Origin of the sequence: Micromonospora sp. NPDC023814 (assembly GCF_040639595.1) — a bacterium.
Lineage (GTDB): Bacteria > Actinomycetota > Actinomycetes > Mycobacteriales > Micromonosporaceae > Micromonospora.
Window position 1 is genome coordinate 1 of the sequence record NZ_JBFAAF010000028.1, and the last position, 57494, is coordinate 57494.

The following is a 57494-nucleotide window of genomic DNA, read 5'->3' on the forward strand; positions in this document are numbered from 1 at the left end:
CGTTGGCGCGCGGGCTCTACTCGATTCCTTGGACATGGAGCGTCGCCGGGAGGGTACGCCTCCCGACGCTCATCCACAGGTTTCGAGCATTGCTCGTCGGGCTTGGTCTCATAGTCGCGTACGCAGCGGCGATGCTGCTGATCCAGGCGAACGTTCTCTCTACCACCCACCGGCGGGGCCGAACCGCACCGATCTCACTCAACGCCCTTCTGCTTCAAGTCAGGAGTACTCACCGTGACCAGCCACGACATCGATCCCACAGAAGCGCCCAGCACCCCCGCCAGCGGTGGCGGGGTGTGGAGCGAGGAGCGCATCCGCGCGCTCGGCGCGATCACCGACCTGCCCACCGCCGGCCGTGTCTTCGGCCTGGGACGCGCCCTGTCCTACGAACTCGCCCGCACCGGCGGCTTCCCCGTGCCGGTCATCCGCGTCGGCGCCCGCTACAAGGTGCCCGTCGCCGGCATCCTCACCGCCCTCGGCCTGCAGCGCCCGCCCGGCGACTTGACCCCGGGCGGCATGCGAAGCGTCGATCACCACCACGAAATCAGCAGCATCGACCCGCCGCACAGCGGCGGCGACAGAAAGAAGGAACCGTGACCCGCGCCCGCAACCCCGAAGGGGCCCTCACCAAACGCTGCACCTGCACCGACCCGGACACCGGCAAGCGGCTCGGCAGCCGGTGCCCGAAGCTACGCCGCCCCGGCGGCGGCTGGCACCCCACCCACGGCGTGTGGGGCTACCAGATCGAACTGCCCACCCGGCCCACGCAGCCGCGCCGGCAACTGCGCCGCTCCGGCTTCGACAGCCGCGACACCGCCACCGCCGAACTGCGCCACGCCCGCGCGCTACTCGACCTCGCCGACGGCGACCACGACCTCGCCATACAGGTCGCAGACCTGCTGCACGCCTGCCGGCCCGGCACTGCGCTCCCCGACCGCGACGCGGTGGCTGCCCGCATCCGCGCCGGCGTGCCCGCCTCCGTTCCCACCACCACCGGCGAATACCTCACCGCCTGGCTGGAAGGACGGCGCGGGCTGGCGGAAAAGACCGTTCGCGGCTACTCCGACCACATCCGCCTGTACTTGGCCCCTCACCTCGGAAAGATCCCCATCCAGAGCTTGCGCACCGCCCACATCGAGGCCATGTTCACCGCGATCGGCCACCAGCAGGACGCCATCCGCGCCGCCCGCGACAGCACCGACCCCGACGTGCGCGCGACGGTCAAAGGCATCCGGCCGATGGAAGCGTCCAGCACCCAACGGCTCTACGGCACCTTGCGCAAGGCCCTCAACGACGCCGTCGTCCGGGCCAAACTGATCCCCTCCAACCCCGCCCTCGGCGTCGAACTACCCAAAGCGAAACGACCCAAGGCACGGGTCTGGACCGCCAAGGCGGTCGAGCACTGGCAGGCCACCGGGAAACGTCCCAGCCCGGTCATGGTGTGGATGCCCGCACAGGCCGGGCGGTTCCTCGACCACGCCGAACGCCACGACATCGTCCTCTACGCGATGTTCCTGCTCATCCTGCACCGCGGCCTGCGCCGCGGGGAGGCGTGCGGGCTTCGCGACCACGACGTCGACCTCGGCGCCGGCTACCTCACCGTCGTCGAACAGATCACCACCGTCGGCTACACACCCATCACCCGCCCGGTCAAAAGCGACGCCGGTGACCGGATGGTCCCCCTCGGCCCGAAGACCATCGCCGTCCTGCACGCCTACCTCGACATGCGCCGCCGCTGGCAGACCGTCAACGGAACCGACTGGCCCGACACCGGCCTGTTCTTCGTCCGCCCCGACGGCAAGCCGTGGCACCCCCAAACCATCAGCGACCGCTTCGACCACCTGGTCGCCAAGGCCGGGCTGCCGCCCGTGCGGCTGCACGACCTGCGCCACTGCGCCGCCACCTACCTACGCCACGGCGGCGCCGACATGAAAGAAGTCCAAGAAACCCTCGGCCACTCCACCATCGGCCTGACCTCCGACACCTACACCAGCGTCATCCTCGAACTCGAACGCGGAAGCGCCGACGCCGCCGCCGACCTCATCCCCCGCAACGACACCGCCGCATAGCAGTGAAGGACGGCGCCCGGCACGTGGGCCGCACATCAGGCCCGCCCGTAGTTTCGGGCCAAACAACTGAGGATTGATCTTCATCCGGGCCGGCCATGGCGCCAGGGTCGAACGACATGCAACGTGTCGGCCTGGGGCCGAGGAAGTCCGTCATAGCCAAGGGTGAGTTCGACCTTCGGCGCGAGATCGTCGGTAGCACGCTCGCCCCTTGAGTACAGCTCGGTCAGGTACGGGTTGTCGGCGAACGGGTCGAGCATCCTGTGGCGTTGAGCCGGGTGGCCAATCGGCGGGCGAGCGTGGTCTTCGCGCCATCGCTGGGGCCGTTGATCGCGACAAATATGGGCATCGCGCTCGATAGTGCTGGCAGTTAGGCGGCGGGCGCGGCCGGCGGCGGGGAGTGGAGGAAGGGCCCGCCGCCGGCCGCTGGCCGGTGGTATCCCTGCTCGCGTGGGACTGCTGACAGGGCCGGCCCGGCAGTCACCGGGTTGGCTGCCGCCACCGCCCCGAACCTCGGCAGTTGGGTGCGAACTGCTGCCGGGTCTGGGGCTTTCGCCAGTGGGCGGAAGTTGATTGGTCCGCGCCCACTGGTGGGTCAGGTATCTGCTCTCCGGGCATGGACCGCCCCAAATTGGAGGGAGCGCAGAAGCAGGTTGGGGCTGGCCATGAGGTCGGCGAACTGTCCCAGCTGCGTGTCGGTGAACCCTTCCTTCAACAGGGAGTCGCGGAGGTCCCGGGCGGTGCCGGCGAGGAGTGCACACCCCGGTCCGCCGCCGGTCCACGTCTCGGTGTGCTGGACCGTGCAGACGTGGTCCATGCCGCCATCGAGCAACCAGGGAGCGGCGTCGTAGACCCAGTTGGGGTGCCCGTCGTGGCCGATGACGGTGGCGATCATGTCGTGGATGACGTTGCTGACCAACGCGGAGTCAGCTTCGTTGTTGGCCCGGTAGACCATCGGCGGCGTATAGGTGAGCTCGCCGACGACCAACCACCCGCCGGGCCGCAGCAGGCTGATCAACTGCTCCAGGACGTCCGCCGGGCTGGGCAGCTGCTGGAGGCAGCGAGCGGTGATGACGTCGAAGCTGCCAGGCTCACCCGGCAGTCTTTCCCCGGCCAGGTCTCGTTGGTAGACGTCAATGATGTGGGTGGGGTTGAGCAGGTTTGTATCCGTGTCCACCGCGGTGACCGAACCGGCCGGGCCGACCAGCTCGGCTAGGTGGGCCGTGATAGTGCCGTCGCCAGCGCCTACATCTAACACCCGCTGGCCGGGTTGGACCCCGACGGCGGCTAGCTCCCGGCGAATGATCGGGTCGAACGATGCGCGTAGCCGCGTCAGCCACGGCTGCTCAGCTCGGGCTTGTTCCAGATGAGCGGCGCCGGGCGGGGTGGTGGCGGGGTTAGTCATGGAGCATCTCCTGTCGAACAAAGGCGGCAGTCGAGGCCTGCTAACGGGGGCTTTTGCAGCAGAGGTTTGGGTGTTGGACGGGCTATCGGCTGGGATGCCGTTTGGCTACAGCGGTCTGCTGCTTCGTGCCTCTCCGTATTGGGCTGGCAGGTGGTGAGTGAGGACGTCGAGGGCGTCTCGCGCCGTTGGGCAGGGCGTCAGGGCGAACTGTCCGAGGTCTTCGCAGCCGCGGCATAAGCCGTCATCGCCGGGGTGGTGGGCTGTGAGCGTGGTTCGGGCCCGCTCGATGACGGTGTGGTCTACCGTCGGCGGCTGAGGGTTTGAGCCTGCGGTGAGGATGCGGGCGGCAGGCTGGCGCTGGTGTCGGTGTCGTGCCACAGGTACTCGGGGTGGAAGACGTAGCCGGCTCATGGTGATCGCCTCCGTGAATCGGTATACGGTGCGGGAGAAAGAACAGTTCAGTGCCCAGCGGTGCCGGTGCCCGATTCGGGCGAGAGCCGGGGCTGCGGGATCGACCTCAGTGGTGCGGCGGCGGCCACGTCGGCGACGAACGCGTCGATCTGACCGCGAGTGATGCCGGGCATGCAGATGATGTGGCTGGTGTCGCCGTCGGTGGCCAACAGCCACTTCTTCCGTACTGGTTCGGGTGGGGTGGGAATGACGACGGTGAACGCGTGGGGGTGCCGCCAGGCGGGCCATCCGGCGGCGGTGAGCTGGTAGACCGCGTAGGCAGCGAGGGTTCGTGCTTCGCTGGCACGCCACCGGTGTCCCTCGCGCCCGTGTAGGGCGATGGCGTGCCACAGCAGCGCGGCGGCCAGGCCGCAGCGGGAGCCGGTGATCGTGGTATCAAGGGTGTCGGTGTAGGCGACGTGGCTGCCGTGGCCGCGGACGCTGCCGCGGATGAGCACGACTCCGCACGGGGTCGGCGCGCCGAGGAACTTATGGCCGCTGATCGCGATGCTGGCGATGCCGCCGGCATCATCGAAGCGCAGCCGGCCGTCGAGGGCGAGCGGGATACCGGACAGGGCCGCGTCGATGTGCAGGTGCCCGGCAACGCCGTACTCGTCGAGGACGGCGCGGATGCGGGTGCTGTCGTCGACGGCCTCGGTGAGGGTGGTGCCGGCGGTGGCCACCACGATGGCGGGCCACCGTCGGCGCTTGCGCAGCTGCGCCGCCAGATGCGCGTAGTCCATCTCACCGTCCGGGCGGGCGGCGATGACCACACCGCGCGCCCCGAGCATCTCCACCGACTTGATGATCGAATAGTGCGCGGCGGCTGAGTAGTAGATTCGTGCGGTCGGGTAGCGGCGGTGGGCGGCGTGCAGGGCGGACAGGTTGCCTTCGGTGCCGCCTGTGGTGACGTAGCCCCATCGGTCGTCGGTTGGCATGGCCAGGATGTCGGCGACCCAGGCGATGACGGCCTGCTCCAGCGCTCGCGTATGAGCGACCCCGCCCGGGTCCGCCGGGTCGCCGATGTTGTTCCACAGCCGGCGGCCGAGGAGCGCCATGACCTCGGTTTGGTCAAGGTCCACGGCCCCGGGAAACCCGATGCTCGTCGCCGCGGCGGCGTCGGCCTCGCACACCAGGTGGTCGAGGACGGCCGTGACGTCGACCGGCGCGCGGCTGAGGTCGGCGGCCTCGGTGAGGCTGAGGGTCTGGGTCACGATGACCGCCTGGCGAGCAATTGAGTGGCGAGGGTGGTGTTCAGCGCTATGAGCTGCCGCCATATCAAGCGGGTCTCGTCGTCGCCCTGCTCGATGAGGTTCGCGTAGGGATTGTGGTAGGTGATTCGATCCGGGTCGAGGGTCTTGTTGCAGCGAATCCCGGTGTCACCCAGGCGGGCCTCGGGATCGCGGTCGATGTGCATGACGGTGCCGTCGACCATCGCCGCGTAGCACTGGCCCTTGAGGTTGAAAGCCGACAGGTAGCGGCCGGCGGCAGCCGCGTCGCGTAGCGTCGCGGCGACCTGGTACCAGCGGCCCCGGTCCGAGTCGAGGGTGCTGACACCAACGCCGACGTACGCGGCGCCTACGGGCAGGGTCATGTCCCCGCCATTGACCATGGAACCCTGGGGCCCGAGAGGACTCCAGGCACGCCCGAAGGCGGCGATGTTGTCCGCCGCCACCTCCCTCAGGTCGCCGTGCCCAACCCGTTGCCCTCGCTGCGCCGAGAAGAGAAACGCCGCAGCTGATTTTGGCGGTGCCGGTGGGCAAGCCGGCCATGGGTGAACAGCCGGGCGGCCAAGGTCGCGATGAGGCGCCGCCCGAGTGGCTGCGGCTCGCCTTGGAGGTGAGCAAGTCCGGGTCAGACCGCCGGCCCTTAGCTACGAACGCGCTTCCGGTAGCCGGTAACAATTGGGACGATCGTCCATGATGCGCCCGCCCGGTGATCCGTCTTGGCGCGGGCGCGTCATGAGCGGACCGCAATGGCGACGCGCGGCGCGTCGCTGTGGTCCTATCCGTCCACCGCGGGATGCTGGGACACGAGCGGCACGGCGGCTGCTGCGGGGAGGGACATGTCCGGTCTAGGTGGGGGCGCTGGAAACGAAGGCGGTGCGGTTCACCGCGCCGGTGTGGCGGCCTACCTAGCCTGTTGCGGACTGGTGGAACACTCACCGTTTCCTCTCGAGGAAGGCACGAGCGGCCCGTATCCGGTACGGGTGGAATTCGAGACCGACGCGCCGACCGACGACCTTGGTTGCGTGCTGAGCGACGGCACCCGCATAGACCTCTCCGCTAAGCGCCAGTGCAGCTTGGATGGCCAGTTCCGCAAGACCGTCAAGCAGTGGAAGGCCCAGGTCGATGACTTGGGCCCGGGTGATCGGCTGGGTTTGGTCGTCGCCGAACCGTCCTCGACCATCATGGATCTCGGCGAGGCGCTGCGGCGCCGCCGTGCGGGAACGTCGGTGTACTCCGCTGGCCAGCGAAGCGCCTTGCACACGTTCAAAGGCCTGCTCACCGACCTTTCCGAGGAACAGGTTTCGCGGATTCTCGACGCCGCCCACATCCTGAAGGTCCACGCCGGAGAGGTCGGCAACCCCGAATCGGAGCTCGCAGCGGCACGGCTGGCAAACGTTCTCGTCCCGGCCGATGCGGGGCAGAGGGCGTTCGATGCGCTCTACAAGTTGATGCAAGTGGACGCAGGCAAAGCCTACGCCAGCGACGTCGGGGTCTGGCTCAACACCCTTGACCGGGCCGGGTTGGAGCTGTTTCGCGATCTGCGCGGGCCGATCGGCGTCGCCGTACGCGCGCAGCAGGTCGCGGTGGCAGCGCACAGGCAACGGTTGCGTGACGCGGACGGCCTCGTCGAGCTCTCGCTGCTCGCCGAGGATCTTCCACCGCTGCGGGTCGCCGGGCTCGCGGACGGCCTGCGTGGTGAGGTCGTCGACCCCGACGGGCGCCGTGAGAAGGTCAAGCTGCTGCACCTAGCCCGGCGGTGGCGTTGCCTGCTGCTGGTGGGCCTGCCGGGCATGGGCAAGACCACGGCGGTGCGGCAGATCGCTGCGCGCTGGGCGCGTGACGACGATGCTCCGGTCCCGGTGATCGTGCCGCTGCGCAGGCTGGCCCAGCGGTGCCCGCACGCTGCCGTGGTGACTTTGAGCGTGCTGTGTGAGATCGCCGCCGAAGAGGCGCCGGGCGACGAGCGGGAAAGCCTCGCCCGGGCACTCGAGCAGCTGTGCCGTGACGGCCGCGCCGCCCTCTTCGCCGACGGCATGGACGAGTGCGGTGCGCGGCGCGGGGTCATCGCGCAGGGCCTGGCGGCCGTCGTCGCAACGTTGCCCGCGGAGACCGGCGTGCTGGTCACTACGCGCGCCTATGCCCTGCCCGCTGCCGGGCAGCTGGACTTTCCACAGGCGGAGCTCACGACGCCGGACGGGCTGGATGACGTGCTCGAGCAGGTTCTGCAACACGTGGCGGCCCGCCGCATCGACGCGGACCTCCTCTCGGACTGGCTGCACTCGAGGAAGCAGTGGCTGCGCAGGACCCGAGCCAACCACCGCGACTTCGGCAACGTGCCGCTGCTGGCCACGATTCTCGCGCTCGTCATCGCCGAGGAAGGCGAGGTGCCGCTGCCCGCTGGCCCCGCCCGGCTGTTGAGACGGGCAGTGACCAACAGCGTGCAGCGGTGGGAGCAGCTCCGCGACATGGCAGCCGACCCCGGGCAGATCGAGCAGAGCAGGCAGCGGCTGCTCGACGGCTTTGCAGCGCTGGGACGGCTACTGTCGGTATCCGGTGGTGCCGTTCCGGCCACGGCAGCCCAGGCTGCCGTCGTCAAGATGCTCACCTCGCCCCGGTGGAATCTCGCCGAGGGACAGGCCGAGGAAGCAGCCGAGGCGGTCCTGTGGTTCTGGGACCAGCGTGTCGGGGTGTTCGTGCGGACCCGAGCAGGCATCGCCGCTCGCAGCCGGGTCTTCACCGAAATTGCCGTGGCGATGGGCACCTGGCTGCTCGACGCCGACGCGCTTACGGCCTGGGTCACCACGGCGCTGCACGACGTGCACCATCACCAGGGACTGATACTCGCCGCCGAGCTTGACGCGAACGTGCGCGCCCTGGTGGTGAACGCGTCCGGCGACACGGCAGCCGCGTTGTTCGCCGCGAAGGCAGCCCGTGCCGGAGCGGAATTCACCCCTCAGCAGCTGTCACAGCTGATGGAGAACCTTGCCACAGCCGGCGCCGAGTACACCGGCGACTACCACACCACGACCGGCCGGTCTCCCGCCAACCAGGAGCAACGTGACGGGCCCGGCTGGCTGCCGTGGCCGTCGCTGGCCGGGCTGCGGCTGCCCGCACAGCTACGGGCCCGCCGCGACGAATTGCTGGCCGGGGTGAGGCTCGATCCGGAACGCGCCACGCTGCTGGCCGGGTTGGCCGCGCTCGCCGACGCGGACGCCGACCAGCGGCATCTGTCACCGGCAGAGACGGACGCGGTACGCAACCTGTTACGCCTCGACCGTCCCGACCCCCCAGGGGTAGCCGTCCATGACGCCGACGGGGTCCTCACATTCGTCCGGGAAGGTTTCTTGCTCACCGGGCACGTGGACGGCGCGTTCGACGCCGTACAACACCTCCCCGAGCTCGGCCTGGAGCCCGCCAACCACATCCGGACCATCAGCGGGTGGGCGGACTGGCGGGAGTCGCTGGAGCTGGAACGCAGGCTACGCGGCTACGGCGTACCGGTCGACCCGTCGGCCCTCGAACGCAGCCTCGCGTCGCTGGCCGCGCTTAGCGCCCCGATTCTGCAGGCCGATCGGGAACGGCCACTGCTGGAAGCCGTCGCCGGGCTGTCCGACGCACCGCCCACAGCGTCGCTGACCCGGCAATGGCGCTACGACGACCTCGCCCACCTGCTGGCGTCGGCCCGCGCCGAGCACGTCAGCGTAACCGACTTCGGAAACGCCGTGGGCGTCGACAACGACGAGACCCGGCGAGGCTGGTTCGCGGCACTGGCTGCCGCCTCGGGTCTGAACCGGGCGGACGTCGCCGCGCAGGCCCGCCGGGCGCTAACCGAGTGTGCGAGCGAGGCAGTGATGGGAGACGTGTGGGAACTGCTCACCACCCCGATGCCGGACGCTCAGCCGGACACGGACGCCACCCGGCTCACCACCGCAGACCAGACCGCGCTCGTGGTTGCTCTCGACGCCGCATCGGACTGGATCACCGAGGTCGCGTGCCGCATCTTGTTGGGCATCACCGATGACGCCCTGAGCACCCTGCTGATGACCCGGCTAGCGGATTACCCGCCCCGACGCCGCTACCAGGTCGCGCAGCTCGCCTGCCGCTGCTCGAGCGATCCCGCAGCCACAGTGACCCGCCTGCTCGCGGTCACCGACCCGATCCAGCGTGTCGCTGGCGCCCGTGTCCTACGCACCCTCGACCGCGACCTGCCTGCCGTGGCGGCGTTGCAGGACGCTGCCGCCCAGGACCCAGACCTAACGGTCCGGCACGCCGTCCATCAGAACGAACTGCCGGCAGTGACCGGCACGCCCGCGTCACGCTGGTCGTGCCTGGCCTGTGTCACCGACCAGCCCTTGTCCGCGACACGATGCCCGAATTGCCGGCGGCACCAGCCGCCGATTCCGTGACACCGCCCGTCAGGCTGCGGCGGCTCAGCCGGAGGAGCGCGGACAACCCCCGCCGTGTTCGCCAGCGAAGCAAATCTGGTCGCGCTGCGGCGCGACGACGGGCTGATGACCGCGGAGTACGCGGTGGTCAAGCTCCTGAAGGACCGGTGGTTGGCCCAGGGGCCTTGTTGAACATGCCTTGGCTGCCGGTTGACGAGGTGAGGGACCTGATCAACGGCCCTCCACGCGTGCCCGATTTAAGCAATCTGTAGAGAGATGACCCACTGGAAGTGAAGTGGTGGCGGTACTGCGCCGGAGTGGTCGGCACCCGTCGCTCGTCCGGCAGCCCGTGGGCCGCTATTCTGCTCTTCCGCCCCCTGGTCCTCGTCAGGTGCTTGTCAGCTGGGTCCTCGTCAGCCGGATATTGTCACCTGGTACTTAGTACTGGACCCGCTGGTTCGTCTGTGAACGGGTCGACCCTATCGTTTGAGGTCGGTCGACTCGTATGGCTAAGTTGGTGGCGTGGATAACGAAACCGCGCCGGCACCGTCCGGCAAGTCAGCGGAGGCGGCCACGGGCGGGCAGGCCCGGGCCGCACTCCTCAAGCGCGCAAAGCGCCTCAATGTCCCGCTCCGACGTGAGTTTGTGCAGCTCAATGATCAGAACAAGACGCGTGCCAGTGTACTCGCGTCGTTCGTGAACACGGGTGCGCAGCGTTCGCTGCGCGCGTACCTGACCGTGCTGGCGGCCAGCTCCGCCGAGGACGAGCTCGGCTGGTACACCGAGTTCGACAGCATGGTGTGGGCGCGGCTGTTCGACGCGCACGAGGCCGCCACCACCGCCTCGGCGCGGACCGCGGCGTGGCGGACGCTGCAGCAGCTGGCGGACAAGAACCTGGTCGAGGTGAGCCGGGTGAAGGGAAGTCGGAAGATTGGGGTGAGGCTGCTCCGCGAGGATGGCTCGGGCAAGCCCTACACCCGGCCCGGTCTCGGGAACAACGACCCGTACTTCAACATCCCCACTACGTTCTGGACCAAGGGCTTCGACGAGGTGGTCGGGCTGCCCGGCCTGGCCATGCTGCTAGTCCTGTGCGGCGAGCGGAAGTGGCGAATGATCCTGCCCGAGCACATGCCGAAGTGGTACGGCTGGTCGGCGGACACTACCGAGCGCGGGCTCAAGACCGTGATGGAGCTCAACCTGGTCGAGCGGCGGGAGAAGCGCAAGGCGGCACCGCTGTCGCCACTGGGATTCACGAGATACTTCGAGTACCGGGTCCGGCCGATCATGCGGCCAAAGGTGCAGCGTCAGCGCGCGGAGAGCGGAGCGGCGGCGTGAGCAAAAATAACCTTCCGGAGCCGGACCCCGAGCTGCTCCGTTTGCAGTTCTCCATCCCCCGCTCGTGGGGGTGGGTGTTGCTGGGCATCCTGATCGGCAACCTCAACGAGGCCGGTCCGCTGTTCGACATGCTCAGCAAGATGCTGCAGTAGGAGTCGGCGCCGCCCGCCTCCGGTCAAGACGCGTGTTCAACCCGGAGGCGGGCGGCGCCGACCGCTTATGCACGCTCTTGGCCACGGCTATCGGTCTCTTCGCAGCCGGATCCCACGGGCATTTCACCCCGAGCTACCGAGCAACCGAGCCGCATCTGGCCATCATCGGCCTGCGCCGGTGCCGGTCCTAGCCCTGTCGTACTCACCGCATGTAAAGGTTTCTGGGCGAGAGCGCTCGACCGGTACCTCGCTGGCTCCCGTCACTGCCGTTGCTACCGGCGCTGCCACGGGCCCTGCAGCTGATCGGGTAGCCGGCGTCGACCTGGTTCAGACCTGTTTGGACACCCGTGGACGAGCCGGGCGCCTGGCTCGTGCCCGGCCGAGCCGGCCATCGCGTTTCTCATCCGCTCCGTGATCAGGGGCATCTCCTGCGCGGCGCCTGGTGACAGGACAGCCGTGCGGAAATCAGATGCGCGGCCCATGCGACCGTCACCACCGGCCCTCACCCTGAGCCGACGGTGCCGCCCTGCCCCCGCCGGGCGCCAACCCAGGTCAGCACCGGCCGACCATTCCCGCAGCGATCTCCCCCCAAGAAGATCCATGGTCGGCCGATGGACGGCTACCAACGGCCGACCGACGCGCATCTGAGCCATGATCGAGACCAGGCGGCACGTAAACGCACTGGTCAGCACGGGCGCGCACGGACCCCCGCTCAGACGGCACACAAACTTTGGAGCACCATCGGAGCACCACGCTCCCAACATGCGGAAGATCACGACACTACCTGGGAAACAATCAAGGCCGTGGCCTGCGTTTCCGCTGGCCACGGCCTTGATCGTGAAGTGCGCCCGAAGGACTCGAACCCCTAACCTTCTGATCCGTAGCGGGCAGGAGAGGGTACCCACGACCTGCAGTTATGCGGGTTTGTCCGGATTCTGTATGTAGCAGTGTCGACGGGACGTGACGCTAGACTGCGTTTCCTTCCCTGGGCGTGCGCCCATGGGTGCACGGTGAAGTGGGAGCGCGGCGTGGCGAGGATCGAGCAGCGGGGCGAGTCGTGGCGGGTGCAGTGGCGGCTGTGCGATGGCAAGGGCGCTCTGCGCCGCGACGCCGCCGGCAAGGCCCTGGTTCAGTCGGCGACATGGCCGTCCAGGGATCTGGCGACCCAGGCGAAGGACATCGCGGAGGCGCACCGTCACCAGTGGACTGCCGACCAGGTCTACGACGCGATCCTTGAGCCTTCTGGCGGCCATCGGTCGAAGGCGCCGACCCTTACGGAGTGGTTCGCTGACTTCATCGAGTCGAAGACCCGCATCACGCGCGGTACGGAAGCGGGATACCGCCAGCAGTTCCGCGATCACATCGAGCCCGCCCTCGGCGCGAAGCCCCTGGACCGGATCACCGCGGTCGACGTCGGGAAGTGGATCAACCGGCGCCGCGAGGCCGGTGTGAAGAACTCGACCCTCACCCGCGAGTTCGCGCTGCTGCACCAGACGCTGGAGGCCGCGGTCCGCGCGCGCCACATCGAACGCAACCCGTGCAAGGAGACGGACTTCGTCCGCGACCGCGTCGACGACACGGACACCGGCGAGGGCCGGGAGAAGTACCTGACCTGGCGCGAGTACGAACTGGTGCGCGCGCGGTTTGCACCGGAGTGGCATCCGCTGCTGGACTTCTTCGCCGAGACGGGCACCCGGTGGTCGGAGGCGACCGCGCTGCAGACGGGCGACATCGTCCACCCAACCGCGCGGTCACTCCGGGCGAAGGTAAAGATCAGCCGCGCGTGGAAGCGCTCGGGCAAGGGCGACGACCGGTACCTGGGACCGACGAAGGGGCGGCGACGCCGCGAGGTGAGCATCCGCCAAGCGCTGTACGACACCCTGGTCCACCTTGCGCCGCCCAAGAAGAACGCGCTGGTGTTCCACGACGGCGACGGTGGCACGATCCACTACTCGAACTTCTGGAACCGGGTGTGGAAGCCGGCGTTGATCGAGGCGCAGCGGTGCCCGGAGCATCCGCCGCCGAGGCGCGAGGAGCAGCGCGAAGGCGCCACCGGCCGGTGCGGTGACTTCGGCGGCCGGACGAAGACCGGTGGGCCGTGTGGCGCGAGGGTGCCCGCCGGGTACACCCGGTGCACCGGGCACATGGGCCCGGAGCCGAACGCGGTGTCGACGTGTGACTGCCCGGATGTGGTGCGGTTGGACGGGGAGGTGTACGGGCCGCACCTGCTGCGGCACAGCTTCGCGAGCTGGCTGTTCCTCAAGGGCGTGCCGCAGCTGACGATCTCGCGAGTGCTGGGGCACTCGACGACGATGGTGACCAGCGAGGTGTACGGGCACCTGATGCCGGAGTCCGACGACGCGGTCCTGGACGCGCTGCAGCGGATCGAGGACGACCTGAACGAGGATTGAGTGGTGCACCAAGAACGCCCGGCCGAGGCAGGGTGTTCTTCGTTGGGCTCGCGTCAGCCGGCCTCGCCCGCCTCCTGATCTGCGGCCGAACTGCTCGCCGCTCGGCGCGCCTGACTCATCAGGGCCTGGATCACCGCCGACGGCCCGACGCCGCGGCGCTGGGCCTCCTCGAAAAGCCACGTGAGGTCGCCCTCGCTCAGCTCCACCACGAACGTGTTCCTCACCGGGCGGGGCTCGTACTCCACCTCCACGTGGCCCCGCTCGATCAAGTCGGTAAAACGTGCGTTCAACGCCCACTGCTCTTCAGGACTCAATTTCACGGTCGCCTCCGAGTATCGTCCGGCCCACTCCCGTCTCATTCTTCAGCTACCTGCTGCCAACCACCAGGACAAGTCGCTGTTTCCTGCCAGCGTGGCGGGCGGGCCCGGCTGATGCCGTCCGAAGGTCGCCAGCAGGCCGGGGCCGGGCCGGCGCAGCCCGCTTGCGAGCCGCGTTGATCCTTCCTCGCACTCAATTTGGGGCGGGGGTGTCTCGGACGGAGCTGTGGATCGTGATCAGGCGGTCCACGCACAGCTGCTGTCCGGCGTCGTAGGCCTGCCGGACCGCCTCCAGGGCCGGCCGGCAGGTGCGACAAGCCGCTCTGCGAGGTAATGCGCGAGGTCGCCGCGGCCGCCGCCGAGGTCGCGGAGTATTGAAGGAGTTGCCTACACTTCGTGTGTGGCCGACAACGAACAGGTATTGCTCGATCAAATCCTGGTCCAGCGGCAGGCCGAGCGGCCCGTCCCGATCCGCGAAGACGAGGCCTTCGAGCTCTTCGCCGCCGAACAGGCGCTTACCGAGCGACAACTGTCCTCGGAGGAGGTGGCCGACGGTGTCATCGGAGGCAGCAACGACGGAGCCATCGACGCGATCTACGTGTTCGTCGATGGGGTGCTCCTCTCCGAGGACAGCGATGTGCTGCAGGACGGATTCTCTGCGGTGAAGCTGCAGCGCGGCGTCAAACTCGAACTCTGGTTGGTGCAGGCCAAGCGGGAGACGTCGTTCACCGAGACGGCCATCGACAAGGCGGCGAGCGCGCTTGCGCGACTGCTGAGCCTCTCGGAAGACGAGGAAGATCTTCTGAAGCTCTACTCGCCAGGCACCGTCTCGCGGACGGGATTCTTCCGGAAGGCTCTTCGCGTGCTGGCCACGCGGCACCCCCAGGTCGAGATCCACTTCGTGTACGCGACCCGCGGCCGCGCCACCGGCCCGAATTCAATCAACACCAAGGTCGCGATCAAGGCGCGGGACCTGGAAGCCCAGCTCGCTGGCGTGATCCCGGGCGCCAAAGGCCACGTCGAGTTCCTCGGGGCCGCCGAGCTGTGGCGACGGGCCAACACCGTCCCGTCATACACGACGGAGCTGACCTATCAAGAGAACGCGACCAGCGGCAACAGCCACGTCGCCCTGGTCAAGCTGCGCGACTACATGACCTTCCTGACCGACGAGGACGACCGGCTCCGACGGCACATCTTCGACTGGAACGTCCGGGACTACCAGGGGAACGTTGAGGTGAACCGGGAGATCCGGGAATCCTTGGAGGACCCCGAGGGCCCCGAGTTCTGGTGGCTCAACAACGGCGTCACCATCGTCTGCTCCAAGGCCACCGCGGTCAGCAAGACCTATTCCCTCGACGACGTGCAGGTGGTCAACGGCCTGCAGTCCTCGCACACCATCTTCAACTTCCTGCGAACCGCCCCGACGGACCATCCAGCCTTCGACCGCTCGGTGCTGGTCCGCATCCTGGTGACGGGCGACGACCTAGCCACCCGGGATCTCGTCATCCGCGCGACCAACCGGCAGACGTCGGTGCCGGCCGCGTCGTTGCGCGCCACCGACGACATTCAACGCGACATCGAGGCGTACTTCCTCGGGCACGACTGGTACTACGACCGGCGGAAGAACTTCTACCGCAACAGCGGTCGCAGCGCGGAACGGATCGTGAGCATCTCGCTGCTCGCGCAGGCTGTCATGGCGATGGGGCTCAGCCGCCCCGACAACTCCCGAGCCCGGCCTTCCAGCCTTCTCAAGCGTGACGAAGAGTACCGGCGGATCTTCTCCAAGGAGATTCCCGTGGAGATCTATCTCTGGGTCGCCCGGGCGCAGAAGGAGATCGACGCGTTCCTGGCATCGGAGGCCGCCGGGGTCAGCCTGCCGGAGCGGAACAACTACCGCTTCCACCTGGCCATGGTGGCAACGGCAAAGCTCGTGGGGCAGCCGGTGCGGTCGCCGAAGCAGCTGCGCAGCCTCGCGACGGTCGGCAACCCATTGGCCAACGCGGATCTGCCGGCGGCCCTGGCGCTCCTGCGCGAGGAGTTCGCCGCGCACGAGCGCCGTACCGGGAACTCGCCCGACAAGATCGCCAAGGGTCCCGATTTCGTCGACGGCCTGCTCGACCGTCTTTCATAGGCCAGCTGGCCGCGCTGAAGGCGCAGCACCAGCAGGTCGAGCCGCTCGGCATCACTACGCCTCGTGCTTACGCGACGCTGGCCTTGCGGCCGCGGGTGGCTTTGGGTGGGCGCCACGAGGTGAGCGCCTCGTCGGTGAGGTGCAGGCGGTTGGTGGTCTCGGCGAGGAAGCCGGCGTAGATGTCCGCCGGCGAGGCGCCCCACTCCGGGTCGAACTCGCCGTGCCACTGGCGTACCCAGGGCAGGATCTCGCGCAACCCTGCGACCAGCGGCAACAGCCGGTCGGCGGCCCAGCCGTCCTCCTGCTCGCGGGCCACGATCAGGGTGGCAAGGGCCTGGGCCTGCTCGCGGTGGTCCCAGCCGGCCCAGCCGACCAGCAGCGACGGGTCACCGTCGCGACTGGCACCCGGATACGAGACGAACCGCTCCTTGGGCACGTCGAGCTTGCCCCGGTGCTTCCAGAAGCTGGCCTTGAGGAAGTCCACCGGCTTGTACTTGGGCGGCACCGGGAGCTGCTTGCGGAACTCCCGCTTCGCCGCCTCGTCGGGCAGCACGTCCTCCTGCCGCTGCAGGTCCCACACCTGCTCCCAGTCGGCGCGCTTGGCCAGCCCGGAGTCCTTGTAGCGCAGCGCGGCCAGGTGCGGCACGTGCTCGTCAGCGACCAGGCCGGCGATCACCTTGCCGAGATCCTGACCGGGCGCGTAGAGGTTGGCGACGGTGAGCACGTCGGCGTCGCGGCGCAGCTCGTCGGCGAGCTGAGCGGTGGTCAGCGGGCGCGGTTGCTCCAGCCCGTCGACGTGGTGGTACCACAGTTCCCGCACCTCACACCGGTCCAGCAGCCAGTCACGCAGCGCCTTCGCCTGCATCGCGTCCCAGCCCTCGCTGGCCCAACGCCGCTTGCACTCCGGCCGCTCAATCAACCCGATGGTGCGGTTGCCCTCAATGACCTCGACCCGCCGCTCCACCACCGCCCGGTACTCATCCGACCAATGCGCCGGAAACTCACTCGTTGGCTGGAACTTGTGGTTGTGGTGCGTGAACCAGGTCGTCTCGACGTCGCCAGCCTCAATCTGCCGAGCCAGCACGATCTCGAACGCTCGCTCCCCCGGCTTCAGCTCCGGTACCGAGCCGGCGGGGGCGGTCAACTCCTCGTCCAACAGCCCGTAGAGCGAGTAGACCTGCCAGTCCAACTCCTCCTGCAACGCGATCATCCGTGCCCGAACCGAATGCCACTCGTCGCGAGCGGCGGACAGCCGCTCGCGGTCGGGAACCTCAGAAGCCACGACCGCCGCCGGGCTCACCGTTGCGAGACGCTGCGCCAGCCCGTCAATCTCCCGGCTCAGTTCGAGCGGGTACGCCGACGGCAGCGGAAACTCCTGCAGCTTGGTCCCGGTGAACTCGTAACGGTGCTCCCAGGGCTCGTCGGCGCCGGCCTGCTCTGCTCCCGGTCGCCCCTTGTTGTGGCTGACCTGCTTCAGCCAGAAGCAGGCAGTCGAACTGTTGAGCAGCGCGAGCAGCCGCAGGTGATCGTCCTCCGACGCCCCCTCAAGCAGCTTGATTACCGGCGCGTGCTGATTAAATGCTGAGACACCCCGATCAAGCACGAAGTGATTGTGCGTCGCAACATCGGAGAATGTGATAAGCAACGACGAGGAAACTCGATGCCATGACAACATCGTCATCTCATGCCACGCCATCCGCCGTTGTTCTCTGGTCTTGCCGAATGCAAGTCCAGCCCGCAAACCAGTCCTGTAGGGCCAGAAGAGCGGTCCGGGCTGTAGCTCCATTGCCGGTTTGTCTTCCCGATATGGCCAGAGTGCAACATCGGAATCCAATGCCCAGTCACGCACTCCATCGCCTATCGTGAAGCGCTTTTGTGGTGCCGACTCCCTACGCCACTGTGTTGTGGAGCGAGGAGCCAAAAACACCTCGTCGTCCCCCGTGATGGCATAAAAACCAATGGAACCGTCAGACTGCTGGCGCAGCCGTCCCGGTGCGGAGGCCAGCTGAGCCATTGCGCCGGAGGCGCCGCCTCCACTGAGACTCATCGGAAAGACAAGGGCTTCGGTCCGAGGGGTATCGGCGACGCTCACCCACTCGCTTTCCGAATCGGAGCAATGCACTTGGTTGACGATCGCCTGCCAGACGAGACCTTGGCTGGGGTTCATGGGTGCACTCGGCTCACTCCGGATGCCCATGACGGTGCGCATGGTTCCCGATCGACCGCGGTTGGTGTTGCGGCCGATCAGGATCACGGTCGGGGTGCCGTGGCCGGGGATGTAGGCACCGGAGGTGTCGATGATATGCGTCAGATCGACCTCGATCGCGAATAGCTTCTCGATCATCTTCTTGCCGAACTCGCGCTTCATGAAGGAGTTGGCGGTGATCTGCCCGACATGTCCAGCACCCTTGCCGTCTCCGTCGGCGGTCTTGGCGAGCTGGAAGAACCGCTGCGCGAAGGGCACGGACAGGGCGTACTTGCCGGAGCAGGCGTCGTACATGTCGCGGTACGCCTCGTTGAGACCCTTGTCCTTGACGGTGATGTAGGGCGGGTTACCCACCACGACGTGGTAGCGGCCGGGGCTGAGGATGCGCGGATGTTCCTGCACGTCCTCGGTGGCGTAGGCGAACTCCGTCATCGGGTCGTCGCCAAAGAGGGTGCCCGCGCGGTGCTTGATCAAAGAGTCACCGACCGCGAGGTGCATCGGGAAGCTGAAGCCTGCCGAGTCGGCGAGCGTCTTGACATCGCTGACGCGGAGGGCGGCGACCAGGAGTCGGTAGCGGGCGATGGCTACGGCGAAGGGGTTGATGTCGACGCCGTGGACGGCGTTGAGGGCGAGGCGCACCCGCTCGTGGGGGTCGCGGTTGGGGGCGTGCCGCTCCCACTCCTTCAGCAGCCGGTGGAAGGCGCCGAGGACGAAGTGGCCCGAGCCGCAGGTCGGGTCGATCATCTTCACGACGTCGTGGCCGAACTCGGCGATCGCCGGGGTGAGCGTCATGTCAAGGATGAACTCCTCGACGAACTCCGGCGTCTGAAGCAGCGCGTAGGTCTTGCGGGCCGCCTCCGAGAGGTCCTGGTAGAGGTCGCCGAGGAAGCGGGTGTCCCACTCCGGGTCGGTGAAGTCGTGCACCAGGCCGCCGGTCTCGCCGCGCCGGCGCCAGAAGCCGATCAACTCCTTGGCCACGTCGTGCGACAGGGGGACCTGGTAAAGCGGGTTGTGCCGCTTGTCGAAGAGCGACTTGCCGGCCTGGGTGCTACCGATCTCGTCGAAGCCCTGCTCAAGCCAGCCGCGCAGGGTTTCCTCGGGCCGGTCGCGGAAGAACTGCGCCTCGGCCTCCTCGGCCAGGACCAGACGGTCCCCCGGCCCGGCCAGGTATGGGTCGGGCAGCAGGCCGTTGTCCTCGCAGAAGCGTACGAAGACGGTGCCGAGCACCCAGGCGACGGCGACCTGGGTCACTCGCTCGTCCCGCCAGGCCGCCCACGTGGCGGCGGTACGCCCGACCTTGAACGCGTGGTCGTACTCGCCACGCAGCCGGTGGCGCACCTTCTCGACCGACTCGGCCTGCTCACGCAGGTCCTTTTCCAGGTTCTTGACCTGCTTCTGCAGGTCCGACAAGAGCAGCTTCCGGTCGATCACGCGACGAGCCTAATCGTCTGGAGGCAAGAGTGACGACCGCGTAGCGGGAGCATTTACCACCCGAGCATCTGACTCGTGGGCAGGCCCTGCCACCACTGTCCGACCACTCGCACGCTGCAGGAACAGTGCTTCAGGTGACTCTCCGTCACAAAAAGCCAGCCTCAGCCGCAGACGTGTGCCCGTGGGCGCACGAAAAATGCCCCTCCGTTCATCGACGGAGGGGCATTTTCCCTGTTCAAACGGTGCGCCCGAAGGGACTCGAACCCCTAACCTTCTGATCCGTAGTCAGATGCTCTATCCATTGAGCTACGGGCGCTTGGTGCTCGGCCAGTCTACACAACCGGCTTTCGCGCGGAGACTCCGGGATTCGAACCCGGGAGGGGCTTTAAGACCCCAACCGCATTAGCAGTGCGGCGCCATAGACCAGACTAGGCGAAGTCTCCCTGGTGGCCCCTGCAGACCACCGCGCCCGAGGATACATGCCCGCAGCGATCGGGAGCAAAGCGACTTCCCCCGTACGGCCGACCGTCTGGCGGGCCGGAGCGCGCGGGGCTCGCCAGGTCTCGGGTATCCCGGCTGTGCGCGAGCGTGATCGGGACTAGGCTCCATCGATATGCAGGAGCAGCCGCCGCGCGAGCCGACCCGACGAGAGCCTGCTGAGGGGGCGCGGCGGCGCTCCCCGAAGCCGACCTTCACGCCGCCGCCCGCGCCACCGGAGCCGGCACCGCCCGCGCCCTCGCCGGCCCGGCGGGCGGAGGATGCCGAGGAGCGCCCCCGGCGGGTGAAGCCGGCCCCGGCGGTGCTCTTCCAGCCACCAGCGGACGACCCACCGCTGCCTCGCCAGGCCGATCGTTCGGCCGGTTCGGCCCCCCGCGAGCGCGCCGACCAGGCCGGGGCGGTCGGGCAGAGTGACGTCCCACACACGAGCGGCACGGATCCCGTGACCACCGGAGACACCCGTCAGGGGACGCCGACCGACGTCCCTGCCACGACGGCGGGGACGAACGGTCCGGGCGAGGGGACGTCAGCGGGGCCGGTGGCGGCACAGGCGCCGGGCGCGGCGGGCGAGGGATCGCCCGCGCCGGCCGCCACGGAGCGAACGCGCCGCGCCACCCCCGCCAGCAAGACCCCCGCGAAGAAGGCCGCCGCCGGGCCCCCGGTCGAGGGAGCCGCCGCAGCGCGGGCCACCGCCCCCGTGCGGAAGGCCGCCGCAGGCACCGCCACCCCGGACAGGAAGACCGGGGCCAAGAAGACCGCCAAGAAGACCCCCGCGAGAAAGACGGCCGCCACGAAGACCCCGCCGGCCGAGCAGCCGCGAGCGGCCGTCGACGGGCCGCCGGCCGTGACAGCAGACACGTCCGCCGCGACGAGGGTCACACCCGCTCGGAAGGCGACGACCGCGAGGAAGGCCACACCTGCGCGCACCGCAGCCACCAGCACGAACGCGCAGGAGGTGAGCACCGCAGGCGTGGGCACGAACGCGGCGGAGACGAGCACCGCGAGCGTGGGCGCGAGCACCGACGTCCGCAGCACCGCAACCCCCGACACCGCCGAGGCCGGGATCGGGAGCGCCGACGCACCGACCGCCGCCCCCGGCGCCCTGGTCGAAAGCGCGAGGGCCGGCGTGCCGAGCACGACAGCCGACGCCGGGCCGGCGAGCACCCTGTCGGACCGTACGCCGGAACCGGCCCTGCGGGGGATCACCTCGCGGGTGCTCGGCCATCCCGGGTTCGCTCCGGAGCTGCTGGCCCTGGCCGCCGTCGAGGTGCTCGGCCCGCGTGCCCGTGACTGGGCGCAGAGGCTGCGCGACGCGTACCCCGATGCGGGTGCCGACGGGCTGGCCCGGCTCGCAACCCGGCGGTTCGTCCGGCAGGCCGGGGCGGGCGGGGCGACGGCCGCGCTGGCGGGGCTGTTCGCGCCGCTGGCCGAGCTGGCGGCGGTGCTGTGGACCCAGGCCAACCTGGTGCTGCACCTGGCCGCGGCGTACGGCCGGGATCCGGCCCATCCGGACCGGGCGGTGGAGCTGCTGGTGCTGACTCGCGTGCACCCGGATGCCGGGAGCGCGGCGGCGGCGCTGGCGGCGGCCCGCGCGGCGGACGGGCCCGGTGAGGCGCCGTGGCCGCGGGCGGCGGAGGCGGCGTGGCGGCTGGCCGCGCCGCTCGCCGCCCAGGCCGGTGGCTGGCTGGCGCTGCGGGCGGCGTCCCGGCTGCTGCCGGGCGTGGCGGTGCTCGCGGCAGCGGCCGGCGACGCGGCGGGGGCCGAGCGGCTCGCCGCCCGCACGATCAGCGCCTACCGGCGCACAGCGGCCGGCTGAGCCGACGACGGCCGGTCGGGTGCCGGCGGAAGGGCCGAAGCCGGCGGGCAGGCGGCGGCGCGGACCGGCTCACAGCCAGCGGACGGCTCACAGCCAGTCGAACCACTCCCTCGGCAGCAGGGCGTAGCCGACGAAGGCGAACACGTCGAGCAGGGTGTGCGCGACGACCAGCGGCATGACCCGGCGGGTGCGCAGGTAGAACAGGCTGAACACGACGCCCATCACCACGTTGCCCACGAAGGCGCCGAAGCCCTGGTAGAGGTGGTACGAGCCGCGCAGCAGGGCGCTCGTCGCGATGATGGCACCGAGCCGCCACTGGAGCTGACGCAGCCGGGTGACCAGGTAGCCGACCACGATCACCTCCTCCAGCACCGAGTTCTGCACGGCGGCCAGGACCAGCACCGGCACCGTCCACCAGAGTTCGGGCAGCGCGGCCGGCACCAGCGTGGCGTTGACGCCGAGCTGGGCCGCCACCCAGAACAGCGCCAGGCCGGGCAGGCCGATCAGCGCGGCCAGGCCGGCACCCCGGGCCAGGTCCTGGCCGGGCCGCCGGGCGTCCATGCCGAGCGTCCGCGCCGGGTCGCCGGGGTCCCGCGCCAGCAGGTGTACGGCGAGCAGCACCGGCAGCAGCGCGAAGAAGATCCCGAGCAACTGGTACGTCAGGTCCAGCCACGGCCGGGGCGACACCGAGGTGTTGAGCGCGGCGGTCTGTTTCGACAGCGGCCCGTCGGCGGCCAGCTTCGCGACGATCGACACCGTCGCGTAGACGGCTGACTGGCCGAGGGACAGGCCGAGCACCAGCAGCGTCTCGGTGCCGAGCATCCGGCGGGTCGCCGGGCGGTCCAGCTCAACGGTCACCGCACCACTGTGCCCGACGACGACGGTCGGTGGCAGCGCCGAACGAACCTCACGAGCCGATCGCACATTCTGTGCGACCAGTCGACACGCTCCGTGGACATTCTATGGGTGCCCGATCCGCCGTCAGGAGAAGGAGCGCGCCCCGTGGACGACTTCGCACGGCTGCTGAAGGAGAGCTGGACCCTGGTCGAGGAGCACCGGGAGCGGCTGGGCGGCCACTTCTACGCCCGGCTCTTCCTCCTCGACCCCGAGCTGCGGAAGCTCTTCCCGGTGCAGATGGCCGGGCAGGGCGACCGGATCCTGGAGGCGATCGTCACCGCCAGCCAGACGGTCGGCGACCCGGAGAGCTTCGACGAGTACCTGCGCTCGCTGGGCCGGGATCACCGGAAGTACCACGTCGAGGCGGCGCACTACGAGACCATGGGCGTCGCGCTGCTGGACGCGCTGCGCAGCACCGCCGGCGACGGCTGGAACCTGGAGTACGACCAGGCGTGGCGGGACGCGTACGCGGCGATCTCGGAGAAGATGCTCGCCGGAGCGGCGGCCGACGACAACCCGCCGTTCTGGCACGCGGAGGTGCTGACCCACGAGCGGTACGGCACGGACACGGCGGTGCTCACCTGCCGGGCGTTGCAGCACCCGCTGCGCTGGAGGGCCGGCCAGTACGTGAGCGTCGAGGTACCCCGTCACCAGCCCCGGGTGTGGCGCACCTACTCGATCGCGAACGCCCCGAACGACGACAACGTGCTGGAGTTCCACGTCCGTACGCCGGCGGGCGCCGGCTGGGTCTCGGGGGCGCTGGTCCGCCGGGTGAAGCCGGGTGACCTGCTCCGGGTGGCGGCGCCGATGGGGTCGATGACGCTGGACCGCTCCTCCGAGCGGGACGTCCTCTGCGTGGCCGGCGGCGTCGGGCTCGCCCCGGTGAAGGCGCTCGTGGAGGAGTTGGCCAGCTACAACCGGACCCGGTGGGTGCACGTCTTCTACGGCGCCCGCAGGGAGGCGGACCTGTACGGCCTGGCCGGGCTCCGGGAGTTGGTGGCGGCGCACCCGTGGCTGTCGGTGACCCCGGCGTGCAGCGAGGACCCGGACTTCGACGGCGAGCTGGGCGACATCTCCGACGTGGCCAGCCGGTACGGGCCGTGGACGGCGCACGACTGCTACGTCTCGGGTTCCGCCCGGATGGTCCGGGCCACCCTGCGCGTCCTCGCCGAGGACGACGTCCCTCCGCAGAACACCCGCTACGACACCTTCGGCGGCCTCTAGAAGCGTTCCTCCCCCCAACCGGGGCGCGTGCCCCTGCCCCCTGGGGCACGCGCCCCGGTCCCCGACGGGCGGACCGGCACCGCCCCGCCCGACCACGTCCGCCCGGCCGTCCTTCCCACCCGGGCGGACGTGGTCGCGCACCCGGGGAGCCGACGGCGCCACGCCACCACGGCACGAGGGCACGGCGGCGGGAGGGCCACGACGCGCGGGTGGGCGTCAGTAGCGCCAGGGCTGGCCGGTCTCGCGGTACTCCTCGACGGGCACCAGCGGCACGCCCGGCGCCATCCGGTCCACGTAGAGCCGCCCCTCCAGGTGGTCGATCTCGTGCGCGACGAGCCGGGCCATGCCGAACTCGAACGAGGTGATGATCCGGCTGCCGTCGTACTGGGCGTGCTCCACGTCGATCCGCAGTGGCCGGGGCACCAGACCGCGATGGTCGAAGAAGGAGAGGCAGCCCTCGTACTGCTCGTCGGTGTCCGGGGAGGTGTCGACCACCCGGGGGTTGAGCAGCACGACCGGCTCGGCCGACCGGTCGGGGGGTCGGACCACCGCCGCGGCGCGGCCGAGGTCGAGCTGCGGGGCGGCGATGCCCACGCCCTTGCTGAACGGGTGCAGCTCGTCGAGCCGGACCAGGGCCGCGCAGAGGCGGCCGACCACATCCCGGGCCGCCTGCTCCTCGCGGGGCAGGTCGAACGGGCGCGCCGGCTGGCGGAGCAGGTCGATGCCGCGCTGCACGATGCCGATGCCGCGCATCCGGTCGCTGGGCCGGACCCGCCCGGCCTCCTCCGGCTCGGCGTCGGGCCGGCCGCGGAACCGCCACTGCAACCGGTAGCGCGCGTTGAGCGGAGGATCGTCGGTCGCCCAGTCGAAGATCACCCGGTCGGCGTCGTCGCGGCGGGTCACCGGCGTGCGCAGCGGGCCCTCCTCCGCCGAGAGCGAGGTCTCCGCGCCCCAGACCTGCGGGTCGAGGGCAGCCGGGAGGTCCAGGCGTACGGCCATCTGCCGGGTGGGCAGCCGGACGGCCCGCTGGAACCAGGGACCCCACTTGTCCTGCCCGACGCAGTACGCGTACTCGATGGTGGCGCGGTCGCCGGGGTAGAGCGGGAAGCGCCGGTCGGCGTTCTCGAAGAGCAGCCAGATCTCCTTGAAGGCGTCCCGGTCGTGCTTGGCCCGCCAGTGCATCGCCTCCTGCTCGCCCGCGTCCTCCCGGACGGCCCGCAGCCGCAGCTCGGCGAAGGTGAGCGGATGCTCCCGGTGATGCCGGTTGGAGCGCCCCGGGTCGTTCGGGTAGCGGTCGACGGCGACCCGCACCAGGTAGCGGGTGACCGGCTCGGTGCCGGCGTTGTAGAGCTCCCGCCGGATGACGCAGCGGTACGCGTCGCCGAGGTGGGTGAGCGTGGCGAGTTCCCGCTCGACGATGAGCCCGGTGCCGGGCGGCATCCACTGCCCGGGGACGGGCGGCTCCCGGAGGGCCCGTTCGGCGCGGGCGTGGCGCAGCTCGTCGTATTCCCGGAAGCGCTGCCAGATCGCGCCGCTGGCCTCCAGCACGGCCTCGGCGCGGCGCGCGAAGTCCTCGGTGGGGCGGTGTCGCCGCCCCTCGACGTGGCTGACGTACGACGGGTCGAACCCCATCAGGGTGGCGAGCTGCTTCTTGGACAGCCCCCGCCCCGTACGGTGCCGGGCGAGCTCGGCAGCGAAGGAGTCGGCAGCCCGATCGAGCGGTGAGGTCGTCATCAGCTTCCTCGTGGCCGGGAGTATCAGTTTCACGTTCTGTGGCCACGCGCACACGGGAAGTGCCGACTTGCCGACACGGGCCTTGACATCGAGGGATGTTCTCGATACTGCGCACCGGCGTTTCCCGCCCCGGCCCCCGGGTAGTACGCCGCACGCGGCGGAGTGATCCGCACCTCGCGATCCGGCGTAGGTGAGGCTTCCCTTAGCCCGCGAGCTGTGGTTAGGCTAGCCTTAGCTCAGCGACGGGTGCTTCGAACGGGGGATGAGTCGGATGACAGCGGTGATGCCTGGGCGCCAGGTCGCCGCCGCGCCGCTGGCCCCGGTCACCGCCGCCCTGCGGGCCATGTTCGGCACCGACGACGTGCCCGGCCTCGCGCCCGGCCTGCTGGTCGCCGACGAGTTCGGCTGGAGTCGGGCCAGCACCCTGGTCGACGGCACCCGGCTGCCGGAGTTCCTGCACTCGGCCACCCTGCGCTGGGGCGGCACCCCGCACGCCTGCGCCGCGCTGGCCTGGAAGTCCTACAGCTACTGGATGGCGCTGCCCGTGGTGCTCGGCTGGGCCTCCGCCCGCCGGGTGCCGCTGCTCGACCCGGCCGACGTGCTGATCCACTTCGAGGACCACCGCCCGTTGCTCACCCTGGGCCTGCGCCGCTCGACCACGGTCGCGGTGCTGCCGGGCGACCCGCTGGCACTCTCCGGGCTGCCCGAGGTGCGGGTCGTCGCCGACGAGGCCGAGCTGCTCCGGGTGCTCCGCGCCTCGCTGCTCGACGCCCACCTGGCCCCGATGATCGCCGCGATCCAGGCCGAGGTCCGGATCGGCGCGCGCACCCTGCTCGGGTCGGTGGCCTCCGGCATCGCCCACGGCATCCTCCGGGCCGCCGACGGCCTGCCCGGCTCCTCGGTCGAGACCATCGAGACCCTGCTCGGCGCGCTGGACCTCGCCGACCTGGTGGAACTGGTCCCCGGGCCGACGGGCGAGCCGACCGTGCAGCGCCGCACCTGCTGCCTCGCCTTCACCCTCCCCAAGCCCAAGATCTGCCAGGGCTGCTGCGTCCGCCCGTAGCGCCCCGACCCCCGGTCCCGCCTCAATCGGTGAGCGTACGGACGTCCCAGAGCCAGACCCCCCCGGTGTACGTGGGGCGGATGCCGGTCAGCTCGGTCATCCCCCGCCGCAGCGCGTCGGCGTGCCGGTGCGGGCCGAGGACCACCGCGCCCGCCCGCCAGTACCGCAGGTCCCCGACCGCGTCGACCCGCGCCTGCGGGGTGATCGGCGGCACCGCGCCGGTGCGCCGGATCTCGGCGAAGAACTCGCTGGTCGGCCGGGGCGGGGCGGAGAACAGCGCGACCCGGTCCCGCCCGGGGCGGGTGTCCGGGCCGAGGAAGTAGCCGCGGGCGATGGGCATGTCCAGCCCGGTCCGCGCCGACCAGCGCAGCGGGTCGGCGTAGTGGGTGTCGGGCAGGGGCAGCGTCACGATGCTCCGCCCGCCGGCCGCGTACGGCCGCCAGGCGCCGGAGGTGACGAAGGCGGGGACGGGGTCGAGCCGGGTGGTGGGCAGCGGGGTGGGCAGGATCGGCAGCAGCGCCATGGCGAGCACCGTGGCGGCGGCGAAGCGGATCTGCGGTCGGGCCCGCGGGTGCCGGGCGGCCAGGGCGCGCACGTGCTCCGCCCCGTAGGCGAGCAGCACCCCGACGATCGGGGTGATCGCCAGCGCCCACCGGGTCGGCACCACCGAGTGCAGGATCGGCAGGCCCTCCAGCGCCGCCCACGGGCCGGGCACCCCGGTCCCCCTCCCGTTGAGCTGGATCTCCCGCCCTAGGGAGAGCAGGCCGAAGAGCAGCGTGAGGGCGGCCAGCCCGCGCACCACGGCGTGCCGGCGCAGCCACCAGAGCAGGGCGACGACGAGCACGACCAGCGGCCAGCCGAAGAAGGCGTTCTCCTCGGTCGGGTTCTTCGCGAGCCCCTGCGCCGTGCGCGCGTCACCGGCGAGGGACTCCCGGGAGTACGCCACGAACGAGGCGAGGTCCGTGGAGTAGCCGCGGATCAGCCACGACAGTCCGTGGTAGGCCCCGGGCCCGAAGAACTGGACGTACAGCGGGTACGCCAGCAGGACGAGCGCCACCACGGCGGCCGCGCCCAGCCCGGCGAGGAAGGGCCGGGCCCGGCGGCGCAGTTCGGGCCGGCCGAGGACGAGCGCCCCGACGACCACGCCCAACCCGATCGCGGTCATCAGCAGCACTTCGAGGTTGATGAAGGCCTGCCAGACGATCGCGAGCGCGAGCAGCACCCCGTTGCGCAGCCAGCGCCCCGGCTCGGCGAGTCGCAGCGTGCGCCAGATGATCAGGGGCACGACGAACTGCGAGACGATGTTGGGGTGCGCGTTCGCGTGCGAGACCATCGCCGGGGCGTACGCGCAGAACGCCGCGCCGAGCCAGGCCGGCCCCCGGGAGCCGACGACCACCCGGGAGAGCAGGAGGTACCAGGCCGTCGCCGTGGCGATCATGCCCAATGTGAGGAACAGCAGAAACGACGCCCGCGTGCCGAACAGCAGCGTGACGGGCGTCATTGGGATAGACACGGATAATACGGACGTATTTGCCATCAGATTGACGCTGTCCGGCACGTTCATCCGGTCCGACGTGAACGGATAAACGAAATCGGTCACCACCCGCGCGCCGTGCGCCATCATCCACTCGAACTGGGACTGGTCCGTACGGTTGTCCCGGATGCCGTGGGACGGACGCAGCCACAGCCGCGCGGTCACCCAGAAGCCGAGCAGGACGAAGCTCGCCACGGCGGCGAGGTCCGTCCACCACCCCTTCCAGGGGCGTACGCCCCGGTCGGACCCGCTTTCCGGCGCTCCGCGTCCCGGCACGCCGGCGGGGAGGTCCGATTCAGGAGTAGTCATAACGATTCGTAGAGTAGTCAGGCTATGGCACCGCCGTGACATGTTTCGGGGTACTGGCGTACCATGTGCCGGGTTCGCCGACCGCCGATCACGTGCCCACCCCCCGACCGCAATTCGGCCACCCAGGTGCCCCGATTCTTCTGCCGTCAGCGCGGATGATTCACTCTGTCGGTCCAGGCGCGGGTCGAGTCATATCGTGAGGAATCGACGCATGGCAGAAATCACTGGGGATCAGCGTGTGCAGTCCGAGGTCCTGGAAGGCCTCGCGACCGCGGTCAACCACCGTCGCTGGTTTGTCGAGCTGGCCGTGCCACACCTCGGTGACAACCCGATCGAGATCGGCAGCGGGCTCGGCGACTACGCGCTGGAGTGGGCGGAGCGGCTGCCCCGGTTCACCGCCACCGAGGCCGACCCGGACCGGCTCGTCTCCCTGAAGGAGCGGCTGGCCGACCAGCCGAACATCGAGGTCCGCCAGATGCTGCTGCCGCACTCGGAGCGGGGCGACTACAGCGCGGCCGTGTCGTACAACGTGCTGGAGCACATCGAGGACCACGTGGGCGCGCTGAGCAGCATGCGCGACCTGGTGCGGCCGGGCGGCAACGTCATCATCATCGTGCCGGCGTTCCAGTTCGCGATGAGCCCGGCGGACATCGCCACCGGCCACGTGCGCCGCTACACCAAGAAGACCCTGGCCGACGCGATGACCGCCGCCGGCCTGACGGTGGAGAAGATCCACTACGCGAACGCGCTCGGCCTGATCGGCTACTTCATGGCGACCAAGGTCTTCCGGCTGATGCCGAAGGAGGGCCCGATGGTCAAGGTCTACGACACCCTCGTGCTCCCCGCCACCAAGGCGGCGGAGCAGCGCGTCCGCCCCCCGTTCGGCCAGTCCGTCTTCGCCGTCGCCCGCGTCCCCGCCTAACCCCCTCATCCTCCCCCTCCCCGCCTCCGCGATCTTGCACTTGTCGCCCCGGCGCAAGGGGCGAAAGCCGCGAAACAAGGGCCGCAAGTGCGAGATCGCGGGGCAGGGAGGGGAGGGGAGGGGTTACTGCTTGACTTGGTAGGTGGGGCGGATCACGGCGCGGGCCAGGGTGTGGAAGGCCAGGTTGAAGCCGACCGCGGCGGGGGTCGCGTCGGGGGTGACGTCGAGGCGCTCCACGTCGAGGGCGTGCACGGCGAAGACGTAGCGGTGCGGGCGGTCACCGGCCGGCGGCGCGGCGCCGCCGTAGCCCTGGTCGCCGTAGTCGTTGCGGACCGTGAACGCGCCGCCGAGATCCTCCGCGCCCGCTCCCCGCGGTAACTGGGTCACGGTCGCCGGCAGGTTGGCCAGCACCCAGTGCCAGAACCCGCTGCCCGTCGGGGCGTCCGGGTCGAGGCAGGTCACCACGAAGCCCTTGGTCTCGGCCGGGAAGCCGGACCAGGCGAGCTGCGGCGAGACGTTCCCGCCCCCGACGCTGCCGTGGGCGTACGCGGTGTCCATCGGCTCGCCGTTCTGCACGTCGTCGCTGGTCAGGGTGAACGACGACACGGTCGGCAGCAGCTCGTACGGGTCCGGGGCGATCGGTCGTTCCAGGGTCATCTGGGCAGGTCCTTCCGGTGAGCGCGGTTGTCCTCCGCACCCTTCATACCCCGCCGGCGCCCGCGATCGAACCGGCGGCACCCGGCGTCCCGTACAAGGCGACCTCGACCCGAGCCGACACGTAACGTGCGCCGTGGGTGAGAATGCCTCCCCATGGGCCTTGATCTCTACGTCGGACCGCTGACCCGCTACCACCTGAACGACTGGCTGACCATCACACAGCAGATCGGCGCACAGGAGGGATACGACGTGCGGATCGTCCGGGCGCAGGAGGATGAGGACCACGAAGCCGACCCGGACGTGGTCCAGAACGCCGTACGGGAGTGGCAACAGTGGCTCGGGGAGGCGCTCGGCAGCCCCGTGGAGTGGCCGGACGGCCCGACCCAGCCGTACTGGACCGACAAGCCGGACTGGGACGGTTTCGGCGCCGTCCTGCTGCTCGCCGCGTACGACGAGCGTCCGGACCTGCGTCCGGGCCCCTGGGACAAGGAAGACAGCCCGCGTGAGTTCGCCGACGCTCCCGCCTACCAGGCGGCCTCGGCGCAGCCCGAGCGCTACGTCACCCTTCTGTCCGGGGTGGAGTGGTGGTTGCCGCTCGCGGAGGATCCGCTCGTGATCGAGGCGTCCCGGCCTACGGGTCAGCCGACCCGGATGGGTTCGATCGACCGGCTGGCCGCGGAGCTGCGCCTGCTCGACGAACGCGCCGATGTCTTCGCCGGTCACGACCCCGCCGAGCTTCGGCGGGGGCTGCCCTCCGATGATCCGACGCTGGCGGAGGTCGCACGGTTCGGCCTCGCGATCATGCTCGATCTCGTCGAGGCCGCGCTCGAACACCGTCAGCCCCTACTCCTGGACTACTGACCGGACGGGTACCGCCCGAGCCGGCAACACAACGCCCCTTCACCAGCGTTTGCGCTGGTCAAGGGGCGTTGTCACAGCTCGGGACGGAAGGTGTCGGATTCTCGTTGCCACCGGCCGGGCTGGCGAGGGGCAGTGATGGTTGGCAGCCGTCGATACAGTGCCGCAGCATGGGCGCGCTCAAGCCGTGGCACATCGCCACGCTCTGCTGTCTCGTCACGTCGGTGGCGCTGCTCGCCGGCCTCATTTGGTTCGTGCTGAGCCGGCCAAGCCGCCGCCGTTAGGACCCTCGGCGGCCAACGAGCACGGCGGGGATCGCCCCGCGAGATGACCTGTCCAGGGCCGGGGTCACGCGCGGCGTCCGGGGGGCGTCAGGAACAGCTCCCGATCGCGCCAGACCACGACGACCGACAGCACCAGCAGCAGTACGGTCTGGATCACCTTGGTGTCCGGGTGCGTGAGGAAGACCTCGTTGCCGAAGTTGGCGGCGAGGTGGAAGACGATCGCTACGAGGACGCTGCGGCCGGCGCGGTAGTAGAGCCAGTTCATCAGGATGACGAACGGTATCAGTGAGAATGCGTAGTTGAGGCTGTGGATCAGGCCCTCCTCGACGACCTCCGCCTGGTAGTAGCCCTTGATGAAGCCGAGCGGCACGTGCCACAGCACCCAGACGACACCGAACACCAGCGACGCCCACAGGACCTTCATCCGGGACGCGAGCGCATCCGTGCCGTAGGTTTTCCAGGCGACCTCCTCAAGGACGGGGGCCAGGACGAGCGTGATCCACGCCGGCAGCAGGCCCGTCGCGAACGTGAAGCCGTTGCGGAGCTCGAACTGCGAGACGTCGTAGCCGAACGGGATGGAGATCGCGGTGGCGACGAGCAGGGCGCCGGGGAGCAGGGCGACGGCCGCCAGCCAGACCCAGGCGCGAGTGCCGCGCGGCGCGACAAGGCGAGTGAGAACATCGCGGGTGAGCCCGTCCCTGCGGATGAACCAGATCGCCACGACGACCGGGGCGGCGAGACCGGCCAGGCCGAGGCCGGTCATGACGGCGAGGGTGGTCTGACTGGGATCAGGCTGGCGCGACAGCCAGGCGGCGGTGAACCACAGCACCCACGGGATGGCGGTGGCGAGGACGTAGAAGGCGAGGGGGTGGCGGTAGCGGCTGACGTCTTTCAACTCCGGCGCGCGACGTGTTTTGTCAGGCCGGTCGGATTTTGCCGTATAGGTCACAACCCGAATCTTTTATCTGCTGCATAGAAATTGCCACGGCTTGCAGGGTTAGATCCGGGACGCCTCAGGGTCGCCTCAGGGTCGGAAGGCAGGGTTCGGGCAAGGTAGAGATATGACCGTCACAGGCGTTTCGGTGAAGCGCTCCCGATCATGGTGATATGGGAACGGGCAGGCGACCCGCCTCGGCGGCGGCCCGGCAGCCGCCGACGAAGTCGCAGCAAGCGAGCCGTCCCGCACGGCACACTCAAGCACGCGGTAGAGCCGCGGCACCTCGACACGCACCCGATGGATTTCGTCCGGTGACATCCTCCGAAGAAATAGGAAAGGTTGGTCGAAAGGTCGCATCCACAGCGAACACGATTCGCTGTTGGCCGCGACGGCTCGACCAGCATCGGCGAGAAGTGGAGCGGCAGCGGGGAAACTCACGAGGAACGGGAGTTGAAGCGCCGGCGAATAAAACAAGGCGTGTTGTTGCCGACCCGGAAATCGTCCGCATTCTGCGGGCGCTCCGCCGGGCCGCCGGTTCTCGCTGTTCGGGGGCGGAGGTGAAGAAGTGACCTACTCTCCAGGGCAGCAACGCCAGGCCTCGTGCGCGGCGTGGGCTGGTGACAAGGCTTTTGCCACCGTCCATCACTGGCAGGACCCGATCGCGGGCCTGCACGAGATGCGGCGCGTTGCTCGCCGCGTGGTGGTGTTCACGCACGACACCAGCGACACCGAATGGCTTTACACGCCCCCTGACCGGCGTTCGTGCTGGTCGGAGGGCGTGTCTGCTGTTCGTCGGCGGAGGGTGTGGGATTCGAACCCACGAAGGACATCGCTGCCCTTACCGGTTTTCAAGACCAGCGCCATCGGCCACTAGGCGAACCCTCCCGGGCCGCGCCCCGCAGGGGTACGCGACCGTGCCTAGTCTGCCACGGCGGCGCACCGGGCGAGCGGGCACGGCACCCGCGTTGAGATGATCGGCGGCATGTGGGAGACCCCGTCCGTCGTGCTGATCACCGGCATCATGGCCGCCGGCAAGTCCACTGTGGCCGAGGCGCTGGCCGGGCGGCTGCCCCGCGCGGTGCACCTGCGCGGGGACGTCTTCCGGCGGATGGTGGTCAGCGGGCGGGAGGAGATGACCGCCGAGCCGTCGGAGGAGGCGTGGCGGCAGTTGCGGCTGCGCTACGACCTCGCGGCGTCGGCGGCGGACCGCTACGCCGCCGCGGGCTTCACGGTGGTGCTCCAGGACGTGGTCCTCGGCGCGGACCTGCCGGGCATGGTCGACCGCATCCGGCACCGCCCGCTGGCGGTCGTCGTGCTCGCGCCGAGCCCCGAGGTCGTCGCCGCCCGCGAGGATGCCCGGGAGAAGACCGGGTACGGCGACTGGCCGGTCGCCGACCTGGACGCGGGGTTCCGCGCGGAGACGCCCCGCGTCGGGCTCTGGCTGGACACCTCCGCGCAGACCCCGGCGCAGACGGTGGACGAGATCCTGGCCCGGGCGTGGACCGACGGGCGGGTGGGGTAGACACAGGGCATGCGCGCGATGACGATCCCGGAGCCCGGCGGACCCGACGCACTGGTCTGGAGCGAGGTGCCCGATCCCGAGCCCGGCCCCGGCGAGGTGGTCGTCGACGTGCGGGCCACCGCCGTGAACCGGGCGGACCTGCTGCAACGGCAGGGGCACTACCCGCCGCCGCCGGGCGCGCCCGCGTACCCCGGGCTGGAGTGCTCCGGGGTGATCAGCGCGACCGGGCCCGACGTGGCCGGCTGGGAGGTCGGCCAGGAGGTCTGCGCGCTGCTGGCCGGCGGCGGGTACGCAGAGCGCGTCGCCGTGCCGGCCGGGCAGTTGCTGCCGGTGCCGGCGGGGGTCGACCTGGTCGACGCGGCGGCGCTGCCCGAGGTGGCCTGCACGGTCTGGTCGAACGTGGTGCAGCTGGCCCGGCTCGCGAAGGGCGAGACGCTGCTGCTGCACGGCGGCGGCAGCGGGATCGGCACCTTCGCGGTCCAGCTCGGGGTCGCGCTCGGCGCCACGGTGGTGGTCACCGCCCGCGCGGCCAAGCACGAGCGGCTGCGCGAGCTGGGCGCGACGCACACGATCGACTACCGCGAGCAGGACTTCGTCGAGGAGGTCCGGCGGGTCACGGACGGCCGGGGCGCCGACGTCATCCTCGACATCATGGGCGCCGCCTACCTGCCCCGGAACGTGGCGGCGTTGGCCACCGACGGCCGGCTGGTGGTCATCGGCATGCAGGGCGGCCGCAAGGGCGAGCTGGATCTCGGCGCGCTGCTGGCCAAGCGGGGCACGGTCGCGGCCACCGCGCTGCGGTCCCGGCCGCCGGAGCAGAAGGCGGAGATCGTCCGGGGTGTCCGCCAGCAGGTCTGGCCGCTGGTCGAGGCGGGCACGGTCAGGCCGATCGTGGACCGCCGGCTGCCGATCACCGAGGCGGCGCAGGCGCACCGGCTGGTCGAGTCGAGCGACCACGTCGGCAAGGTGCTGCTCACCACCGGCTGACGCGCCGGCCGCCGGCACGGGACCGTCCCGGGGCGTCGGGACCGGGAACCTGGGCGGCGGGACGGGAACGGCGGGGCGGCTGCCGTCCCGGCCGGGACGGCGACGCCTCAGCCGTGGAGAAACCGGCGTTGGGCCCGGCATCCCACTGCATCGGGGTGCGGCATCCGGCCTACGGACAGCCACCGGGCCGTTCCATGAACCCGGCTCTGGAACAGCGGACGGGGAGGCCGCGCCGATTGTGTAATCGTCGTGGCCTCCCCGCTTACGCAGGGGCTAATTCATGGTAGCGAGCTGCGGGTAGGTGGCCTCGAGCGGGGCACTAAGGCCAGCCTTGAGCTGCACGGACGTGGCGTCGGCAAGAACCTCGTAGCCGCCGGCTTCGACGGTGTCGAGGACCTGGGTGACGAGGTCAGCGGGGGCGAGCTTGGGGTCGGTAGTGTGGGCGGCCATGGCGGTGTCGACGTAGCCGACGTGCACGCCGACAACCTGGACGCCTGCGGGTAGCAATTCCAGGCGCAGGGAGTTCGTCGCTGACCATAGGGCGGCCTTGGTGGCGGAGTAGATGCCGGCGACGGCGTACCACGACAGGGCTGAGTGAAGGTCAACGATCGCCGTGTTCCCGCTCTTCGCCGACAGGATCGGTGCGAATGCGCGGGCGAGGAAGATCGGGCCGAGGAAGTTGGTCTCGACGTTGCGGCGGATCTCCTCGTCCGTGTGAGTGAGGATGCCTGGGGTCGACACCGTCGCGCCGGCGTTGTTGATCAGGATGGTCACATCCGGCGCCGCCTCGACGGCGGCCTTGATCGATGCCGGGTCGGTGACATCGAGGGCGAGGGGCACGATGCGCTCGTCGTCCCAGGTGCGGGGCTTGCGGGCGGTGGCGTACACCTTCGCCGCGCCGCGGGCGAGGGCTTCGCGCACGAAGTGGCCGCCGATACCGCCATTTGCGCCGGTGACGAGGACGACAGCGCCGTTCAGTGAGGTCATGGTGCGTATTCCTTGTTCTGTCTCGAGCCGGAGATCGACCGGGCCTCGGTGCCGAGGGTGGTGGTTGGGTCAGGCGTGGGCGAGGGTCGGGTAGTCGGTGTAGCCGACCGCCCCGCCGCCGTAGAGGGTGGCCGGGTCCACCTCGTTCAGCGCAGCGCCGGTACGCAGCCGCTCGACGACGTCCGGGTTCGCCAGTGCGAATCGTCCGAGCGGTGCGATGTCGGCAAGGCCTGCGTCGATGTCCGCCGCGATGTGCTCCCGCTCGCGCCCGTACCGGACGACCAGAACGGCGGTCGGCCAGGTGTCGCGCAACGAGCGCAGTAGTTCGTCGTCACCCAGGTGGTGGACGTGGAGGTAGACGAGGCCCAGTTCGGCGAGCTCACCGACGAGGTAGCGGTATTGGGCGCGTACCGCCTCGGTGCCGCCTTCGACGAGTCCTCCGAGGGGGAACGCCGGGGAGATACGGATGCCGGTGCGGTCGGCGCCGATCTCTTCCGCGACGGCTTTGGCGACTTCGATGACGAACCGGGCCCGGTTCTCCACGGACCCGCCGTACTCATCGGTGCGCACGTTCGCGTTCGGGGAGAGGAACTGGTGCAGCAGATACCCGTTGGCGGCGTGGATCTCCACCCCGTCCGCACCTGCGGCGATCGCGGAGGCCGCGGCATGCCGGAACTCACCGACCACGTCCTGGATCTCCGCCGTGCTCAGCTCCCGCGGCAGCACGGTCTTCTGCAGGCCCGCCGGAGTGAACATGTCCTGCTCGGCCGAGATCGCCGACGGCGCCACCGGCTGGCGGTGATGCGGCGTGTTGTCCGGGTGAGACATCCGGCCCACGTGCATCAGCTGGATGAAGAGATGCCCGCCCTTCTCATGCACCGCGTCGGCGACCGCCTTCCAGCCGGCGATCTGCTCGGGGGTGTAGATCCCTGGGGTGTTCAGGTATCCCTGGCCGTCCTGAGATGGCTGGGCACCTTCCGTGATCACAAGGCCTAGGGAGGCGCGCTGGCCGTAGTAGTCCGCCGCGAGTGCTCCCGGGGTGCCGTCGGCGTTCGCGCGGCTACGGGTCATCGGTGCCAGCGCGAGACGGTGCGGCAGCTGGAGCCTGCCGAGGGTGAACGGCTGCCACAGCGAGGAGGGCGAGGTCATGCGGGTTTCCTTTGCAACGAACGGTCGGCCATCACCAGCCCGGCGACGCCATATCGCGCCGTCGGGGCGTGGGAGAATGAGTGCGATCGCATCCGAGCCCACACAGCAATGACTCCACTCATAACTGAGTGCACTCATAGTTTATTCCGGGAGGACACCGCATGCCAATGGCGCCTCAGCCGCTCGGGCGGCGTGAGCGGAACAAGCAGGCCAAGCTCGAGCGCATCATCGCCGCCGCCGGCGAACTGTTCGCCGAGCACGGCATCGACGAGGTCACCACTCAGCAGATCGCCGACAAGGCAGACATCGGCACCGGCACTCTGTTCCTGTACGCCAAGACCAAGGGCGAACTGCTGCTGCTCGTGCAAAATGCCCACTACGCCACCGCCCTGGACCGCGGCCGCACCGCGGCCGCCGGGGCGCAGAGCACCCTTGACAGGGTGCTGGCGCTGGTCGCTCCGATCGTGGAGTGCAACCGCGTTCAGGTCGACAACGGCCGCACCTACCTGCGGGAGATGGTCTTCGGCGAACCCACCGAACCCCACCACGCCGAAGCCCTGTCCATCGTGAGACGGACCGAGCAGGCCATTGCCGACATCCTCACCCAGCACGCCGAAATCGATGAGCCCGACGCCTCGACACTGGCTCGGGTGATCTCCGCCGTCCTGTTCCTGAGCATGGCGTCAAGCGCGGACGCCGCGACCAGCGCTGCGGAGATCGTCGCGAGTATCCGCACCCAGGTCGCGGTCATCCTTCCCCGCTGACCCGCGCGCCAGGCGTCGCCGCATGGAATTGAGGGTCGGCTCAGACGCCTTGGCGGATTGTGACTCAGTTGCGGTGTCCGCGAGCGTTTTCGTCCGGAAGCCCGGTCCTGGAACGGCCTCGATTTCGTTCGCCGGAACGTGGTGGTCGTGTTCGCAGCGGACCTGCACGGACAGTGTGGCGCCGCAGTCGTGGTGGCGGGTGACGACGGCCGGGCCCGGAGGGTCGGCGCGGTACCGGTCACCCCACTGCAGCAGGCCCAGTACGGCCGGCACCAGGTCGTTGCCCTTGGCGGTGATCACGTACCGGGAGCGGCTGCGTGAGCCGTCCTCCTGGTAGGGCTCGGTGTTCAGGATGCCGTACTCGACGAGTTTGCGCAGGCGTTCCGCGAGCAGGTTGCGGGGACATTCCAGCATCCGGTGCAGGTCGCTGAAGCGCGATGAGCCGTACCAGATCTCCCGCAGGATCAGCAGGGTCCACTTCTCGCCCACTACATCCAGGGTCCGGGCGATCGAGCAGTTCGCCGTGTCCCGGTCGGCGAAGGGGTCAGCGGTCGTGTCCATGCCCACAGCCTACCCGCTAAGTTTACTTTTTATACTCAGGTGGCGGCAGTCGACGCCGACACACCACTTGCCGCCACCGCGGGCGGCGCCACTGAGAGACGGAGCAGACGATGAAGGCATTTGTGGTCGACCACTACGGCGACGCCGACACCGTGCAGGCCCGCGACGTGCCGGACCCGCCGGTGGGTGACAACGACGTGCTCGTCCGGATCCACGCGGCGAGCGTCAACCCGCTCGACCTCAAGACCCGGGCCGGGGATCTCAAGGTGATCCTGCCGTACCGGGCGCCGTTCGTCCTCGGCAACGACCTTGCCGGCACGATCGTCGCCGTCGGCTCCCGTGTCACCCGGTTCGCCGCCGGCGACGAGGTCTACGCCCGCCCGGACCAGAACCGGATCGGCGCGTTCGCCGAGCTCATCGCGATGGACCAGGACGACGTCGCCGCCAAACCCGCCACGATCACCACGGAAGAGGCCGCCTCCCTCCCCCTGGTCGGCCTCACCGCCTGGCAAGCCCTGGTCGAACGAGCCAACCTGCGCCCCGGCCAGAAGGTCCTCATCCACGCCGGCGCCGGTGGCGTCGGCACCATAGCCATCCAGCTCGCGAAACACCTCGGCGCACAGGTCGCCACCACCGCGAGCAGCTCCAAGCTCGACCTGGTGAAAAGCCTCGGCGCCGACATCGTCATCGACTACAAGAAGCAGGCGTTCGAGACGGTCGTGCGCGACTACGACGTCGTTCTCGACACCGTCGGCGGCGAGACACTCGAGAAATCCCTAAAGGTCCTCAAGCCGGGCGGGATCGTCGTCAGCGTCGCCGGGCCGCCCGATCCCACCTTTGCCAAGGAACTCGGCGCCAACCCCGTCGTCCGGCTGGCCATGGCCGCGCTGAGCTTCCGGATCCGGCGACGCGCCCGGCGCCACCAGGTCAGGTACTCGTTCCTGTTCATGAAGGCCAGCGGCGACCAACTGCGCGAGATCAGCTCCCTCGTCGACGCCGGCACGATCCGGCCGATCGTGGACCGCGTCTTCGACTTCGAGGCCACCCGCGAAGCCCTGGCGTACGTCGAGGAAGGGCGCGCGAAAGCAGGCAAGGTCGTCGTCCGGATGACGCCGTAACGCTTCAGGCGGTCGGTGCCGGCTCCGCAACCGGGCGGGGGAGCATCAGGCGGGCCCCCGAGCCCTCTCCGGAGAGCGAGTCGTCCGGGTTGTAGAGCGTGCAGCGCCGCAGCGACAGGCAGCCGCAGCCGATGCAGCCGTCGAGGTCGTCGCGCAGCTTGGTCATCAGCCGGATCTTCTCGGTCAGGCGCTCCCGCCAGGCCGCGGAGAGCCGCGCCCAGTCCTCCGCGTTGGGGGTACGGGAGGCCGGCAGGGAGTCCAGCGCCTCCCGGATCTCCTCGAGCGAGATGCCGACCTGCTGGGAGATCCGGATGAACGCCACGCGGCGCAGCTCGGTGCGGGCGTACCGGCGCTGGTTGCCGCCCGTCCGCTCGGCCCGGATCAGCCCGAGCCGCTCGTAGTAGCGCAGCGCCGAGGGGGCCACGCCGCTGCGGGTGGAGAGCTGGCCGATGGTCAGTGACTCGTGCATCACGTCGCCTTGAGTTGAAGCGGACTTCAACTTGCAGGCTAGCGGCATGACCACGATGACCGCCAACGCGGGTCGGGTGGCGACCGCCCCACCGCCGGACGACCCGACCACGCCACCCCTGCCCGGGCCCGTCGCCCCGCTGTACGAGCGGGTCCGCGCGGGCCGGGAGTTCGGCGCGAACGTCCGTTCCACGGTCGACGTGCTCTGGGTGCTCTACGACCGGATCCTGCGGATCACCCCGGAGACCGTCGACGCGCCGGAGCGGGACCGGTTCCTGCTCTCCAAGGGGCACGCCGTCGCCGGCTACTACGCCGTGCTCGCCGCGAAGGGCTTCGTCCCCGCCGACTGGCTGGACGACCAGGGCGGCCCCGACAGCCGGCTCGGCGACCACCCCGACCGGATGCTGGTGCCCGGGGTGGAGATCGGCTCCGGCTCCCTCGGCCACGGGCTCGGGCTCGGCGTGGGCACCGCGCTCGGGCTGCGCGCCCAGGGCCTGCTCACGCCCCGGGTCTTCGTGCTGCTCGGCGACGCGGAGCTGGACGAGGGCTCCAACCACGAGGCGATCGCGTACGCGGGCGCGACCGGGTTGGGCAACCTGACCGCGATCGTGATCGACAACGGCTCCGCCACGCACGGCTGGCCGGGCGGCGCCGCGGCCCGGTTCACCGTCAACGGCTGGACCGCCGCCACCGTCGACGGGCGCGACCACGACGCCCTGCACACCGCCCTGACCGGGCAGGACAACCACCGGCCGCACGTCGTCGTCGCGGTCGTCGACCAGGGGGAGTGACCGTGCGGGACCGTTTCGTCGACACCACCACCGCGCTGCTCGCGGACGATCCGCGTACGGCGCTGGTGCTGGCGGACATCTCCGCCGCCGCGTTCGCCCCCGCCGCGCAGCGGCACCCGGACCGGGTCCTCAACGTCGGGATCCGCGAGCAGTTGATGGTGGGCGTGGCCGGCGGGCTGGCGCTGACCGGGCTGCGGCCGATCGCGCACAGCTACGCCCCGTTCCTGGTCGAGCGCGCGTACGAGCAGCTCAAGTTGGACCTCGACCACCAGGGTGTGGGCGCGGTGCTGGTCAGCGTCGGCGCGTCGTACGACCGGGCGGCGGCCGGTCGCACCCACCTCTCGCCGGCGGACGTCTCGCTGATCGACACCCTGCACGGCTGGACCGTGCACGTCCCCGGCCACCCCGACGAGGTGCCGGCGCTGCTGCGCGACGCGGTGGCCGCCGACGGCTCGGCGTACCTGCGGCTCTCCACCCAGCACAACGACCGGCCGTACGGCGGCGACGGCGCGCTGCGCGTGCTCCGGGACGCGGGGCCGGGCGCCCCGCTGCTGGTCGCGGTCGGCCCGGTGCTGGACGCGTCGCTCGCCGCGGCGGCCGATCTGGGCGTCACGGTGGCGTACACCCACCGGCCCCGGCCGTTCGACACCGCGGGGCTGCGGGCGCTGGCCGGCACGGAGGTGATCCTGGTCGAGCCCTACCTGGCCGGGACGTCGGCGCGGGTGGTGTCGGCGGCGCTGGCCGACCGGCCGCACCGGCTGCTGGCGCTCGGCGTCGGGCGCGAGGAGCTGCGCCGCTACGGGTCGGCCGAGGACCACACCCGGTGGCACGGGCTGGACGCCGCCGGGCTGCGCCGCTCGGTCGGCGGGTTCCTGGAGTCGGCGCTGGCGCCGGCCGGCCGCTGAGCCGCGACGACCCGCCGCGGGGCAGGTCTCGGCGGCGGGTCAGCGGGTCGGTGCGCCGAGGGGGCGGCGGCGGGTGCGCTCGCGGCCGAGGATCCAGAGCGCCTCGACGCCGTCCTTCCAGGTGATCTTCTTGCCCTCCTCGCGGCCCCGCGCCCGGTAGCTGATCGGCACCTCGTAGGGGCGGATCCGGCGGCGCAGCAGCTTGCCGGTCACCTCCGCCTCCATGCCGAAGCCGCGCGAGCGGACGTCGAGCGAGCGGTAGAGGTCGACCGGCATCAGCTTGAAGCAGGTCTCCAGGTCGCCGATGTAGGAGTTGAACAGCACGTTGGCGGCCATCGTGACGCCCTTGTTGCCCATCACGTACCAGAAGCTGTAGGCGCTGTGGCTGCCGAAGGTGCGATTGCCGTAGACGACCGTGGCCCGCCCGTCGAGCACCGGGTCGAGCAGCTTGGGGATGTCCTGCGGGTCGTATTCCAGGTCGGCGTCGAGGATGACCAGGTAGTCGCCCTCCGCGTTGTCGACCGCCGTCTTGATGGCCGCGCCCTTGCCGGCGTTGCGCTGGTGGGTGATGACCCGCAGGCGCGCGTCGTCGGCCCGGCCGAGGATCTCACCGGTGCCGTCCCGGCTGCCGTCGTCGACCACGACCAGCTCGATCTCGCACGGGTAGTCGACAGCCAACGCCTGCTTGAGAGCATCCGCGATGCGTTCTTCCTCGTTGTAGACCGGCATGAGGATCGAGAGCTTCACGGGAATCTCCACGGTGGCGACAATACGTCGGCCCTAGCCTAGCCTGGCTGGTCAGCGGGACGGTGTCCAGCACCGTGGGCATCGACCGTGGCGGCCTCAGGAAGATGGTGTTTACTTCCGCCATGTCGGCAGCCGGCTACCCGCTCGCCCTGGCCCCCGTCGCCGCGATCGGACTGCTCACCGTCGCCCTCCGGCCGCTGGCCACCGAGACCGTGGCGCCACTGCGCCTCGCGCTGGTCCGGGCCGCCCTGGTCACGGGCGCGTTCGCGGTGCTCACGGTGGAGGTGCTCGGCGCGCTGGGGCTGCTCACCCTGCCGGCGTTCGCCGTCGCCTGGCTGCTCTTCCTCGCCGCCACGGGCGCGGTCGCCGGACGGCGCCGCCGCCGGGACGCCGCGCGACGGGCGGCGGCCGTCGCGGTGCCACGCCGCGCCCTGGTCGGCGCGGCCACCGGCCCCACCACCGGCGCCCCGGCCCCGCCGCCCGCACCGGATGCCGGCGCGCCGGGCGCCGCCGGGGCCCGCCGGTCCGGCTGGTGGACCGGTCTGGCCGAAGCCTGGCGTACGGCGGGGCGGGGCGAGCGGCTGCTCGCCGGCACGGTCGGCGGGCTGCTCCTGGTCGAGCTGCTGATCGCCCTGCTGGCCGAACCGAACAACTTCGACTCGCAGACCTACCACCTGCCGAAGGTGGAGCACTGGGTGGCCCAGGGCGACCTCGACTTCTGGCCCACCGCCATCCACCGGCAGGTGACCATCCCGCCCGGCGCCGAGTACCTGCTGCTGCACCTTCGCCTCTTCACCGGCGGCGACGCGCTGTACCACCTGGTGCAGTGGGCCGCCGGGGTCGGCGTCCTGCTGGCGGCGACCCGGATCACCGCCCAGCTCGGCGGGAGCCGCCGGTCCCAGCTGCTCACCGCGTTCGTGCTGGCCACCACGCCGATGGTGGCGCTCCAGGCGACCAGCACCCAGACCGACCTGGTCTGCGCCGCCTGGGTGGCCTGCGCGGCGACGCTCGCGCTGGACGGGCTGCGCCGGCGCGCCGGGATCGGGACGATGCTCGGGCTGGGGGCGGCCACCGGGCTGACCGCGGTCACCAAGACCAACGGCCTGATGGCGGTCGGGCCGCTGCTGGTGCTCTGGGGGCTCGCCCAGCTCCGGCTGGCGCGGGGCGGCACCGCGCGGGAGCGCGCCGGAGCGGTGCCCCACAGGGCCGGCGCGGTGGGCGGCCCGGATGTCGGTCACGCCGGTGGGGCTGCCGCGCCCGGCGGTCTCCGGCCGGGACGCCAGGTGGCCCGGACGGTGACCGGGTCGGTGCTGATCCTGTTGGTCGCGGCGGTCGTGGTCGGGCCGTTCCTCGCCCGGGTGACCGCCGAGTTCGGGCACCCGCTCGGCCCGCCCCGGCTGCGCGAGTCCGTCCCGATGGAGCGGCACGACCCGCCGTCGGTGCTCGTCAACGCGCTGCGGATCGCGCACACCGCGTTCGACACCCCGCTCGCGCCGCTGCGCCGGGCCGGCGCCGAGGTGATCGTCGCCGGCGCCGAACTGATCGGGGTGGACCCCCAGGACCGGGCCACCACCTTCGGGCGGGAACGCTTCCCGGTGCCGTCCTGGTATCCGGACGAGGACCGGGTGGCCTTCCCGCTGGCCGGGGCGCTGGCGCTGATCGGGACGGGGTTCGCGCTGGCCAGGCCGGGCCGGGTCGGCCCGACGCAGGCGGGGCCGCTGCGCGCGTACGCGGTGGTCGTGGTGGTGGCCGTGCTGCTGCACACCGCCATGGTCAAGTGGCAGCCGTGGGGCAACCGCCTGCTGCTCTACGCGCTGACGCTGGCCGTACCGCTGGCGGGGCTCTGGCTCGACGCGCTGTTCCGCCGCCGGTCGGCCGCGCGGGCCGGCGGCGCGGGCCGGCGGTCGGTGGCGGCCGGGCTCGCGGTGACCGTGCTGGCCACCTGCGCGCTGGCCGGGGTGCTCGCGGTGTCGTACGGCTTCCCGCGCCGGCTGGTCGGCGCGGGCTCGGTCTTCACCGCCTCCGAGTGGGAGACCCGGTTCCTGCGGCGTCCCCAGTGGGCGGAGGAGTTCCGCTGGGCGGCGGGCGCGGTACGCGCGACGGACGCCCGCCGGATCGGCCTGGTGCAGCAGAACGACAACTGGGAGTACCCCTGGTGGCTGCTGCTGCGTGACGCCGACGGCCGCCCGCCGGAGCTGGTGGCGCTGCAGTCCGTGCTGCCCGGGCGCCCGCCGGCCGACCCGGCCTCGGTGGACGCGATCGTCTGCACCGGCAGCCGGCCGGCGTGCGCGGAGCTGGTGCCGGCGGGCTGGCGCGTCGAGTTCCGGGGCTACGTCGGCTACGCCCTGCCGCCCGGGCGCTGACCCGCCCGGCGCCACCTGGCCGGGCACCGCCGACGCCGCCCGGCGCACGCCGAAGTGGGTGGCCGGAGCGACGGCCGCAGCACCCCTGACGTCGCCCGTCTCGCCCGGATCGTCCGGTTCTCCACTCCGCGCGCAACGATTCCGAGACGCATTCACATATCTCGAAGCCGGCGTTACCTTCTGGCAACTCGATCGACGCCCCGCGATCGAGCCGAAAGGAGTGCGTCGATGCATGGTTCCCCTGCCAGCCGCGGACGCGCGACCCGACGACGGGTGCTCACCGTCGTCGCCGCCGCGCTCGTCCTGCCGATGCTCGCCGGAACGGCCTCCCCCGCCACCGCGGCCGACCGTCCGGCCATCCAGCCACTCCCCGGCAACCTGGAGGCGATCCGCGCCGCCGAGGCCACCGCCCTCTACGGCGCGCCCGCCATCCGCCCCATCGAACAGCGCCGCACCGCGCTGATCACGATGGGCGACAGCGAGATCTCGGGGGAGGGGGTGGGCAACTACGTCCCCGGCACCCACGAACCCGGCAACTGGTGCGACCGCTCGTACGACCAGGCGGTCTTCCGCACCGGCATCCCCGCCGACGAGAAGTACAACATCGCCTGCTCCGGCGCGACCCCGTGGAACCTGATCCGGGGCGGACCCACCCAGCACAACGAGCTGAACCAGGGCGACCACCTGGCGATCAAGGCGCGCAACACGCACATCAAGCTGATCTGGGTGGTGGTCGGCGCGAACGGCGACGGCACGATCCAGTTCGGCCCCGTCGCCACCGACTGCGCCATCCGCCGGGTCTTCTTCCAGGGCCCGTGCTACCCCACCTACACCGACCAGTGGACGGTGCGCACCGACGGCAGCCGACAGGCGGTCGAGGACGCGCTCACCGACATCCGGCAGACCATGACCGGCGCGGGCTACCTGCGGTCGGACTACGAGCTGGTGCTCATGTCGTACCCGAGCCCCGGCAGCCCGGACGTGGAGGACAACCCGAACTTCCCCGGCTGGTACGCCGGTGGCTGCCTGCTCTACCTGGCCGACGCCGCGTTCGCCCGGAACAAGGCGGTGCCCCTGTTCGAGTCGGCGCTGCGGGCGGCGGCGACCAACACCGGCACCCGCTACCTCGACGCGAGCCGGCTGTTCCACGGCCACGAGGTGTGCACCGACAACACCGCCGTCCGCGGCCTCCACATCGAGATCGGCGTCTGGGACGAGAACGCGGCGCGGCAGTCGTTCCACCCGAACCACCGGGGGCACGGCATGTTCGCCCAGTGCGTCACCCAGTTCTGGAACTCCGGGCAGCAGCGCGCCACCTGCGTCGACCCGGCCAGCACCGGCAACGGCGTGCTCTACCCGGGGCTGTTCGAGTTCAGGCAGCTGCGCAACGCCGCCACCGGCACCTGCGTGGACGGCAAGGGGTACGACTCGCGCAACGGCACGCCGCAGCAGTCGTACGGCTGCCACGGCGGGCGCAACCAGGGCTTCTGGTACGACCCGGCCCGGCAGTCGCTGCACTCGGAGCTCTCCCACGACCGCTGCCTGGACGTCTCGGGCGGCACGCTGAACTCCGGCACGGCGGTCGACATCCACGACTGCCACGGCGGCGCCAACCAGAGGTTCGTGCTGGCCGGCAACCAGATCAAGGCGGCCGGAAACACCAACCTCTGCCTGGCCTTCGACGACCCGTGGCTGGGCACCCCGCGGCTGCGGCTGGCCACCTGCTCCACCAGCACGCGCCAGCAGTGGTCGTTCGAGTCCCGCGCCTTCGCCAACCCGGTCGGCTACGGGCACGACGACTTCATCGGCTCCCGGGTGTACTGAGGTGGGGTGTGGCCCGCCGTCCCCGGCTCCGGGCGGTCAGGCTCGATCCCTCCGCCGGGGACGGCGGGGCCACACCTACTTCTGCTTGACCGGCACGACGATCAGGCGGGCCACGCCGCCGTCGCCCTCCTTGGCGCCGGCCACCCCGACCGTCGTGCCCACCCCGATGTCGGTGGACGCGATCGTCGTACGACGCTCGACGACGCGCAGCTCGTCGCCGAAGGTCCAGGTCATGGTGAAGCCGTCGGTGGACCTCACGGTCATCTTCCCGCCGTCGATCGCGGTCACCTCGCCCCGCTGCACGGCGACGGTCCTCGTGCCGCCGTCCTTCGTCCGCACCACGGCCTCGCCGTGCAGCGTGTTCTTCCGCAGCAGCACCCGGGCCTGCCGGCGCTTGCGCCACTCCTCCGCGCGCTCGCGCCGCGGCTTCTCCCCGGTCGCGGTGGGCGAGGCCGCCGGCGACGCGGGTGCGGCCACGGGGTCGACGTCCAGGTCGCCGGCGTCGAAGCCCATCGCGGCGAGCGCCTGGCCCTCCGCGCCGAGGGCCGCGACGACCTCGAGGGCGGTCTCGCGGGCCGGTTGGCCCGCCACCTCGGCCGCGCCGCAGCCGGTGAGTCCCAGCGCGACCGCCGCGAACAGCGTGCCGGCGGCGATTCCCCAACGTGCCATGAGTCTCCCTCTCGTCCGTCCGTGGAATCCCAGCCTCCCGCCGTCCGGCGAGCGGCGGGTCAGGCCGATGTTCGAGCTTGGTAAGGATCCGGGGGCAGCCGGACGGTGAACGCCGCCCCGCCCTCCGGCGCGTGCCCGGCCGTGATCTCCCCGCCGAGCCGGCGGACCAGGCCGGCGGCGAGTGCCAGCCCCAGCCCGCTGCCGACCTTGCGCACCCCCCGGTAGCGCTGGTGCAGGGCGCCGCGCTCGAACGCCACCGCCAGGTCGTCGTCGGTGAAACCGGGTCCGCCGTCGCGGACCTCCACGACGCCGCCCGCCGCCGGGTCCGGGCCGGCCGCCCGGACCGCGAGCACGACCGGCGCCCCCGGCGGTACGACGCGCAGCGCGTTCTCCAGCAGCCCGTCCACCACCTGCCGGATCCGCCCCGGATCGGTGTACGCCGGCACCGGCTGCTCCGGAACCTCGGCACGGAACGTGACCCCCACCGCCGCGCACCGGTCGGCCCAGGTCTGGCCGGCGTCGGCGGCCAGCCGGGCCAGGTCCACCGGCACCGGTTCGAGCGGGAAGTCGGCGGCCTCCAGCCGGGCCAGCGCCAACAGGTCGCTGACCAGCCGGTCCAGGTGCTCCGCCTCGGCGAGCACGGTACGGCCGGTGCCCGCCGCGTCCGCCGCCCCGATCACCCCGTCCGCCAGCGCCTCGGCGTAGCCCCGGATCGCGGTCAGCGGGGTGCGCAACTCGTGCGAGACGGAGAGCAGGAACTCCCGCTGCCGGCCCTCGCTGGTGGCCAGCGCGGCGGCCAGCCCGTTCAGCGCGTACGCCAGGTCGGCCACCTCGTCGGGCGGCTCCACCGGCACGCGTACCGTCCGGTCCCCGGCGCGCAGCCGGGCGGCGGCGTCGGCGGCGCGCCGGATCGGCCGGGCCAGCCGGCGGGCCAGCAGCAGCCCGGCCACCACGCCGGCGGCCAGCCCGGCCAGCAGCGGCAGCCAGAGGCTGGGCAGCACCTGCCGCCACGGGGCGGTGGCCCGGGAGCGGGTCAGCACCACCCCGTTGCCGCCCGGCAGGGCGCGGCCCTCGATCAGCGTGCGCCGCCCGTCGAGGGGCCGGCGGGTCGACACGTTCCGTCCCTCGGCGACGCGCTGCACCACCCGGGACGGCAGGCCGGGCCGGTCCGCGACGCCCCGCCGGACCAGGTACGCGTCGACGCCCTGGGCGCGCAGCTGGCGGACGATCCGCTCCTCGTCGGCGGTCCGCCCGGTTTCCAGCCGGGGCCGCAGCACCTCGGCGGCGAGCCGGGCCTGGGCGGCCAGCGCCTCCTGGTCGCGCCGCTCGACGCCGCGTACCGCCAGGGGCACCGCCACGATCGCGGTGACCAGCACCGAGACCAGGGCCACCGCGCAGGTGACCAGCACCGCGCGGGAGGTGAGCGTACGGGCGGGGCGGGGGCGGGACGGCCGCGCCGGCGGGCCGACCGCCGGCAGCGCGACGGTGGGCTCAGCCATCGGCGGCGTACCCGACGCCCCGGTGGGTGCGGATCACGCTGGCCGCGCCGAGCTTCGCGCGGACCTGCGCGACGTGCACGTCGACGGTGCGGGTGCCGGCGTGGGCCGCGTACCCCCACACCCCGGCGAGCAGTTCCTCCCGCGTGAAGACCCGGCCCGGCCGGGCCATCAGGTGCGCGAGCAGGTCGAACTCGGTCGACGTGAGCTGCACCGGAGCCCCCGCGACGGTCACCGTGCGCCGGGCCGGGTCGAGCGTCACCGCGCCGACGACCCGCGGCCGGCCCATCCCTCCGGGCGCTCCGGCCGTGCGACGCAGCACCGCCCGCACCCGGGCGACCAGCTCGCGCGGGCTGAACGGCTTGGTGACGTAGTCGTCGGCACCCAGTTCCAGCCCGACGACGCGGTCCACCTCGTCGTCGCGGGCGGTGAGGAAGATGACCGGCGTCCAGTCGCCGGCCTCGCGCAGCCGCCGGCAGACCTCGGTGCCGGCCAGGCCGGGCAGCGCGATGTCGAGGACGCAGGCCACCGGCCGCAGCCGGCGGGCGGCGGCCAGGCCGGCGGCACCGTCCCGTTCCAGGTGTACGCCGAACCCGTCACGGATCAGGTAGAGCCGGACCAGGTCGGCGATGGCCGGCTCGTCCTCCACCACGAGGACGAGCCCGCGGGTCGGGGCGTCGACGGTCACCGGCCCATGATTCCCGACGCGGCGCCGCCGGGCGGGTCAGCGGATGTTCGGGTTCGGTAAGAAGACGGTCAGCGCACCACGGCCGGCCGGAACGCGGCGGGTCGCGCGACCGCTGGCGCCTCGCCGATGGTGGCGACGAGCCGCTCCCGGGGCGCCCGCAGCCGGGTCCGGAAGGCGTGGTTGAGCAGCGCGTCGAGCTGCCACACCTGCTTCGGGTGCCGGGTGTGGATGAGGAACCGCTCGCGGACCCCGTCGATCGCGGTGGCCGCCAGCTCGACCGAGTGCAGGCGCGGGTCCGGGCTCCAGGTGACGTTGCTCAGTTCCCGCAGCTCGGTGTTGAGGTGCAGGCGCAGCCGGTGCAGGACCCGGGTCTGCTGGGTGACGACCAGCCGCCGGTGGGTCAGCAGGAAGAGGTACTCGCCGGCCATCGGGCGGTCTGGCCGGCTGCACCGGGTGACCAGGATGGTGGCGTCGCCGGAGCCGACGCAGCGGCGGAAGACCGGCATGTGCCGGCTGACGGTCTGCATCGCCAGTCCGGCCTCGGAGGCGGCCGGGAGGAACGTTCGGGAGAAGACGTCCATGCCCTGCCCAACGACGGGCGCCGGAGGGTGACGTGGGTCACGCGCAAATTGCAGAACTTCCACACCCGCGCGTCGCACCGCCTGTCCGACTTCCGGGCCCGTCGCGCCGGACGGGCCCGGAACTACGCGTCAGAGCAGCGGCTGCATCGCGCCGAAACCGCTGCCCAGCCGGGTCGGGGCGAGCCATCCGCCGCCGCTCCAGCGGTACCGCAGCACGTTGCCGGTCGACTTCTGGACCGCGACCAGGTCGGGCCGGCCGTCGCGGTCGAAGTCGCCGAGCTGGACGAGGTCGCGCATGCCGCCCCAGCCGGTGCCCGCGTCGAGCCGGGCGCCGAGGAGGCCGTCCGGGCCGCCCGGGTGGACGTGCAGGCGGCCCGTGGCCGTGTCCCGGGCGAGCACGTCGAGGCGCCCGTCACCGGTGAAGTCGGCGCCGCCGGTCAGCTCGTCGAGCCCGTTCCAGCCCGCGCCGCCGAGGGCGACCCGGCTGCCGAAGCCGGTGCCCTTGCCCGGATAGAGCCAGAGCACGCCGGTGGAGGTCTGCACCGCCGCGATGTCCTGGAAGCCGTCGCCGTTCCAGTCGCCGACGGGAGTGATCTCGCGCATGCCGTTCCAGCCGCTGCCGACCCTGACCCGGGTGGTCACGCCGGTGCCGTTGCCCGGGTAGAACCACAGGTAGCCGGTCGACTTCTCGCGGGCCAGCAGGTCCTCGCCGCCGGCCCGGTCGAAGTTGCCCGCCCGGACGATCGCGTCCATCCCGTTCCAGCCCGCGCCGAGCGAGACCCGCCCGCTCAGCGTGGCGCCGTTGCCGCCGTAGACGTACAGCCGGCCGGTGGCCGGCTCGCGGTAGCCGAGGTCCGCCCAGCCGTTGCCGGTGAAGTCGCCGAACCGGGTCGCGGGCAGCGGGGCGACGTCGAGGTGGTTGCTGTCGATGTTGATGGTCACCCCGCCCCACGTCTCGTGGTGGTCGCCCCGGTACTGCTTCATCCGCTGCTTCGGCATCCAGTACGACTCGGGCAGCGCCTCGTCCGCCACCGTCTGCGCGCCGTCCCACCGGGCGAAGTCCAGGTAGTCCGGCCGGCCGTGGCCGGCCCGCTCGTACGCCGAGACCTGGTCGGCGAGGCCGCCGGAGGCCACGTCGGTGTAGAAGCCGGAGAAGTAGCCGTGGTCGTGCAGCCGGATGGTCCAGGCGTGGGTGAAGGTCTGCACCGCCGCCGTGCAGACCGCGTCGCCCGCCGGGTACTTCTCCATGTTGTAGAAGACGGTGCTCTCCCGGGCGAGCCCCAGGTCGCGGGCGCGCGCCGCGGCGTCGTCGGCGGCGGCCCGCCCCTGCGCGGCGGCCTGCGCCGGGTCGATCCGCGGCTTGCTGGTGCTGCGGCAGGGCGCCTGCGGCCCGACGTAGAGCGGGAAGAAGCGCCAGCCCGCCGCCGCCTGCGTGGTCACCCACTCCCGGGTCAGGTTCGGCTGGGCGCAGGCCCGGCCGTTCCCCCCGATGTAGATGCCCACCGCCCGGTACGGCGAGGCGAGCCACGCGTTCATCGCCGCGTTCGACGGCGCGGTGCAGGTGTCGAAGCCCAGGCCGGTGAACGCGCCCGGGTGCGGCCCGGTGTAGCCGGCGGCCCGCGCGGGCCCGGCGGTGCCGGTCAGGGCGGCGCCGGCGGCGAGCACGGTGGCCGCCGTCGCGGCGAGGGCCCGCCGGGCGGTACGCCGCAGCCCGGCGGGCAGAGCGGAACGGAGCGTCACGGGTCCTCGATCCTGGTCGCTCAGAGCAGCGGGGTCATGGAGCCGAACCCGGTGCCGAGCCGGATGGGCGCCGCCCAGGCGGTGCCGAGCCAGCGGTACCGGTAGACGTAGCCGGTCGACTGCTGCACGGCCACCATGTCCGGCCGGCCGTCCCGGTCGAAGTCGCCGAGCTGGACGAGGTCGCGCATGGTGTTCCAGCCGGCGCCGACCTTGGTACGGGTGTTGGGCGCGCCGGCCCGACCCGGGTACAGGTAGAGGTCACCGGTGCTCTTCTCCCGCGCGACCACGTCGGGGTAGCCGTCGTTGTTGAAGTCGCCGCCGCCGTTCAACTCGTCCACCGTGTTCCAGCCGGAGCCGAGCAGGATGCGGCTGGTGAACGCGCTGCCTCCCGTGCCGGGATACAGGTAGAGCGCGCCGGTGGAACTCTGCACCGCCAGCAGGTCCTGGAAGCCGTCGCGGTTGTAGTCGCCGATGGGCGTGATCTCCCGGACGCTGTTCCAGCCCGCGCCAAGGTTGATCCGGCCGCTGATCCCCGACCCGGTGCCCGGGTAGAGCCACAGGTAGCCGGTGGCCGGCTCGCGGGCGATCACGTCCTCGCCGCCGTCCCGGTCGAAGTTGCCGGCCCGGATGATCGTGTCCATGCCGTTCCAGCCGGCGCCCAGCGTGACCCGGCCGCTCAGCGTGGTGCCGTTGCCGCCGTAGACGTGCAGCCGGCCGGTGGACGGCTCCCGGTAGCCGAGGTCCGCCCAGCCGTTGCCGGTGAAGTCGCCGAACCGGGTCGCCGGCAGCGGGGCGACGTCGAGGTAGTCGCCGTCGATGTTGATGGTGACCCCGCCCCACGTCTCGTCGTGCGGGCCCACGTGCTGCTTCATCCGTCGCTTCGGCATCCAGTAGGTGGCCGGGATGGTCGGGTCCTCGACCGTGGCCTGGTTGTCCCAGCGCGCGAAGTCGAGGTAGTCCGGACGCACGTAGCCGGGCGTGTCGTAGGCGGCGACCTGGTCGGCGACGCCGCGGGCCACGCTGCTGTAGAAGCCGGAGAGGTAGCCCTGGTCGTGCAGCCGTGCGGTCCACGCGCTCATGAAGGTGAGGACCGCGGTGGTGCAGGCGGCGTCGCCGCCGTCGTAGTCCTCCATGTCGTAGAACAGGACGCTCTCCCGGGGCAGGCCGAGTTCCACCGCCCGCGCCACGGCGTCGTCGGCCTCGGACTGGCCCTGCGCCGCCGCCTGCGCCGGGTCGATGCGCGGCCGGCTGGTCGGCAGGCAGGGGGCCTGGAGGCCGACGTACATCGGGACGAGGTGCCAGCCCTCCGCCGTCTGCTCCGCGACCCACTCGGGGGTCAGCGCGGGCTGTGCGCAGCCCCGGCTGCTGCCGCCGAAGTAGATGACGACCGCCCGGTACGGCGAGTGATCGCGCCAGGCCTGCATCTGCGCGCTGGTCGGCGCGGTGCAGGCGTCGAAGCCGAGGCCGGTGTAGGTGCCGGGCTGCGGCGGGACGGCGGCGTGGGCCGGGCTGGTGACGGCGGTCAGCGCGAGGCCGGTGCCGACGACGGTGGTGGCGGCGAGGGCCACGGCCCGGCGGGCGGCACGGCGCAGCCCGGCCGGCGAGAGTGTGGATTTCACGTTTCCCCGATCTGTCCCCGTGAGTCGGACGGCCGGCGGGCGGACGCGTCACTCGCGCCGCCGGCCCGCTGATTCTGACCACAGTCGACGGCTCCTGTCGAGGTCGTGGCCGGCACCGGACGGGCCGGAGGTGTCGCGGGCGGCCCGTCGCGCCTGCTGGGCGGGGCCGCGCGCCGCCCGTCCGGTTCAGACCGGGTCGGGCTCGAACAGCTCCGTCAGCCAGCCGGGCACCGCGGAGGCGTACTGCGCCCGGGCCGGGTCCCGCGTCATGAGGGCCCGACGCCAGGAGAGCGACCGGCTCACCCGGGTGACGCGGACGGCCAGCCGGGCCACCTCGCGCAGCGTCGCCCGGTCGTGCCGGTCCGACCACGGCTCCAGGTACGCGTCCCGCAGCCGCGCCAGCGTCGGGTCGCCGGCGGGCAGCTCGAAGGCGTCCGCGACCGAGTTCAGCGTGACCAGCAGGGTGCCGAACGGGTGGGCGACCGAGGCGTCCCCCCAGTCGAAGAACCGGTGCCCGTCGTCGGCGACGAAGACGTTGCCGTCGTGCAGGTCGTCGTGCTGGATGGTGGGCGCGACGCCCGAGTCGGCCAGCCGCCGGCAGTGCTCGGCGAAGGTGTCCCGGTGGGCGCGCAACCGCCCGTACGCCTCGACGTCGAGCCCGTCCTCCGCCCCCAGCAGCAGCGACTCCTCGTCCTCCAGCAGCGACTCGAAGAGCTCCGGCAGCACCTCCGGCCGGTGGTCGGGCACCCCGAGCGCGAGCAGTTCGCCGGCCCGGGGCGCGACCGTGCGCTGGAGGTCGGCGTACTCCGGCAGGACCTGCTCCCAGCGGGCCAGCAGGTCGCGGTCGCCGCCCAGCGCGTCGCGCAGCGAGCGGCCCCCGTCGGGCAGCAGCGACCAGCCGCGGTCGGCGTCGACCGCGATCGGGTCGAGCACCCGTCCCGGGGCGAGCCGGGCCAGCGCGCCCAGCAGCACCGCCTCGTGCCGGGTGCCCGGGTTGTTCGCCTTGAACCAGGCGTCCCCGGCGTCGGTGGGTACCCGCCAGACCAGGGACCACGGCCGGACCCGGGGCTCGACCGGCCCGACGACCCGCCGGCCGTGCCGGCCGAGTTGGTCGCCGACCCAGCCGAGCGCGGTGTCCCGCCAGTGCGGGTCGGCCCAGTCGGCGTGCGGCGTGGAGGCAGTGGTCATGCCGCGGAATCTAGCCCCGTCCCCGGCGCCGGGGCGACACCTTATCCCCGGCGCACCCCGTGCCCGGCGACGATCGACACTTCCCGCCGGTCCCGGCGATGGTCATCGCGGACGCCGGCGGGGACGGCTACCTTCACCGCCATGCCGGACGCCCCCTTCCTCACCGCCACCCGCGACTCCTACGACGCCATGGCCGTCGACTACGCCGAGTGGCTCCGCACGGACATGGACGAGAGACCCCTCGACCGCGCGCTGCTGGCCGCCTTCGCCGAGGTGGTGAAGGCCAACGGCAACGGCCCCGTCGCCGACGTCGGCTGCGGGCCCGGCCGCGTCACGATCCTGCTGCACCGACTGGGACTGGACGCGTTCGGCATCGACCTGTCGCCCGGCATGGTCGCGCTGGCCCGGGAGACGTACCCGCGGCTGCGGTTCGAGGTGGGCTCGATGCTCGCCCTGGAGCTGCCGGACGCCTCCCTCGGCGGGCTGCTCGCCTACTACTCGGTCATCCACGTCCCCTGGGAGCGGCGGCCCGAGGTCCTCGCCGAGTTCCACCGGGTGCTCGCGCCGGGCGGGCAGCTCATGCTCGCCTTCCAGGTCGGCGACGAACGCCTCCACCTCGACGAGGCCTTCGGCAGGCCGATCTGCGTCGACTGGTACCGGCAGCGACCGGACGAGGTGGCCGCGCTGGTGCGCGAGGCCGGTTTCGACCTGTGGGCCACGGTCGTGAAGGAGCGCGAGGGCACGGAGACGACCCCGCAGGGCTTCGTGTTGGCGCGCAAGCCTGCCGGGGCGTAGCCCCCGTCTCTGGTCGGCGGGGCGTCAGAGCAGCTCGACGATGGTGGCGTTGGCCATGCCGCCGCCCTCACACATGGTCTGGAGGCCGTAGCGGATGTTGTTGTCCCGCATGTGGGCGAGCATGGTGGTCATGATCCGGGCGCCGGAGGCGCCGAGCGGGTGGCCGAGGGCGATCGCCCCGCCGCGCGGGTTGAGCCGCTCCGCGTCCGCCTCGGTCTCCGCCAGCCAGGCCAGCGGCACCGGGGCGAACGCCTCGTTCACCTCGTACACCCCGATCTCCTCGATGCCCAGCCCCGCGCGGCGCAGCGCCTTGGCGGTGGCCGGGATGGGCGCGGTGAGCATGGTGACCGGGTCGTCGGCGGCGACCACGGCGGTGTGGATCCGGGCCAGCGGGCGCAGGCCGTGCCGGCTGGCCCACTCGCCGGTGGTGACGGCGAGCGCCGCCGCGCCGTCGGAGATCTGCGACGCGGAACCGGCGGTGACGACGCCGTCGGGGCGGAACGGGGTGGCCAGCTCGCCGAGCTTCTCCAGCGAGGTGTCCCGCCGGATGCCCTCGTCGGCGGCGAACTTGCCGCCGTCGGCCAGGGCGACCGGGGCGATCTCGGCGTCGAAGGCGCCGGCGTCCTGCGCGGCGGCCGCCTTCTCGTGACTGGCGAGTGCGAACTCGTCGAGCTGGGCGCGGGAGAAGCGCCAGCGCGCGGCCATCAGCTCCGCCCCGACGCCCTGGTTGAACGGCAGCGGCGCATCCTCGGCGAAGCCCTCGACGCCCCGGTACCGGTCGCGCACCTGCTCGCTGAAGGGCATCCCGCCGGCCCCGCTGGAGCCCATGGCCACCCGGGTCATCGACTCGACGCCACCGGCGACCACCAGGTCGGCCTGGCCGGAGAGCACGGTGGCGGCGGCGAAGTGCAGGGCCTGCTGGCTGGAGCCGCACTGCCGGTCGAGCGTGGTACCAGGCACCGACTCGGGCCAGCCCGCGGCCAGCACGCCGTTGCGGGCGATGTTCCACGACTGGTCGCCGACCTGGGAGACGCAGCCCCAGACCACGTCGTCGACCTGGGCCGGGTCGATCCCGGTGCGCTCGGCGAGGGCGCGCAGCACGTGCGCCGAGAGGTCGACCGGGTGCACGGCGGCCAGGCTGCCCTTGCGCCGCCCCACCGGGGTGCGTACCGCGCCGACGATGACTGCGTCACTCATGACTACTCCCCGGTAACTTCGGCTGCCACCGATACTACGTCCTTGGCGGGCCGCCGTCCTCCCCCGGGGTGCGCTGGCATCCTGGACGGATGCGCCCAGACCCGTCCCCGACCGTCCGCCAGTGGCGGGTGCCGGCCACCCTGCCGGCACTCAAGCTGGCCGGCGCGGTCGCGCTGCTCGCGCTCGCGCTGCTCCTCGACGAGGGCGACCCGGTCCAGTTGGGGCTGGCCGTGGTCGCGGCCGCCGCGCTGGCCGCCTGGGCGGCGCGCGACCTGGTGGCGCCGGTCCGACTGGCGGTCGGCCCGGAGGGGGTCACCGTCGTCCAGGGCTTCGCGGGTCGCCGCCGGCTGTCCTGGTCGACCGTCGAGCGGGTCACCGTGGACCGCCGCGCCCGGCTGGGCCTGACCAGCGAGGTGCTGGAGATCGACGCCGGGGAGTCGCTGCACCTCTTCGGCCGCCTCGACCTCGGCGCCGAGCCCGCCGACGTGGCCGAGGCCCTGCACGAGGCCCGCCCGCGCTGAGCGGCGGTCAGCCGTCGCGGCGGCCGGCGGGGCGGCCGGCGGGGCGGCCGGCGCGGCGGCCGGCGGGGTGGCCCGCCGCACGGCCCGCTCGGTCCTGCGGCACGACCGAGCGGACGGTCAGCCGCCGAGGATGACGGCGGTGCGGATCAGCGCCAGGCCGAGCAGCGCCGCCACGACCACCGCGCCGCCGGCGAACTGCACCAGCGTCCGCCGGGACCGTGGGGCGTACGCGAACACGAGCGCCACCAGCCCGCCGACCACCAGCCCGCCCAGGTGCCCGGGGATCGAGATGCCGGGCACGGTGAACGTGAAGACCAGGTTGATCACCAGGATGGGGAGCACCTGGGAGATGTCCCGCCCCATCCTGCGTTCGATGACCACCAGCGCGGCGAAGAGGCCGAAGATCGACGTGGACGCGCCGGCGGTGAGCTGGTTCTGCTCGCTGAACAGGTAGGCGGCGACGTTCCCGCCCAGCCCGGAGACCAGGTAGAGCACGCCGAACCGCAGCGGCCCGAGACTGGCCTCCAGCGACCGGCCCAGCACCCACAGCGCCCACATGTTCA

Annotated in this window: 48 protein-coding genes, 3 tRNA genes and 1 pseudogene (1 of these 52 running past the window's edge); 23 read left to right on the forward strand and 29 right to left on the reverse strand. The window is 71.4% G+C overall.

What is annotated here, in order from left to right:
* Positions 1-234: 234 nt before the first annotated feature.
* Positions 235-597 (forward strand): DNA-binding protein, encoded by a 363-nt coding sequence (locus AB0G14_RS16995; protein WP_357698236.1) that lies wholly within the window; start codon positions 235-237, stop codon positions 595-597.
* Positions 594-2069, forward strand: a complete 1476-nt coding sequence (locus AB0G14_RS17000) for a tyrosine-type recombinase/integrase (RefSeq protein WP_357698238.1) — start codon at positions 594-596, stop codon at positions 2067-2069. Before AB0G14_RS16995 ends, AB0G14_RS17000 begins: the two co-directional genes overlap by 4 nt.
* Before the next feature lie 80 nt (positions 2070-2149).
* Here the strand turns inward: AB0G14_RS17000 and AB0G14_RS17005 are convergent, their stop codons facing one another.
* From AB0G14_RS17005 to AB0G14_RS17020, 4 genes are all read right to left on the reverse strand, one after another.
* Positions 2150-2326, reverse strand: a complete 177-nt coding sequence (locus AB0G14_RS17005) for a hypothetical protein (RefSeq protein WP_357698240.1) — start codon at positions 2324-2326, stop codon at positions 2150-2152.
* A gap of 335 nt (positions 2327-2661) precedes the next feature.
* Positions 2662-3471 (reverse strand): class I SAM-dependent methyltransferase, encoded by an 810-nt coding sequence (locus AB0G14_RS17010; RefSeq protein ID WP_357698242.1) that lies wholly within the window; start codon positions 3469-3471, stop codon positions 2662-2664.
* Positions 3472-3929: 458 nt separating this feature from the next.
* A complete protein-coding gene (locus tag AB0G14_RS17015) occupies positions 3930-5135 on the reverse strand; it encodes a histidine decarboxylase (protein WP_357698244.1) in 1206 nt (401 codons plus the stop codon).
* A complete protein-coding gene (locus AB0G14_RS17020) occupies positions 5132-5596 on the reverse strand; it encodes a hypothetical protein (RefSeq protein ID WP_357698246.1) in 465 nt (154 codons plus the stop codon). Before AB0G14_RS17020 ends, AB0G14_RS17015 begins: the two co-directional genes overlap by 4 nt.
* Before the next feature lie 534 nt (positions 5597-6130).
* Between AB0G14_RS17020 and AB0G14_RS17025 the strand changes: the two genes are divergently transcribed.
* The 4 genes from AB0G14_RS17025 to AB0G14_RS17040 all read left to right on the forward strand — a co-directional run bounded on the left by AB0G14_RS17025 (position 6131) and on the right by AB0G14_RS17040 (position 13433).
* A complete protein-coding gene (locus tag AB0G14_RS17025) occupies positions 6131-9556 on the forward strand; it encodes an NACHT domain-containing protein (protein WP_357698248.1) in 3426 nt (1141 codons plus the stop codon).
* A gap of 501 nt (positions 9557-10057) precedes the next feature.
* On the forward strand, positions 10058-10870 hold the full coding sequence (locus AB0G14_RS17030; protein ID WP_357698250.1) for a hypothetical protein: 813 nt from the start codon (positions 10058-10060) through the stop codon (positions 10868-10870).
* Positions 10867-11022 (forward strand): hypothetical protein, encoded by a 156-nt coding sequence (locus AB0G14_RS17035; RefSeq protein WP_357698252.1) that lies wholly within the window; start codon positions 10867-10869, stop codon positions 11020-11022. The genes AB0G14_RS17030 and AB0G14_RS17035 overlap by 4 nt, the downstream gene beginning before the upstream one ends.
* A 1028-nt stretch (positions 11023-12050) precedes the next feature.
* Positions 12051-13433: a site-specific integrase gene (locus AB0G14_RS17040; protein WP_357698254.1), complete on the forward strand. Its 1383-nt coding sequence runs from the start codon at positions 12051-12053 to the stop codon at positions 13431-13433.
* A 53-nt stretch (positions 13434-13486) separates the two neighbouring features.
* On the opposite strand, the gene AB0G14_RS17045 is transcribed toward AB0G14_RS17040, so the two are convergent.
* Positions 13487-13753, reverse strand: coding sequence for a hypothetical protein (locus AB0G14_RS17045; RefSeq protein ID WP_357698256.1), 267 nt, complete (start codon positions 13751-13753; stop codon positions 13487-13489).
* Positions 13754-14150: 397 nt separating this feature from the next.
* On the opposite strand from AB0G14_RS17045, the gene AB0G14_RS17050 reads away from it, so the two are divergent.
* Positions 14151-15881, forward strand: coding sequence for an AIPR family protein (locus tag AB0G14_RS17050; RefSeq protein WP_357698258.1), 1731 nt, complete (start codon positions 14151-14153; stop codon positions 15879-15881).
* A gap of 67 nt (positions 15882-15948) precedes the next feature.
* Here AB0G14_RS17050 and pglX read toward each other — a convergent pair whose 3' ends face one another.
* The 4 genes from pglX to AB0G14_RS17070 form a co-directional block, all read right to left on the reverse strand.
* Complete coding sequence (gene pglX, locus AB0G14_RS17055) at positions 15949-19518, reverse strand: BREX-2 system adenine-specific DNA-methyltransferase PglX (RefSeq protein ID WP_357698260.1); 3570 nt, start codon at positions 19516-19518, stop codon at positions 15949-15951.
* A 243-nt stretch (positions 19519-19761) separates the two neighbouring features.
* Positions 19762-19834, reverse strand: a tRNA-Arg gene (locus tag AB0G14_RS17060).
* Between the two features lie 36 nt (positions 19835-19870).
* Positions 19871-19961: transfer RNA gene (locus AB0G14_RS17065), tRNA-Ser, on the reverse strand.
* A 517-nt stretch (positions 19962-20478) separates the two neighbouring features.
* Complete coding sequence (locus tag AB0G14_RS17070; protein ID WP_357698262.1) at positions 20479-21036, reverse strand: hypothetical protein; 558 nt, start codon at positions 21034-21036, stop codon at positions 20479-20481.
* On the opposite strand from AB0G14_RS17070, the gene AB0G14_RS17075 reads away from it, so the two are divergent.
* Entirely contained in the window at positions 21023-21832 is an 810-nt protein-coding gene (locus AB0G14_RS17075) for a hypothetical protein (RefSeq protein WP_357698264.1), read from the forward strand. The two genes, AB0G14_RS17070 and AB0G14_RS17075, sit on opposite strands and share 14 nt — an antisense overlap.
* 87 nt (positions 21833-21919) lie before the next feature.
* Here the strand turns inward: AB0G14_RS17075 and AB0G14_RS17080 are convergent, their stop codons facing one another.
* Positions 21920-22690: a CPBP family intramembrane glutamic endopeptidase gene (locus AB0G14_RS17080; protein ID WP_357698266.1), complete on the reverse strand. Its 771-nt coding sequence runs from the start codon at positions 22688-22690 to the stop codon at positions 21920-21922.
* A gap of 144 nt (positions 22691-22834) precedes the next feature.
* Between AB0G14_RS17080 and AB0G14_RS17085 the strand changes: the two genes are divergently transcribed.
* On the forward strand, positions 22835-23953 hold the full coding sequence (locus tag AB0G14_RS17085) for a globin domain-containing protein (protein ID WP_357698268.1): 1119 nt from the start codon (positions 22835-22837) through the stop codon (positions 23951-23953).
* A 216-nt stretch (positions 23954-24169) separates the two neighbouring features.
* On the opposite strand, the gene AB0G14_RS17090 is transcribed toward AB0G14_RS17085, so the two are convergent.
* Positions 24170-25687, reverse strand: a complete 1518-nt coding sequence (locus tag AB0G14_RS17090) for a peptide deformylase (protein ID WP_357698270.1) — start codon at positions 25685-25687, stop codon at positions 24170-24172.
* A 283-nt stretch (positions 25688-25970) separates the two neighbouring features.
* Here AB0G14_RS17090 and AB0G14_RS17095 point away from each other — a divergent pair, with 283 nt between their 5' ends.
* Positions 25971-26750 (forward strand): ferric iron reductase, encoded by a 780-nt coding sequence (locus AB0G14_RS17095; protein WP_357698381.1) that lies wholly within the window; start codon positions 25971-25973, stop codon positions 26748-26750.
* A 22-nt stretch (positions 26751-26772) separates the two neighbouring features.
* On the opposite strand, the gene AB0G14_RS17100 is transcribed toward AB0G14_RS17095, so the two are convergent.
* On the reverse strand, positions 26773-28593 hold the full coding sequence (locus AB0G14_RS17100; protein ID WP_357698272.1) for a hypothetical protein: 1821 nt from the start codon (positions 28591-28593) through the stop codon (positions 26773-26775).
* 211 nt (positions 28594-28804) lie between these two features.
* On the opposite strand from AB0G14_RS17100, the gene AB0G14_RS17105 reads away from it, so the two are divergent.
* Positions 28805-29515 carry a class I SAM-dependent methyltransferase gene (locus tag AB0G14_RS17105; protein WP_357698275.1) on the forward strand — a complete coding sequence of 237 codons (711 nt, stop codon included), beginning with the start codon at positions 28805-28807 and terminating at the stop codon, positions 29513-29515.
* Between the two features lie 123 nt (positions 29516-29638).
* Here the strand turns inward: AB0G14_RS17105 and AB0G14_RS17110 are convergent, their stop codons facing one another.
* Positions 29639-30172: a YbhB/YbcL family Raf kinase inhibitor-like protein gene (locus tag AB0G14_RS17110; protein WP_357698277.1), complete on the reverse strand. Its 534-nt coding sequence runs from the start codon at positions 30170-30172 to the stop codon at positions 29639-29641.
* Positions 30173-30325: 153 nt separating this feature from the next.
* On the opposite strand from AB0G14_RS17110, the gene AB0G14_RS17115 reads away from it, so the two are divergent.
* Entirely contained in the window at positions 30326-31033 is a 708-nt protein-coding gene (locus AB0G14_RS17115; RefSeq protein ID WP_357698279.1) for a hypothetical protein, read from the forward strand.
* Positions 31034-31378: 345 nt separating this feature from the next.
* Here the strand turns inward: AB0G14_RS17115 and AB0G14_RS17120 are convergent, their stop codons facing one another.
* Positions 31379-32209: a CPBP family intramembrane glutamic endopeptidase gene (locus AB0G14_RS17120; protein ID WP_357698281.1), complete on the reverse strand. Its 831-nt coding sequence runs from the start codon at positions 32207-32209 to the stop codon at positions 31379-31381.
* Between the two features lie 667 nt (positions 32210-32876).
* Between AB0G14_RS17120 and AB0G14_RS17125 the strand changes: the two are divergent.
* Positions 32877-32987: pseudogene (locus AB0G14_RS17125) on the forward strand (MerR family transcriptional regulator); the annotation flags it as partial.
* Between the two features lie 60 nt (positions 32988-33047).
* Here AB0G14_RS17125 and AB0G14_RS17130 read toward each other — a convergent pair.
* A tRNA-Ser gene (locus AB0G14_RS17130) sits at positions 33048-33136 on the reverse strand.
* A gap of 97 nt (positions 33137-33233) precedes the next feature.
* On the opposite strand from AB0G14_RS17130, the gene AB0G14_RS17135 reads away from it, so the two are divergent.
* The gene (locus tag AB0G14_RS17135) at positions 33234-33773 is read left to right on the forward strand and encodes an AAA family ATPase (RefSeq protein ID WP_357698283.1); all 540 of its coding nucleotides are present in this window, start codon (positions 33234-33236) and stop codon (positions 33771-33773) included.
* A gap of 9 nt (positions 33774-33782) precedes the next feature.
* Positions 33783-34760 (forward strand): NAD(P)H-quinone oxidoreductase, encoded by a 978-nt coding sequence (locus AB0G14_RS17140; protein WP_357698285.1) that lies wholly within the window; start codon positions 33783-33785, stop codon positions 34758-34760.
* Positions 34761-35033: 273 nt separating this feature from the next.
* On the opposite strand, the gene AB0G14_RS17145 is transcribed toward AB0G14_RS17140, so the two are convergent.
* Complete coding sequence (locus AB0G14_RS17145) at positions 35034-35747, reverse strand: SDR family oxidoreductase (RefSeq protein WP_357698287.1); 714 nt, start codon at positions 35745-35747, stop codon at positions 35034-35036.
* 69 nt (positions 35748-35816) lie between these two features.
* Positions 35817-36998 (reverse strand): alkene reductase, encoded by a 1182-nt coding sequence (locus AB0G14_RS17150; protein ID WP_357698289.1) that lies wholly within the window; start codon positions 36996-36998, stop codon positions 35817-35819.
* Positions 36999-37057: 59 nt separating this feature from the next.
* On the opposite strand from AB0G14_RS17150, the gene AB0G14_RS17155 reads away from it, so the two are divergent.
* A complete protein-coding gene (locus AB0G14_RS17155) occupies positions 37058-37660 on the forward strand; it encodes a helix-turn-helix domain-containing protein (RefSeq protein ID WP_357698291.1) in 603 nt (200 codons plus the stop codon).
* Here the strand turns inward: AB0G14_RS17155 and AB0G14_RS17160 are convergent.
* Entirely contained in the window at positions 37580-38221 is a 642-nt protein-coding gene (locus AB0G14_RS17160) for a helix-turn-helix domain-containing protein (protein WP_357698293.1), read from the reverse strand. The genes AB0G14_RS17155 and AB0G14_RS17160 overlap by 81 nt on opposite strands.
* Before the next feature lie 167 nt (positions 38222-38388).
* Between AB0G14_RS17160 and AB0G14_RS17165 the strand changes: the two genes are divergently transcribed.
* Positions 38389-39339, forward strand: a complete 951-nt coding sequence (locus tag AB0G14_RS17165; protein ID WP_357698295.1) for an NADP-dependent oxidoreductase — start codon at positions 38389-38391, stop codon at positions 39337-39339.
* A gap of 4 nt (positions 39340-39343) precedes the next feature.
* Here AB0G14_RS17165 and soxR read toward each other — a convergent pair whose 3' ends face one another.
* Positions 39344-39808 carry a redox-sensitive transcriptional activator SoxR gene (gene soxR, locus AB0G14_RS17170; protein WP_357698297.1) on the reverse strand — a complete coding sequence of 155 codons (465 nt, stop codon included), beginning with the start codon at positions 39806-39808 and terminating at the stop codon, positions 39344-39346.
* 46 nt (positions 39809-39854) lie between these two features.
* Here soxR and AB0G14_RS17175 point away from each other — a divergent pair, with 46 nt between their 5' ends.
* Positions 39855-40598, forward strand: coding sequence for a transketolase (locus AB0G14_RS17175; protein ID WP_357698299.1), 744 nt, complete (start codon positions 39855-39857; stop codon positions 40596-40598).
* 2 nt (positions 40599-40600) lie between these two features.
* Positions 40601-41503 (forward strand): transketolase, encoded by a 903-nt coding sequence (locus AB0G14_RS17180; protein ID WP_357698301.1) that lies wholly within the window; start codon positions 40601-40603, stop codon positions 41501-41503.
* A 39-nt stretch (positions 41504-41542) separates the two neighbouring features.
* Here AB0G14_RS17180 and AB0G14_RS17185 read toward each other — a convergent pair whose 3' ends face one another.
* A complete protein-coding gene (locus AB0G14_RS17185) occupies positions 41543-42250 on the reverse strand; it encodes a glycosyltransferase family 2 protein (RefSeq protein WP_357698383.1) in 708 nt (235 codons plus the stop codon).
* Positions 42251-42354: 104 nt separating this feature from the next.
* Between AB0G14_RS17185 and AB0G14_RS17190 the strand changes: the two genes are divergently transcribed.
* Both AB0G14_RS17190 and AB0G14_RS17195 read left to right on the forward strand, forming a co-directional pair.
* A complete protein-coding gene (locus AB0G14_RS17190) occupies positions 42355-44613 on the forward strand; it encodes a hypothetical protein (RefSeq protein ID WP_357698303.1) in 2259 nt (752 codons plus the stop codon).
* 228 nt (positions 44614-44841) lie between these two features.
* Positions 44842-46437 carry a ricin-type beta-trefoil lectin domain protein gene (locus tag AB0G14_RS17195; RefSeq protein ID WP_357698305.1) on the forward strand — a complete coding sequence of 532 codons (1596 nt, stop codon included), beginning with the start codon at positions 44842-44844 and terminating at the stop codon, positions 46435-46437.
* Positions 46438-46512: 75 nt separating this feature from the next.
* On the opposite strand, the gene AB0G14_RS17200 is transcribed toward AB0G14_RS17195, so the two are convergent.
* The 7 genes from AB0G14_RS17200 to AB0G14_RS17230 all read right to left on the reverse strand — a co-directional run bounded on the left by AB0G14_RS17200 (position 46513) and on the right by AB0G14_RS17230 (position 54418).
* A complete protein-coding gene (locus tag AB0G14_RS17200; protein WP_357698307.1) occupies positions 46513-47106 on the reverse strand; it encodes a hypothetical protein in 594 nt (197 codons plus the stop codon).
* A gap of 59 nt (positions 47107-47165) precedes the next feature.
* Positions 47166-48605, reverse strand: coding sequence for a HAMP domain-containing sensor histidine kinase (locus AB0G14_RS17205; protein ID WP_357698309.1), 1440 nt, complete (start codon positions 48603-48605; stop codon positions 47166-47168).
* Complete coding sequence (locus tag AB0G14_RS17210) at positions 48598-49290, reverse strand: response regulator transcription factor (RefSeq protein WP_357698310.1); 693 nt, start codon at positions 49288-49290, stop codon at positions 48598-48600. Before AB0G14_RS17210 ends, AB0G14_RS17205 begins: the two co-directional genes overlap by 8 nt.
* A 68-nt stretch (positions 49291-49358) precedes the next feature.
* Positions 49359-49871, reverse strand: a complete 513-nt coding sequence (locus tag AB0G14_RS17215; RefSeq protein WP_357698312.1) for a hypothetical protein — start codon at positions 49869-49871, stop codon at positions 49359-49361.
* Between the two features lie 129 nt (positions 49872-50000).
* Entirely contained in the window at positions 50001-51611 is a 1611-nt protein-coding gene (locus AB0G14_RS17220; protein ID WP_357698314.1) for a glycoside hydrolase domain-containing protein, read from the reverse strand.
* A gap of 20 nt (positions 51612-51631) precedes the next feature.
* Positions 51632-53230 carry a glycoside hydrolase domain-containing protein gene (locus AB0G14_RS17225; protein ID WP_357698316.1) on the reverse strand — a complete coding sequence of 533 codons (1599 nt, stop codon included), beginning with the start codon at positions 53228-53230 and terminating at the stop codon, positions 51632-51634.
* 186 nt (positions 53231-53416) lie between these two features.
* On the reverse strand, positions 53417-54418 hold the full coding sequence (locus AB0G14_RS17230) for a phosphotransferase (RefSeq protein WP_357698318.1): 1002 nt from the start codon (positions 54416-54418) through the stop codon (positions 53417-53419).
* Between the two features lie 141 nt (positions 54419-54559).
* Between AB0G14_RS17230 and AB0G14_RS17235 the strand changes: the two genes are divergently transcribed.
* A complete protein-coding gene (locus AB0G14_RS17235; protein WP_357698320.1) occupies positions 54560-55213 on the forward strand; it encodes a class I SAM-dependent methyltransferase in 654 nt (217 codons plus the stop codon).
* Positions 55214-55237: 24 nt separating this feature from the next.
* Here AB0G14_RS17235 and AB0G14_RS17240 read toward each other — a convergent pair whose 3' ends face one another.
* Positions 55238-56410, reverse strand: a complete 1173-nt coding sequence (locus tag AB0G14_RS17240; protein WP_357698322.1) for an acetyl-CoA C-acyltransferase — start codon at positions 56408-56410, stop codon at positions 55238-55240.
* Positions 56411-56499: 89 nt separating this feature from the next.
* On the opposite strand from AB0G14_RS17240, the gene AB0G14_RS17245 reads away from it, so the two are divergent.
* Positions 56500-56931 carry a PH domain-containing protein gene (locus AB0G14_RS17245; protein WP_357698324.1) on the forward strand — a complete coding sequence of 144 codons (432 nt, stop codon included), beginning with the start codon at positions 56500-56502 and terminating at the stop codon, positions 56929-56931.
* 117 nt (positions 56932-57048) lie between these two features.
* On the opposite strand, the gene AB0G14_RS17250 is transcribed toward AB0G14_RS17245, so the two are convergent.
* Positions 57049-57494, reverse strand: partial view of a rhomboid family intramembrane serine protease gene (locus AB0G14_RS17250; RefSeq protein WP_357698327.1) — the 3' end only. 469 nt of this gene lie beyond the right edge of the window; 446 of the gene's 915 nt are visible here — the last part of the coding sequence; its start codon lies off the right edge, out of view; its stop codon occupies positions 57049-57051.

Excerpts from the sequence above, each read along its gene's own strand:
- AB0G14_RS17005 (WP_357698240.1), bottom strand. The coding sequence starts at position 2,326 with ATGCTCGACCCGTTCGCCGACAACCCGTACCTGACCGAGCTGTACTCA.
- AB0G14_RS17010 (WP_357698242.1), bottom strand. The coding sequence starts at position 3,471 with ATGACTAACCCCGCCACCACCCCGCCCGGCGCCGCTCATCTGGAACAA.
- AB0G14_RS17090 (WP_357698270.1), bottom strand. The coding sequence starts at position 25,687 with ATGACGACCTCACCGCTCGATCGGGCTGCCGACTCCTTCGCTGCCGAG.
- AB0G14_RS17095 (WP_357698381.1), top strand. The coding sequence starts at position 25,971 with ATGCCTGGGCGCCAGGTCGCCGCCGCGCCGCTGGCCCCGGTCACCGCC.
- AB0G14_RS17100 (WP_357698272.1), bottom strand. The coding sequence starts at position 28,593 with ATGACTACTCCTGAATCGGACCTCCCCGCCGGCGTGCCGGGACGCGGA.
- AB0G14_RS17105 (WP_357698275.1), top strand. The coding sequence starts at position 28,805 with ATGGCAGAAATCACTGGGGATCAGCGTGTGCAGTCCGAGGTCCTGGAA.
- AB0G14_RS17110 (WP_357698277.1), bottom strand. The coding sequence starts at position 30,172 with ATGACCCTGGAACGACCGATCGCCCCGGACCCGTACGAGCTGCTGCCG.
- AB0G14_RS17115 (WP_357698279.1), top strand. The coding sequence starts at position 30,326 with ATGGGCCTTGATCTCTACGTCGGACCGCTGACCCGCTACCACCTGAAC.
- AB0G14_RS17135 (WP_357698283.1), top strand. The coding sequence starts at position 33,234 with ATGTGGGAGACCCCGTCCGTCGTGCTGATCACCGGCATCATGGCCGCC.
- AB0G14_RS17140 (WP_357698285.1), top strand. The coding sequence starts at position 33,783 with ATGCGCGCGATGACGATCCCGGAGCCCGGCGGACCCGACGCACTGGTC.
- AB0G14_RS17145 (WP_357698287.1), bottom strand. The coding sequence starts at position 35,747 with ATGACCTCACTGAACGGCGCTGTCGTCCTCGTCACCGGCGCAAATGGC.
- AB0G14_RS17155 (WP_357698291.1), top strand. The coding sequence starts at position 37,058 with ATGCCAATGGCGCCTCAGCCGCTCGGGCGGCGTGAGCGGAACAAGCAG.
- AB0G14_RS17160 (WP_357698293.1), bottom strand. The coding sequence starts at position 38,221 with ATGGACACGACCGCTGACCCCTTCGCCGACCGGGACACGGCGAACTGC.
- soxR (WP_357698297.1), bottom strand. The coding sequence starts at position 39,808 with ATGCACGAGTCACTGACCATCGGCCAGCTCTCCACCCGCAGCGGCGTG.
- AB0G14_RS17175 (WP_357698299.1), top strand. The coding sequence starts at position 39,855 with ATGACCACGATGACCGCCAACGCGGGTCGGGTGGCGACCGCCCCACCG.
- AB0G14_RS17190 (WP_357698303.1), top strand. The coding sequence starts at position 42,355 with ATGGTGTTTACTTCCGCCATGTCGGCAGCCGGCTACCCGCTCGCCCTG.
- AB0G14_RS17195 (WP_357698305.1), top strand. The coding sequence starts at position 44,842 with ATGCATGGTTCCCCTGCCAGCCGCGGACGCGCGACCCGACGACGGGTG.
- AB0G14_RS17200 (WP_357698307.1), bottom strand. The coding sequence starts at position 47,106 with ATGGCACGTTGGGGAATCGCCGCCGGCACGCTGTTCGCGGCGGTCGCG.
- AB0G14_RS17205 (WP_357698309.1), bottom strand. The coding sequence starts at position 48,605 with ATGGCTGAGCCCACCGTCGCGCTGCCGGCGGTCGGCCCGCCGGCGCGG.
- AB0G14_RS17215 (WP_357698312.1), bottom strand. The coding sequence starts at position 49,871 with ATGGACGTCTTCTCCCGAACGTTCCTCCCGGCCGCCTCCGAGGCCGGA.
- AB0G14_RS17230 (WP_357698318.1), bottom strand. The coding sequence starts at position 54,418 with ATGACCACTGCCTCCACGCCGCACGCCGACTGGGCCGACCCGCACTGG.
- AB0G14_RS17235 (WP_357698320.1), top strand. The coding sequence starts at position 54,560 with ATGCCGGACGCCCCCTTCCTCACCGCCACCCGCGACTCCTACGACGCC.
- AB0G14_RS17240 (WP_357698322.1), bottom strand. The coding sequence starts at position 56,410 with ATGAGTGACGCAGTCATCGTCGGCGCGGTACGCACCCCGGTGGGGCGG.
- AB0G14_RS17245 (WP_357698324.1), top strand. The coding sequence starts at position 56,500 with ATGCGCCCAGACCCGTCCCCGACCGTCCGCCAGTGGCGGGTGCCGGCC.